General features: G+C 43.8%; 63 protein-coding genes, 3 tRNA genes and 2 pseudogenes. 50 read left to right on the top strand and 18 right to left on the bottom strand.

Going from position 1 to position 55883, the window contains the following annotated elements; genetic code table 11:
• Positions 1–489: 489 nt before the first annotated feature.
• The 6 genes from ACE01R_RS09825 (at position 490) to ACE01R_RS09800 (ending at position 5931) form a co-directional block, all read left to right on the top strand.
• Positions 490–2310 carry a DEAD/DEAH box helicase gene (locus ACE01R_RS09825; protein ID WP_395550826.1) on the top strand — a complete coding sequence of 607 codons (1821 nt, stop codon included), beginning with the start codon at positions 490–492 and terminating at the stop codon, positions 2308–2310.
• 403 nt (positions 2311–2713) lie between these two features.
• Complete coding sequence (locus ACE01R_RS09820; RefSeq protein WP_395550825.1) at positions 2714–3532, top strand: ABC transporter ATP-binding protein; 819 nt, start codon at positions 2714–2716, stop codon at positions 3530–3532.
• Positions 3529–4308, top strand: a complete 780-nt coding sequence (gene mlaE / locus ACE01R_RS09815; protein WP_092820732.1) for a lipid asymmetry maintenance ABC transporter permease subunit MlaE — start codon at positions 3529–3531, stop codon at positions 4306–4308. Before ACE01R_RS09820 ends, mlaE begins: the two co-directional genes overlap by 4 nt.
• Positions 4308–4979, top strand: a complete 672-nt coding sequence (locus ACE01R_RS09810) for an outer membrane lipid asymmetry maintenance protein MlaD (protein ID WP_395550824.1) — start codon at positions 4308–4310, stop codon at positions 4977–4979. The genes mlaE and ACE01R_RS09810 overlap by 1 nt, the downstream gene beginning before the upstream one ends.
• A gap of 18 nt (positions 4980–4997) precedes the next feature.
• A complete protein-coding gene (locus tag ACE01R_RS09805) occupies positions 4998–5624 on the top strand; it encodes a phospholipid-binding protein MlaC (protein WP_395550823.1) in 627 nt (208 codons plus the stop codon).
• Positions 5625–5640: 16 nt separating this feature from the next.
• Positions 5641–5931 carry a lipid asymmetry maintenance protein MlaB gene (locus ACE01R_RS09800; protein ID WP_395550822.1) on the top strand — a complete coding sequence of 97 codons (291 nt, stop codon included), beginning with the start codon at positions 5641–5643 and terminating at the stop codon, positions 5929–5931.
• 108 nt (positions 5932–6039) lie between these two features.
• Here the strand turns inward: ACE01R_RS09800 and ACE01R_RS09795 are convergent, their stop codons facing one another.
• Entirely contained in the window at positions 6040–7053 is a 1014-nt protein-coding gene (locus ACE01R_RS09795; RefSeq protein WP_395550821.1) for a CorA family divalent cation transporter, read from the bottom strand.
• Positions 7054–7205: 152 nt separating this feature from the next.
• Between ACE01R_RS09795 and ACE01R_RS09790 the strand changes: the two genes are divergently transcribed.
• The gene (locus ACE01R_RS09790; RefSeq protein ID WP_395550820.1) at positions 7206–7799 is read left to right on the top strand and encodes a TIGR00730 family Rossman fold protein; all 594 of its coding nucleotides are present in this window, start codon (positions 7206–7208) and stop codon (positions 7797–7799) included.
• 2 nt (positions 7800–7801) lie between these two features.
• Positions 7802–8209 (top strand): NUDIX domain-containing protein, encoded by a 408-nt coding sequence (locus ACE01R_RS09785; protein ID WP_395550819.1) that lies wholly within the window; start codon positions 7802–7804, stop codon positions 8207–8209.
• Positions 8210–8294: 85 nt separating this feature from the next.
• On the opposite strand, the gene ACE01R_RS09780 is transcribed toward ACE01R_RS09785, so the two are convergent.
• Both ACE01R_RS09780 and recG read right to left on the bottom strand, forming a co-directional pair.
• On the bottom strand, positions 8295–8927 hold the full coding sequence (locus ACE01R_RS09780; protein ID WP_395550818.1) for a ComF family protein: 633 nt from the start codon (positions 8925–8927) through the stop codon (positions 8295–8297).
• Positions 8928–9077: 150 nt separating this feature from the next.
• On the bottom strand, positions 9078–11123 hold the full coding sequence (gene recG / locus ACE01R_RS09775) for an ATP-dependent DNA helicase RecG (RefSeq protein WP_395550817.1): 2046 nt from the start codon (positions 11121–11123) through the stop codon (positions 9078–9080).
• Positions 11124–11158: 35 nt separating this feature from the next.
• Here recG and ACE01R_RS09770 point away from each other — a divergent pair, with 35 nt between their 5' ends.
• Entirely contained in the window at positions 11159–11959 is an 801-nt protein-coding gene (locus tag ACE01R_RS09770; RefSeq protein ID WP_395550816.1) for an SDR family NAD(P)-dependent oxidoreductase, read from the top strand.
• Positions 11960–12095: 136 nt separating this feature from the next.
• On the opposite strand, the gene plsB is transcribed toward ACE01R_RS09770, so the two are convergent.
• Positions 12096–14672 carry a glycerol-3-phosphate 1-O-acyltransferase PlsB gene (plsB, locus tag ACE01R_RS09765; protein WP_395550815.1) on the bottom strand — a complete coding sequence of 859 codons (2577 nt, stop codon included), beginning with the start codon at positions 14670–14672 and terminating at the stop codon, positions 12096–12098.
• 292 nt (positions 14673–14964) lie between these two features.
• On the opposite strand from plsB, the gene ACE01R_RS09760 reads away from it, so the two are divergent.
• Both ACE01R_RS09760 and ACE01R_RS09755 read left to right on the top strand, forming a co-directional pair.
• A complete protein-coding gene (locus ACE01R_RS09760; RefSeq protein ID WP_395550814.1) occupies positions 14965–15837 on the top strand; it encodes an acyl-CoA thioesterase in 873 nt (290 codons plus the stop codon).
• Between the two features lie 377 nt (positions 15838–16214).
• Positions 16215–17450 (top strand): dicarboxylate/amino acid:cation symporter, encoded by a 1236-nt coding sequence (locus tag ACE01R_RS09755; RefSeq protein ID WP_395550813.1) that lies wholly within the window; start codon positions 16215–16217, stop codon positions 17448–17450.
• Here ACE01R_RS09755 and ACE01R_RS09750 read toward each other — a convergent pair.
• The 7 genes from ACE01R_RS09750 to ACE01R_RS09720 form a co-directional block, all read right to left on the bottom strand.
• A complete protein-coding gene (locus ACE01R_RS09750; protein WP_395550812.1) occupies positions 17447–17866 on the bottom strand; it encodes a VOC family protein in 420 nt (139 codons plus the stop codon). The genes ACE01R_RS09755 and ACE01R_RS09750 overlap by 4 nt on opposite strands.
• 123 nt (positions 17867–17989) lie before the next feature.
• Positions 17990–18937 (bottom strand): metal-dependent hydrolase, encoded by a 948-nt coding sequence (locus ACE01R_RS09745; protein WP_395550912.1) that lies wholly within the window; start codon positions 18935–18937, stop codon positions 17990–17992.
• Positions 18938–19088: 151 nt separating this feature from the next.
• A complete protein-coding gene (gene yihA, locus ACE01R_RS09740) occupies positions 19089–19952 on the bottom strand; it encodes a ribosome biogenesis GTP-binding protein YihA/YsxC (protein WP_395550811.1) in 864 nt (287 codons plus the stop codon).
• 86 nt (positions 19953–20038) lie between these two features.
• Complete coding sequence (locus tag ACE01R_RS09735) at positions 20039–20482, bottom strand: RrF2 family transcriptional regulator (RefSeq protein WP_395550810.1); 444 nt, start codon at positions 20480–20482, stop codon at positions 20039–20041.
• Between the two features lie 87 nt (positions 20483–20569).
• Positions 20570–21778, bottom strand: coding sequence for an NO-inducible flavohemoprotein (hmpA, locus tag ACE01R_RS09730; RefSeq protein WP_395550809.1), 1209 nt, complete (start codon positions 21776–21778; stop codon positions 20570–20572).
• 148 nt (positions 21779–21926) lie between these two features.
• A complete protein-coding gene (locus ACE01R_RS09725) occupies positions 21927–23489 on the bottom strand; it encodes a helicase HerA-like domain-containing protein (protein WP_395550808.1) in 1563 nt (520 codons plus the stop codon).
• Between the two features lie 18 nt (positions 23490–23507).
• Positions 23508–24710: a PLP-dependent transferase gene (locus ACE01R_RS09720; RefSeq protein ID WP_395550807.1), complete on the bottom strand. Its 1203-nt coding sequence runs from the start codon at positions 24708–24710 to the stop codon at positions 23508–23510.
• Between the two features lie 159 nt (positions 24711–24869).
• Between ACE01R_RS09720 and ACE01R_RS09715 the strand changes: the two genes are divergently transcribed.
• The 30 genes and pseudogenes from ACE01R_RS09715 to ACE01R_RS09570 all read left to right on the top strand — a co-directional run bounded on the left by ACE01R_RS09715 (position 24870) and on the right by ACE01R_RS09570 (position 41128).
• Entirely contained in the window at positions 24870–25607 is a 738-nt protein-coding gene (locus ACE01R_RS09715) for a type 1 glutamine amidotransferase (protein WP_395550806.1), read from the top strand.
• A gap of 269 nt (positions 25608–25876) precedes the next feature.
• Positions 25877–26188 carry a 30S ribosomal protein S10 gene (rpsJ, locus tag ACE01R_RS09710; RefSeq protein WP_000070912.1) on the top strand — a complete coding sequence of 104 codons (312 nt, stop codon included), beginning with the start codon at positions 25877–25879 and terminating at the stop codon, positions 26186–26188.
• A 59-nt stretch (positions 26189–26247) separates the two neighbouring features.
• Positions 26248–26886 carry a 50S ribosomal protein L3 gene (rplC, locus tag ACE01R_RS09705; RefSeq protein ID WP_395550805.1) on the top strand — a complete coding sequence of 213 codons (639 nt, stop codon included), beginning with the start codon at positions 26248–26250 and terminating at the stop codon, positions 26884–26886.
• Positions 26887–26897: 11 nt separating this feature from the next.
• A complete protein-coding gene (rplD, locus tag ACE01R_RS09700) occupies positions 26898–27500 on the top strand; it encodes a 50S ribosomal protein L4 (RefSeq protein ID WP_086195774.1) in 603 nt (200 codons plus the stop codon).
• A complete protein-coding gene (gene rplW, locus ACE01R_RS09695; RefSeq protein ID WP_004691323.1) occupies positions 27497–27817 on the top strand; it encodes a 50S ribosomal protein L23 in 321 nt (106 codons plus the stop codon). The genes rplD and rplW overlap by 4 nt, the downstream gene beginning before the upstream one ends.
• An 11-nt stretch (positions 27818–27828) precedes the next feature.
• A complete protein-coding gene (gene rplB / locus ACE01R_RS09690; RefSeq protein ID WP_291355119.1) occupies positions 27829–28653 on the top strand; it encodes a 50S ribosomal protein L2 in 825 nt (274 codons plus the stop codon).
• A gap of 19 nt (positions 28654–28672) precedes the next feature.
• The gene (gene rpsS / locus ACE01R_RS09685) at positions 28673–28948 is read left to right on the top strand and encodes a 30S ribosomal protein S19 (RefSeq protein WP_004869548.1); all 276 of its coding nucleotides are present in this window, start codon (positions 28673–28675) and stop codon (positions 28946–28948) included.
• A 9-nt stretch (positions 28949–28957) separates the two neighbouring features.
• Positions 28958–29287: a 50S ribosomal protein L22 gene (gene rplV / locus ACE01R_RS09680; protein WP_004754247.1), complete on the top strand. Its 330-nt coding sequence runs from the start codon at positions 28958–28960 to the stop codon at positions 29285–29287.
• A gap of 1 nt (position 29288) precedes the next feature.
• A pseudogene (gene rpsC, locus ACE01R_RS09675) lies at positions 29289–30105 on the top strand (30S ribosomal protein S3).
• On the top strand, positions 30045–30458 hold the full coding sequence (gene rplP / locus ACE01R_RS09670; RefSeq protein ID WP_174560113.1) for a 50S ribosomal protein L16: 414 nt from the start codon (positions 30045–30047) through the stop codon (positions 30456–30458). The pseudogene rpsC and the gene rplP overlap by 61 nt, the downstream one beginning before the upstream one ends.
• On the top strand, positions 30458–30655 hold the full coding sequence (gene rpmC, locus ACE01R_RS09665; protein WP_004650482.1) for a 50S ribosomal protein L29: 198 nt from the start codon (positions 30458–30460) through the stop codon (positions 30653–30655). The genes rplP and rpmC overlap by 1 nt, the downstream gene beginning before the upstream one ends.
• A complete protein-coding gene (gene rpsQ / locus ACE01R_RS09660; protein ID WP_004650481.1) occupies positions 30652–30909 on the top strand; it encodes a 30S ribosomal protein S17 in 258 nt (85 codons plus the stop codon). The genes rpmC and rpsQ overlap by 4 nt, the downstream gene beginning before the upstream one ends.
• A gap of 91 nt (positions 30910–31000) precedes the next feature.
• Complete coding sequence (gene rplN, locus ACE01R_RS09655) at positions 31001–31369, top strand: 50S ribosomal protein L14 (RefSeq protein WP_004657680.1); 369 nt, start codon at positions 31001–31003, stop codon at positions 31367–31369.
• Between the two features lie 9 nt (positions 31370–31378).
• Positions 31379–31696 (top strand): 50S ribosomal protein L24, encoded by a 318-nt coding sequence (gene rplX, locus ACE01R_RS09650; RefSeq protein ID WP_086195768.1) that lies wholly within the window; start codon positions 31379–31381, stop codon positions 31694–31696.
• A gap of 16 nt (positions 31697–31712) precedes the next feature.
• On the top strand, positions 31713–32249 hold the full coding sequence (rplE, locus tag ACE01R_RS09645; RefSeq protein WP_086195767.1) for a 50S ribosomal protein L5: 537 nt from the start codon (positions 31713–31715) through the stop codon (positions 32247–32249).
• A 9-nt stretch (positions 32250–32258) separates the two neighbouring features.
• A complete protein-coding gene (gene rpsN / locus ACE01R_RS09640; protein WP_086174452.1) occupies positions 32259–32564 on the top strand; it encodes a 30S ribosomal protein S14 in 306 nt (101 codons plus the stop codon).
• 12 nt (positions 32565–32576) lie between these two features.
• Entirely contained in the window at positions 32577–32972 is a 396-nt protein-coding gene (rpsH, locus tag ACE01R_RS09635) for a 30S ribosomal protein S8 (RefSeq protein WP_086174451.1), read from the top strand.
• 13 nt (positions 32973–32985) lie between these two features.
• Positions 32986–33519, top strand: a complete 534-nt coding sequence (gene rplF / locus ACE01R_RS09630; protein WP_086195765.1) for a 50S ribosomal protein L6 — start codon at positions 32986–32988, stop codon at positions 33517–33519.
• 14 nt (positions 33520–33533) lie between these two features.
• A complete protein-coding gene (gene rplR, locus ACE01R_RS09625) occupies positions 33534–33884 on the top strand; it encodes a 50S ribosomal protein L18 (protein ID WP_086195764.1) in 351 nt (116 codons plus the stop codon).
• 2 nt (positions 33885–33886) lie between these two features.
• Entirely contained in the window at positions 33887–34384 is a 498-nt protein-coding gene (gene rpsE / locus ACE01R_RS09620; RefSeq protein WP_086195763.1) for a 30S ribosomal protein S5, read from the top strand.
• 6 nt (positions 34385–34390) lie between these two features.
• On the top strand, positions 34391–34567 hold the full coding sequence (gene rpmD / locus ACE01R_RS09615) for a 50S ribosomal protein L30 (RefSeq protein WP_004691302.1): 177 nt from the start codon (positions 34391–34393) through the stop codon (positions 34565–34567).
• A gap of 3 nt (positions 34568–34570) precedes the next feature.
• Positions 34571–35011 (top strand): 50S ribosomal protein L15, encoded by a 441-nt coding sequence (gene rplO, locus ACE01R_RS09610; RefSeq protein ID WP_086174449.1) that lies wholly within the window; start codon positions 34571–34573, stop codon positions 35009–35011.
• A 45-nt stretch (positions 35012–35056) separates the two neighbouring features.
• Entirely contained in the window at positions 35057–36376 is a 1320-nt protein-coding gene (secY, locus tag ACE01R_RS09605; RefSeq protein WP_395550910.1) for a preprotein translocase subunit SecY, read from the top strand.
• A gap of 19 nt (positions 36377–36395) precedes the next feature.
• The gene (rpmJ, locus tag ACE01R_RS09600) at positions 36396–36512 is read left to right on the top strand and encodes a 50S ribosomal protein L36 (RefSeq protein ID WP_000867907.1); all 117 of its coding nucleotides are present in this window, start codon (positions 36396–36398) and stop codon (positions 36510–36512) included.
• Positions 36513–36618: 106 nt separating this feature from the next.
• Positions 36619–36975: a 30S ribosomal protein S13 gene (gene rpsM / locus ACE01R_RS09595; RefSeq protein ID WP_039619811.1), complete on the top strand. Its 357-nt coding sequence runs from the start codon at positions 36619–36621 to the stop codon at positions 36973–36975.
• Positions 36976–36994: 19 nt separating this feature from the next.
• Positions 36995–37381 (top strand): 30S ribosomal protein S11, encoded by a 387-nt coding sequence (gene rpsK / locus ACE01R_RS09590; protein ID WP_001040166.1) that lies wholly within the window; start codon positions 36995–36997, stop codon positions 37379–37381.
• 12 nt (positions 37382–37393) lie between these two features.
• Positions 37394–38017 carry a 30S ribosomal protein S4 gene (rpsD, locus tag ACE01R_RS09585; RefSeq protein ID WP_092820780.1) on the top strand — a complete coding sequence of 208 codons (624 nt, stop codon included), beginning with the start codon at positions 37394–37396 and terminating at the stop codon, positions 38015–38017.
• 18 nt (positions 38018–38035) lie between these two features.
• Complete coding sequence (locus tag ACE01R_RS09580) at positions 38036–39043, top strand: DNA-directed RNA polymerase subunit alpha (protein WP_004869497.1); 1008 nt, start codon at positions 38036–38038, stop codon at positions 39041–39043.
• A gap of 18 nt (positions 39044–39061) precedes the next feature.
• Positions 39062–39427, top strand: a complete 366-nt coding sequence (rplQ, locus tag ACE01R_RS09575; RefSeq protein ID WP_004281488.1) for a 50S ribosomal protein L17 — start codon at positions 39062–39064, stop codon at positions 39425–39427.
• 204 nt (positions 39428–39631) lie between these two features.
• The gene (locus ACE01R_RS09570; RefSeq protein ID WP_395550804.1) at positions 39632–41128 is read left to right on the top strand and encodes a flavin-containing monooxygenase; all 1497 of its coding nucleotides are present in this window, start codon (positions 39632–39634) and stop codon (positions 41126–41128) included.
• A 149-nt stretch (positions 41129–41277) separates the two neighbouring features.
• Here ACE01R_RS09570 and ACE01R_RS09565 read toward each other — a convergent pair whose 3' ends face one another.
• Positions 41278–42450, bottom strand: a complete 1173-nt coding sequence (locus ACE01R_RS09565; RefSeq protein ID WP_395550803.1) for an acyl-CoA dehydrogenase family protein — start codon at positions 42448–42450, stop codon at positions 41278–41280.
• A gap of 189 nt (positions 42451–42639) precedes the next feature.
• Between ACE01R_RS09565 and ACE01R_RS09560 the strand changes: the two genes are divergently transcribed.
• From ACE01R_RS09560 to ACE01R_RS09540, 5 genes are all read left to right on the top strand, one after another.
• Complete coding sequence (locus ACE01R_RS09560; RefSeq protein WP_395550802.1) at positions 42640–42897, top strand: succinate dehydrogenase assembly factor 2; 258 nt, start codon at positions 42640–42642, stop codon at positions 42895–42897.
• On the top strand, positions 42890–43276 hold the full coding sequence (locus ACE01R_RS09555) for a hypothetical protein (protein WP_395550801.1): 387 nt from the start codon (positions 42890–42892) through the stop codon (positions 43274–43276). Before ACE01R_RS09560 ends, ACE01R_RS09555 begins: the two co-directional genes overlap by 8 nt.
• Positions 43277–43793: 517 nt before the next feature.
• Complete coding sequence (locus tag ACE01R_RS09550; protein WP_395550800.1) at positions 43794–44849, top strand: hypothetical protein; 1056 nt, start codon at positions 43794–43796, stop codon at positions 44847–44849.
• Between the two features lie 90 nt (positions 44850–44939).
• The gene (gene rrtA, locus ACE01R_RS09545; protein WP_395550799.1) at positions 44940–45509 is read left to right on the top strand and encodes a rhombosortase; all 570 of its coding nucleotides are present in this window, start codon (positions 44940–44942) and stop codon (positions 45507–45509) included.
• Between the two features lie 186 nt (positions 45510–45695).
• Complete coding sequence (locus tag ACE01R_RS09540; protein WP_395550798.1) at positions 45696–47894, top strand: TRAP transporter large permease subunit; 2199 nt, start codon at positions 45696–45698, stop codon at positions 47892–47894.
• 63 nt (positions 47895–47957) lie between these two features.
• Here ACE01R_RS09540 and ACE01R_RS09535 read toward each other — a convergent pair whose 3' ends face one another.
• The 5 genes from ACE01R_RS09535 to rnr form a co-directional block, all read right to left on the bottom strand.
• On the bottom strand, positions 47958–48830 hold the full coding sequence (locus ACE01R_RS09535; RefSeq protein WP_395550797.1) for a DMT family transporter: 873 nt from the start codon (positions 48828–48830) through the stop codon (positions 47958–47960).
• A 56-nt stretch (positions 48831–48886) separates the two neighbouring features.
• A complete protein-coding gene (locus ACE01R_RS09530) occupies positions 48887–49315 on the bottom strand; it encodes a hypothetical protein (RefSeq protein ID WP_395550796.1) in 429 nt (142 codons plus the stop codon).
• Positions 49316–49328: 13 nt separating this feature from the next.
• Complete coding sequence (locus ACE01R_RS09525) at positions 49329–49538, bottom strand: YheV family putative zinc ribbon protein (protein ID WP_395550908.1); 210 nt, start codon at positions 49536–49538, stop codon at positions 49329–49331.
• A gap of 41 nt (positions 49539–49579) precedes the next feature.
• Positions 49580–51619 carry a M3 family metallopeptidase gene (locus ACE01R_RS09520; RefSeq protein WP_395550795.1) on the bottom strand — a complete coding sequence of 680 codons (2040 nt, stop codon included), beginning with the start codon at positions 51617–51619 and terminating at the stop codon, positions 49580–49582.
• A gap of 154 nt (positions 51620–51773) precedes the next feature.
• Positions 51774–54194 carry a ribonuclease R gene (gene rnr, locus ACE01R_RS09515; RefSeq protein ID WP_395550906.1) on the bottom strand — a complete coding sequence of 807 codons (2421 nt, stop codon included), beginning with the start codon at positions 54192–54194 and terminating at the stop codon, positions 51774–51776.
• Between the two features lie 264 nt (positions 54195–54458).
• Here rnr and ACE01R_RS09510 point away from each other — a divergent pair.
• From ACE01R_RS09510 to ACE01R_RS09495, 4 genes are all read left to right on the top strand, one after another.
• Positions 54459–54550: transfer RNA gene (locus ACE01R_RS09510), tRNA-Ser, on the top strand.
• 15 nt (positions 54551–54565) lie between these two features.
• Positions 54566–54642, top strand: a tRNA-Arg gene (locus tag ACE01R_RS09505).
• A 48-nt stretch (positions 54643–54690) separates the two neighbouring features.
• A tRNA-Arg gene (locus ACE01R_RS09500) sits at positions 54691–54767 on the top strand.
• A 155-nt stretch (positions 54768–54922) separates the two neighbouring features.
• Positions 54923–55528, top strand: a complete 606-nt coding sequence (locus ACE01R_RS09495; RefSeq protein WP_395550793.1) for a dihydrofolate reductase family protein — start codon at positions 54923–54925, stop codon at positions 55526–55528.
• Positions 55529–55781: 253 nt separating this feature from the next.
• Here ACE01R_RS09495 and ACE01R_RS09490 read toward each other — a convergent pair.
• Positions 55782–55883, bottom strand: a pseudogene (locus tag ACE01R_RS09490) (IS5/IS1182 family transposase); the annotation flags it as partial.

Raw genomic sequence — 55883 nt, 5'->3', positions numbered from 1 at the left:
TTTTATGTTTGAATGAAATTGATGAGTTAGTAAAAATGCTTGTTGATCCATATTTGAACGTATTTTATCAGCAGTAAAGGGTTACAATATTGGTTGTTTGAAAATCAAACAAAATTGAGTTGTAAAATAGACTGTTACTGAAAAAAACAGTATCCATGCATAATTTGATCGAAAAAAATGATTACTTTTTAAAATGATTCTGTTATCATGCCGCCACGCACTTAAATTTCCGTTCTTTACCTGAACATTATCTTCTAATCATTGTATGCGCGTCCTGTCCATAGAGAGGACATATCCTTCGCGCCCCAATCGCTTAAGCGATTCCTTCAGGTTTGCGGCCGTAATCATGCGTGCGTTATATCCACATCGTCGTTATTCGGATCGCTGCTGAATCCTTATTTTTTCAGCTCTAATTGCTGTGCCGCTTTTTGCCGATGTCCATATTGTAATTTATTAAATGGAGCACCCATTTCAGGGTGAATACTCTCTATGAGCAAAACTTTTGCTGATTTTTCCCTCGATGAGTCATTAACACAGGCTCTTGAAGGTTTAGGCTTTACTACGCCAACTCCTGTACAAGAACAAGCGATTCCTGCTGCACTTGAAGGTAAAGACCTTTTAGTATCAAGCCAAACGGGTTCTGGTAAAACAGCTGCATTCTTGCTTCCAACTTTGAATGCGCTTGCAAATCAAGACACTTTCGTACCGTTTAAAGAACGTATGAAAGCAATTACTCAACCATCTATTTTGGTAATTTCTCCGACTCGTGAGCTTGCACAACAGGTATGTCAGGATGCGATTGCATTCGTTCGTCATATGAAAGGTGTTCGTGTAGCTGCGATCATGGGTGGTATGCCTTTTGGTAAACAAATCCAACAATTAAAAGGCGCACAAGTCGTTGTAGCGACTCCAGGCCGTTTACTTGACTTGGTTAACCGTCGTCAAATTAAACTCGACAAAGTTGATTCGTTAATTGTCGATGAAGCTGACCGTATGCTTGACCTAGGTTTCTCTGAAGACCTGGAAGCAATTGGTGATTTGGCTGCGAACCGTAAGCAAACACTTATGTTCTCTGCAACTTTTGCACCACGTATCATTACTCTTGCTGAACGCATGATGAATGATCCACGGCGTATTTCGATTGAAACTGGTCACTCTACAAATACTGATATTACTCAGACTTTGCATTGGACTGATGGTTTTGAGCACAAGAAAAAGCTTCTTACTCACTGGTTGAATGAAGAAGACGTTGATCAAGCAGTCGTATTCGCATCTACTCAAGAAGATACAGATATGTTGGCTGAAGAGCTTGCTGAAGCAGGTTTATCAGTTGTTGCGCTTCACGGTGCGATGCCACAAACGGTTCGTAACCGTCGTTTACGTAGCATCCGTGAAGGTCGTGCTAAGATTCTAGTTGCAACTGACGTTGCTGCTCGTGGTCTTGACGTACCAACAATCTCTCACGTAATCAACTTCGGTCTTCCAATGAAGAACGAAGATTATGTCCACCGTATTGGTCGTACCGGTCGTGCTGGTCGTACAGGTAAAGCAATTACACTTGCAACTTACCGTGAACGCGGCAAGATCCGTGCTTTAGAAGACTTCCTGGAAGCGCGTTTAAACGTTTCTGAAATTGAAGGTCTTGAGCCATCTCCACCTCCTGCACGTGGTAGCCGTGATGGCGCTGGACGTGGCCGTGGCGGTCGTCGTGACGGCGGTCGTGGTGGTTTCGGTGGCGGTCGCCGTTTTGAAGGCGAAAGCAACTTCAAACGTCGCGAAGGCGGTGATGATCGTCCACGTCGTAGCTATGATGACAAACCTCGTGGTGATCGTCCTTCATTCGGTGGTGAAGATCGTCCACGTCGTGAATTCAATAACGATCGTCCACGTCGTGAAGGCGGTTTCGGTGATCGTCCACAACGCAGCTTTGGTGGTGAAGACCGTCCACGTCGCGAATATAATGGCGACCGTCCACAACGTAGCTTCGGCGGTGAAGATCGTCCACGTCGTGAATTTAATGGCGACCGTCCACAACGTTCTTTTGATGACCGTCCGAAGCGTGATTTCGGTGATCGTCCAGCTCCACGTCGTGAAGGTGGTTTTGGCGACCGTCCTCGTTCTAACGATGACAACCGTGGTAACCGCGTAGACTATAAACCAGCTCGTGAAGGTGGTGATCGTCCACGTCGCGAATTCAATGGTGACCGTCCACAACGCAGCTTCGGTGATCGTCCACAACGTTCGTTTGGTGATGACCGTCCTAAACGTAGTTTTGGTGAAGATCGCCCGCGTCGCAAATTTAACGACTAATAACGTTAGATTTGGATAGTAAAAAACCGGTGGAAACACCGGTTTTTTTATGGGAGTAATCTTTGATCTTATTTGATAAAAATGTATACTAAGTCATAGTTTGTTTTAATTCTGTTAAATATGAATAATGAATCTAATGATTACGTTTGGAATTTTAATCAAGAGGTGATTATGCCTTATATTGGTTTGATTTTATTGTTATGCAATATTGCGTACTATATCTATAATTCTGTTTTGTAACACAGCGTCCTATTTTTGGCGCTCTATTTTTAGACTTATTCAAACTATAATTAAAAAAATTAAAAATAATGGTAATCCGGTTGCTTTTTATCTAAAGGTAACATTTTAAATCTGAATCCTTTATAGTATGCATGCTGAAAAAAATGCAGGAAAACCCTCAGCTATGAATAATCAAATACCTCAACAAGCTCAATCTTGGATTGAAGTCAATGATTTGAGCTTTAAACGAGGGAAACGTGTCATTTTCGATAATGTCAGTTTAAAAATTCGGCGTGGTCAGATTACCGCGATTATGGGACCTTCAGGTACAGGAAAAACGACTTTGCTCCGCTTGATTGGTGGCCAATTGGCACCAGAGCACGGTGAAATTCTATTGGACGGCAAAAGTATTGCACATATGTCGCGCCAGGAATTATTTGCTGCACGTGCACGTATGGGCATGCTGTTTCAAAGTGGTGCCTTGTTTACCGATATGAGCGTCTATGAAAATGTGGCTTTTCCATTGCGTGCGCATACCCAGCTTTCTGAACATCTGATTGCCGAGCTGGTGGCACTTAAACTGGAATCGGTAGGCTTGCGCGGTACTGAAAAGCTCATGCCTGCAGAGCTGTCAGGCGGGATGAACCGTCGTGTGGCCCTGGCGCGTGCAATTGCGCTAGATCCGGAACTGATCATGTATGATGAACCTTTTGCGGGCCAAGACCCAATTGTAAAAGGCGTACTTACGCGTTTAATTCGTACCCTGCGTGAAGCTCTGGATTTAACCACGATTATTGTGTCGCATGATGTGGGGGAAACCTTATCGATTGCCGATTACATCTATATTATTGCTGAGGGTGTGATTCAGGGGGAGGGAACGCCTGCTGAATTAAAACAGCATGAATCGGCATTTGTCCGTCAGTTCTTAACCGGTGCTGCCGAAGGTCCTGTCGATTATCAATTTAGCCATAAGGCTTATTTAAGTGATGAGGTGCATTCATGAATGCTATTGCCTCATTAGGTAAGCGCGTCATTGAACGTGTGCAGGGTATTGGTGTGGCAACCCAGATGTTGCTGCAAATCCTGTTTTCCATGCCGACCTGGCTTGGGGTCAAACTGTTTATTTACCAAATGTACCGTGTTGGCGTGATGTCTTTACTGATTATTGCCGTATCGGGTTTATTTATTGGTTTGGTATTGGGCTTACAAGGCTATTCTATTTTGGTCAATATCGGCTCAGAAGCTATGTTGGGCACCATGGTGTCTTTAACTTTATTAAGAGAGTTGGCTCCTGTGGTAGCGGCATTACTGTTTGCAGGGCGTGCCGGTTCGGCTTTAACGGCTGAAATTGGCTTGATGAAAGCGACAGAGCAGCTGGCCAGTATGGAAATGATTGGGGTCGACCCACTCAAACGTATCGTTTCACCGCGTTTATGGGCAGGGATTGTCAGTCTGCCGATGTTATCGATCATTTTTGGTGCCATTGGCATCATGGGCGGTAAAATGGTGGGTGTCGATTTTTTAGGGGTAGATGAAGGTTCCTTCTGGAGTGGCATGCAAAATAGCGTGCAGTTCTATAAAGATATTTTCAACGGCACCATTATTAAAAGCCTGGTTTTTGCATTGCTTTGTACCTGGATTGCGGTATATCAAGGCTATGCCTGTGTGCCTACATCAGAGGGGATTGCGACATCGACTACCCGAACAGTGGTGTATTCCTCATTATGTGTTTTAGGTTCTGATTTTGTGTTGACTGCGGTCATGTTTGGAGGTGTTTAATGAAATCACGTGCAAGTGAGCTGGCCGTAGGTATTTTTGTCATTATTACAGGTATTGCATTATTTTTTCTGGCTATGAAAGTGAGTGGCTTGGTAGGGACGAACCTGCGTGATAGCTATAGCATGACGGCAAGTTTTGATAATGTGAATGGTCTAAAACCGCGTGCCAAAGTTACCATGAGTGGCGTGACTATTGGTCGTGTTACCGATATTACCCTTGATCCGGTATCACGTTTGGCAACAGTGCATTTTGACCTGGATGGAAAGTTAACTTCTTTCAATCAAGAGCAGCTGAAAAAAGTGAAAGCCAATGCTTTAGAAGAATTGCGCTATAGCACAGAATACAGCGAAGCAGATCCTGTGAAACAAAAAGAAATGGAAAAGCAACTCACCGATAACATGAACTCCATCACCAGTATCGATGAAGATGCTTACATTATGGTTGCGACCAATGGTTTATTGGGTGAAAAATATTTGAAAGTGGTACCAGGCGGTGGCTTGAACTATATCAAACGTGGTGAAAGCATTCCCAATACCCAAGGTACTATGGATCTTGAAGATCTGATCAGTAAATTCATTACTGGCGGTGCGGGCAAGTCATCAGCTAAAGCGGCAGAAGAAAAAACATCAACTGAATCGACAGAAGATGCGCAAACTTCATTTGTTGAATAATTTTGAGAGGAGAATTTAGTGAATACCTTACTTAAACATACACTTAGCATAAGTGTTTTATCAACAATGATGGCAAGTTCTGCTTTTGCACAACCCACTGAAACGCCACCAGCTTTTGTGAAAAAAGTAGCAGATGGTCTGATTAGCCGTTTAAAAGCAGATCAGGGAAAATTGCAAAACAATCCTGCTGCAGTGAAAGCGATTGTGCGTCAAAACCTGGATCCTTATATTGATTCACAAGCCTTTACCCGTCTGGTGATGGGAACCTATGCTACAAATCAGTACAGTACGGCTGCTCAGCGTGCCAAGTTTGAACACAATTTCCGTGAAACTTTAATCGAGAATTACGGTACAGCTTTTGCTAAATATACCAACCAGACTTATAGCCTGCGTCCATATAAAGAAACCAATAGCAAAAACCCTGTGGTTACGATTGATTTCAACAATAAGGGTGAAAAAACCCCAGTATCTTTCCAGTTGGTGGATAAAGGCAATCAATGGAAAGTACGTAATATCAATGTGGCTGGTATTGATTTAGGTTTACAGTTCCGTAATCAGTTTGCTGCAACGGTAAAACGTAATGGTGGCAATATCGATAAAGCGATTGCGAACTTTGAACCAGATGCATCTATAGATAAAAAATAACCGAGAAGGGTGTTCAGTGATTCAATTCATTCATCAGGAATTGCAGGTTTCTGGCAAAATAGATTATGTAAATGCTGAAAGCTATTACCAGCAAGGCTTGAAACTGATTCAAGCACAGAATCAGTTTCCTGTGGTGGTCAATCTGGCACAGCTGGAACAGAGCAGTACGCTGGCACTGGCGGTACTGGTGCGCTGGTTACGTCAGACACCGAAAGCTCAGGGTTTGCAGTTTAAAGCAGTACCTGAGAAGATGATGAAAATCATTCAGGCCTGTCACTTGCAAGATGATCTGCAGCTGATTGCCTAAACATATAAAAAAGCACCGTAAGGTGCTTTTTTATTGTCTGCAAATAGGCATTTATCAAATCCGGAGCGTTTCTTGCGCTTCGCTTTGAAGCAGTGCTTCAAAGCTCGCTTAAATCCATTTCCGCCAGCGGAAATAGGCCAGTGGTCCAATAAAGAAAGCCACTAAAATAACGCTGACCATAATAAAGCTGGTGGTTCCTCGGGCAAAAGGCAGCACATCGGTATTCATGCCATAGACACTGGCAACCAGCATCGGCGGTGCAAGCATACTTGGCAAGATCGAGAATCGACGGATGGTATCGTTCTGTTCGGTATTAATGAATCCGGAGGTGGTATCGAGCAAGAATCGAACCTTCTGGAACAGGAAGGCATCATGTTCTACCAAAGACCGAACGTCTTCGCTGAGTTCTCGAATATCAGCATCGTAAATATGACTGCCTAAAGCACGTGGACGGGACAGGAAAGTCAGGACACGACGTAAATCAATTAAACACAACTGGGCTTTTCCAAGCATGTCTTCTAATTGTGCCAAACGGGTAATCATGTCATCCAGATCGAGAATCTGTTCACGATGACGGTTATTCAGTACTTCTGTGGAATACTTTTCCAGATCTTTGTGGATATCTTCCAGGATATCCGCAAGCTCATCCAGCTTGGCTTCCAGTAACCCCAATAAAACCCAAGTCGGATCTTTATAGTCAATTTCATAGTCATTGCGACGGGCACGGGCACGAAAGGCACGGAATGCCACCAGTTTTTCACCGCGCAGGGTAAACAGGTGTTCTTTATGCAGAATAAAAGCCACCGTTTGTACGGTTGCTAGAATGCTTGAATCGTCATCAGTTTCGCCATCGACCTGAAAATTTTTATTTTTAGTTAAAAAGTAGGTGCTGATATGTAAAATACCGTCATCATCACGGTAAAATCGTGCCGATGATGAAATATCTTCCAAGGATTTTAGTGTGGGTAAATTTTGTTCATAAGCATCCAATACCCATTGTTGTTCTTCTTGTGATGGGGCAATGAGGTCAATCCACACTAAATCCGGGTGAAGATCAAAACCACCATTAATGGTGGCATCTTCAAGGCTACCGCGCTCTGTGGCGTAAAAGGCTTCAAGCATGCTGTCTTTTCTCCCTTGCGCAGTATGGATTAATTGATGGGTGTATTTTAGACAAGGAATTGAATAAAAACACTGATTCAAGCGCTTTTTTATTAAAAAATCTCCTGAAAATTTACTTTATTAGTATGACATCTTCAAAACATGGTGAAAAAATGACGAAATCAATCGCAATTTTTTGCGGCTCTTCTATTGGGACGGATTCCATTTTTTTAGACACCGCGCAAAAAATGGGGCAGACCATCGCCGAACAAGGTAAAACACTGGTCTATGGTGGCGGTCGTTCTGGCTTGATGGGAGTAGTGGCTGATAGTGCTTTACAAGCTGGCGGCAAAGTCATTGGTGTCATTCCAGGTGTATTGGTAGATCGTGAGCTGGCTCATCCGCATTTAACCGAATTGCATGTGGTGGCCAATATGCATGAACGCAAAACCAAGATGTCGGAACTGTCTGATGCCTTTATTGCATTACCTGGCGGTGCCGGGACGCTGGAAGAGATTTTTGAGCAATGGACTTGGGCACAATTGGGCATTCATTTAAAACCCTGTGCATTTCTAAATGTGGCCGGTTTTTATGATGATTTACTCAAGTTTATTCAGTTTACGACAGTAAAAGGTTTTACTCATCCACGCTTTGCGGACAGTATTATTGCATCTGACTCCATTGAAGAAATTTTGCAGCGATTTGATGCTTTTCAGGCACCACAACCGAAATGGGGCATAGCCGATCAGCAAGCATTGGTGAAATAAAGATGAAAGTGATTACAGTGGCGGCAGCCATTATTTTAAATGATCAACAGCAACTTTTAGTGGTGCGTAAACGCAATACTTCCTGCTTTATGCAGGTGGGTGGAAAGCTGGAACCCAATGAACCACCTGAAAACACCATGCTGCGTGAAATTCAGGAAGAAATTGGTTGCCAGGCCTCAATTGAACAGTTTATCGGACGTTTTGAAACCGCCACCGCTAATGAGCCAGATCATCAGCTGGTGAGCTATCTTTATCATGTGACTTTAGATCACGCCCCGAAAATTGATGCTGAAATTGCCGAGATGAAGTGGGTTGATTTAGATGATCAGCGTACTCAACTTGCGCCGCTGACCACTGAAATTGTCATGCCTTGGGTGAAGCGGTTTTTAGCAGAAAGCGTTCTGTCCTGATTGATAAATCATTCTTTCGCTCAAGAATGAGAATCCGCTTCCGCAAGGGAATAAAGGGGAATCAGTAGGGTTTCCTTTCCTATCGTTAAATCTTTGCACTCGCAATACAGGCTGCATAAATCTTTTGACAGCCTAATGCTTCAAGTTTTTGTTTTAAGGCATGCAAGGAACTGCCTGTAGTGACCACATCATCCAGCATCAGCACTTTACGGTAACGGACTTTGGGATTTGCTGTGATCACGAATTGCTGTTCAATCTGGTCAAGCCGTTCGACACGGCTCAAACCTTTTTGCGAGTGTTGAGCCAATCGTGCAACGGGTTGCCATACTGGAATATTCAGATGTTTTGCCAAAATCTTTGCAACCACCAAAGACTGATTATAGCCGCGTTCTGCCAAACGTTGACTGGAAATGGGCATTGGCACTATGGCCTGAATTTTGGGAAGTCGGAGTTCGATCAGTGAGCCAGCAAGCAGGTTTTGAAAATGCAGCTGTTGTTCATATTTGTATTTTTGAATAATACGGTCCACCGGATAGGCATAATGAAAGGCCACCTGAATATCCATTTCCTGTCGTTGAATGGTCTGTTTAAACCAAGGTAATTGCTGCCAGCAATCTGTACAGAGTGAATGATATTGTTGTCGGTCTATACCACAAAGTACGCATGGAGAAAGGCTTTGGATTGCTTTGTGAAGTAAGGGATTGATCAATTGCAGCATGTTTTCTTCTTCTTTTTATTTAACATTTATTTTGCACAGTTTGGCGTTAGCTTCAAGAACGGCAGCATCCATGCTGCTGACACTATAATAAATACCTGACTTGAGCTGTTATTTTATATGTCTTATCAAATCTATTTTTGAAATCATGCTCTAAACATAGGCATAGCGTGGCGCTTCAGGTAACCAGCGTTTCAGTAAAGCCTCTGCATTTTTAGGATAATCTTTGAGAATTTGCTGCGCGACATAATGCGCCTGATTCAGCAAATGATCGTCACGTTCTAACTTGGCCACGCGAAAGCCCATGTCACCGGTTTGTTTTGTGCCGAGTAACTCGCCCGGACCGCGAATTTCCAGATCCTTTTCTGCAATGATAAAACCGTCATTGGTTTCACGCATAATCCGCAGCCGTTCCTGGCCATTTTGCGAAAGCGGATTTTTATATAGCAGGGCACAGAAACTGGCAGTTGCACCTCGACCGACACGACCACGTAGCTGATGCAGCTGTGAAAGTCCCAGACGTTCAGCATTTTCAATCACCATGATGGAGGCATTTGGTACATCCACACCGACTTCAATCACTGTGGTGGCAATCAGGAGTTGTAATTGATTGTCTTTAAATTGCTGCATCACGGCCTGCTTTTCATCGGCTTTCATTTTGCCATGCACCAGACCGATGTTGAGCTGTGGAAAGCGTTCTTTAATTTCTTGGAAAGTTGCTTCTGCTGCTTGAGCATCCAGCGTTTCCGACTGTTCTACTAGAGTACACACCCAATAAGCTTGTTTGCCTTCGCTGCAATTGGTAGCAATACGCTGTAGTACTTCCTCACGGCGGTCCAAAGGAATGGTGACGGTCTGAATTGGGGTACGGCCTGGCGGAAGTTCGTCAATCACCGAGGTGTCCAGGTCGCCATAAGCTGACATGGCGAGTGTGCGCGGAATCGGGGTAGCAGTCATCACCAGTTGATGCGGCGTCATGTTGTGGGCACCTTTGTTGCGCAGTGCCAGACGCTGATCGACCCCAAAGCGATGCTGCTCATCAATAATCACCAGACCGAGTTTGCTGAATTCGACATTTTCCTGAAACAGGGCATGGGTACCCACCACCAGATTGGCAGTGCCTTGTTTAATGGTTTGCTCTGCAGCTGCGCGAGCCTTGCCTTTTTGCTTGCCTGAAAGCCAGGATACATTCAGTCCTAGTGGTTCAAACCATTTTTTAAAGTTCAGATAATGCTGTTCGGCCAGAATTTCCGTCGGTGCCATCAACGCCACTTGCCAACCCTCTTCCAGCGCATGACAGGCGGCAACCCCAGCCACCAGGGTTTTACCGGCACCCACATCACCCTGAACCAGACGCAGCATCGGCTTGTTCTGTTTTAAGTCCTGCATAATTTCTTTAGAGACCCGTTTTTGTGCACCGGTCATTTCAAAAGGCAAGCCAGCCAATAACTGCTTGGCAAAATTTTTACTTGGGCTAAAAGAAGGGGCTGCAATCTGCTGAATATAGGCACGTCGTGATAGTAGACTAATCTGATGTGCCACCAGTTCTTCAAAAATCAGTCGCTGCTGGGCCGGATGAGAACCTTGCGCCAGCTGTAGCATATTGGCATTCAGTGGCGGTTCATGAATATATTCAAGTGCCTGTTTCAGTGCATAACCGTTGGTGAATTTTTCCGGCAATAATTCGGGTAGGTCATCACTATGCTGCTTCAATGCCTGTTTGACATATTCACGTAGCTTGGGCTGAGTTAAGCCTTCGGTCGCTGGATAAATGGCGGTGAGCTGGGTTTTAGGTAAGGGCGTATGTTCGGTAATCAACTGAATTTCAGGATGATACAGTTCCAGACCACGTGCACCGACACGCACTTCACCAAAGATGCGTAGCTGATTGCCGACTTTGGCACGATCGGTCAGGGCTTTATAGACATGGTAAAAACGCAAGGTGACTTTGCCGAAATCATCCTGTAGCTGTACAGCCATGGATTTGCGTTTGCCGGGTGGAAAATCGATCCCTTTAACAATACCTTCCAGCAAATAACTGCGCCCCACGACCAATTGGTTCATGGGGATGATCGTGCTACGATCTTCATAATCACGTGGTAGATGAAACAGCAAATCATCTGTCGTAAAAATATTCAGTTTTTCCAGTAATGCAGCAGAGGCAGTTCCTACCCCTTGTAATTGATGGACTGCAGCCATTTGCCCTCAACTTGAGTTAAATCATCAGGTGCTTAATGCATATATTATTTATAGGTTATGGTAAAACATCTACCCGGGTTGCTAAACAATTATTTCAGCAAGGGCACCAAATTACCACAATCAGCCAAAGTCCGAAAATCGATCACTATGCGACTCATCTGATTCAGGATGTGCATCAGCTGAATTTAACGCATCTTCTACCCATAGATTGGGTCTATGTTTTATTGTCACCGTCACAAAGTACTGTGGAAGGCTATCAACAGACTTATGTCGATTCGGTTGCTCCGATTGGTCAAGCCTTAAAGTCCCATCCAGTGCAAAAAATTGTGGTGGTGTCGTCAACTCGGGTTTATGGTGAAAATGCGGGTGAGCGGATTGATGATGAATCTGTTATTCAACCTGTGGATGAGCAGGGTAGATTACTCTGGAAGATGGAGCAGCTCTATCAGCAGGCTTTCCCGAATCAATGCATCATCATTCGTCCGACTGGGATTTATGGCACATCTGTGGCGAGGATGATCAAGCTGGCCAAAACGATTCAAAGCTATCCTCAAATTCACTGGTCTAACCGGATTCATATTGATGATCTGGCGCGCTTCCTGGCACAATTGATTCACGTGGAACATCCAGAACCGTCCTATATTGTCACGAATAATCAGCCTCTGCCTTTACATGAAGTGATTCAGTGGTTTCAGAGGCAAATGAATTTGCCTGAACTGGTTGTAGATAGTCAAACGGAAACGGGTAAACGGATCTTTGCTACACGGATGAGGAAAAGTGGATTTCAGCTAGAGCATGAGGATTGTTTTGGGGATTATAAAAAGTTATTAGCCTAAAAAGTTCCCTCTCCTTTTAGGAGAGGGTTAGGGAGAGGTGGTTTTTTTAAATCATCAAATATTGAGCTTTAATTCACCCTCATCCCAACCTTCTCCCTGAGCCATATATGGTGCAAGAGAAGGAGCTTAAAGAAAACTATTTCTTCTTCCGTTTTAAACGACGTTTCGCCTGTTGCGCTGCAACGGCATCCAAAGCTTCTTTTAACTCTTCATCGCTGAAGGCGGTAATGTGCTGAAGCATCTGCAAAGTCACATCATCCAGCACCAGGTTGGCATACTGAGCCACGTTCTGGAAGTTCTCATCAAACACAATGGCATTATCTTCATTGTTACGAATATAACCTTGCTGAGTCAGCACTTTAATAAAACTCTGGAACAGCGATTTATCAAAGAACTCCGGTGAGTTGAACTCATACAGTACCGACAAACGTTGACCAACCAGATGACTCAGCTCTTCCACCTGACGGGTAGAGATATTGCCTGAACCACGCTGGGTGATTAAAGCCAGGGTCATGTAGTAACGTTCCAGACTCTGCATCACAGGGGCAGCAAGCACCACCAGCTGGTTGTGATCTTCCGTGTTTGGTGCAGGGGAAAGCAGGTTGCCCTCGCTATCTTCAGCAATCAGTTTGGCCTGAATCAGGGCTTCTGCATAAGCACAAATCTGATCCTTCAGCTCTTCATCTTTCCATTTCAGGAACAATTCCGCTTTTAGGAATGGATAAAGCGTGCGAATCACATTGATCAAATCACCACGGCGAATTGAACCGTTATGTTCTACCAGTGCAGCAATCAGCGATGGCAACACAAAGGCATGCAAAATGTTATTGCGGAAATAAGTCAACAATACCGCCTGATTATCTTCAATGGCAATAATATCGCCTAAGACGTGCTTCACGCGTTTAATCAGTTTCAGTTTCAAACCGTAGGCAATAATTTCCTTGCCTGAAAGCGGTGTCACCTGAGTACGTGCGTCATAAGGCAATGCAGTCAATAACTTACGGTAGGCATCCAGTTGCTTGATGCAGATTTCTTCATCCAGCGTATGTTTAGGCGTAGCCAATAGAATTAGCGAAAGCAGCGATACCGGATTGATTACCACGGCACGGTTAATGTTTTCCAGAATCGCATGCGCAGCACTGTTTACTGTATCAGACACTTCTTGCGGAATCGGATCATCATTCTTGGCAATTTTAATATTTTCCGCACCATGCTGTTTCAGCATGTCATCGAGGAATACCGGCTCACCAAAGTTCACATGCACCTGGCCAAAGATACGTTCGATTTTGCGCAGGGTTTTTACAATCCCCATGATCGATTCGGACTCTTTGTCTTTACCGTTCATTTCGCCGACATAAGTAGCACCTTCCATCAGGCGTTCGTAGCCAATATACGTCGGTACAAACACGATCGGTTTAGAACGACCACGTAAATGTCCGTGAACGGTCATGGCCAGCATGCCGGTTTTGGCTGGCAGTAAACGTCCTGTGCGCGAACGGCCGCCTTCAATAAAGTATTCCAGGGGCGTGTTACGGGACAGAATATTGAAAAGATATTCTTTAAAGACAGTAGTATATAGACCATTACCGCGGAAAGTACGGCGAATAAAGAATGCACCGCCACCACGCAATAATTGTCCGACAAAAGGCATGTTTAAATTATCACCCGCGGCAATGTACGGTACCATCATGCCGCGTTTGTAAATCACATAAGACAGTAATAAATAGTCGATGTGACTGCGGTGGCAGGGGGTATAGATAATCTCGTAGTCTTTGGCCAGTTCACGCACGGTACTGAAGTTATGCACTTCAACGCCGTCATAGAGCTGGGTCCATAAACGGGTCAGCGCCATATCGGCAAAACGCACGGCTGAATGTGAATAGTCAGATACGATTTCGTTTAAATAACCAATGGCACGACGTTCAGCTTCAATCATGCTGATTTTGCCACGGATGCTTTCACGGCGGATGGCATCCTGAACATCGCTGGCTTTGATCAATGAATGCATCACATTGCGACGGTCTGAAAGATCCGGGCCAAGTACGACTTCACGCTGACCATCTAAATAGTTGTTTAATTTATTGAGGATATAAGTCGCAGGTGACAGGTTCGGATGCGTCTGTTTGGCAAATTCGATCAGTTGGCGTAAAGACTGGCCTTGATGGAATTCCAGATAAGATTGACGACCATGCAGGCCAATATTCACCAACTGCTTAACAGTACCTGGCGTTGCCCAGGTATCGGTAAATAGCAGTTTCAGCCATGAATCTTCCTTGTCTGGCGAACGTCCCCACAATACGGTAACCGGAATCAGCTCAATATCAACCTGAGGGTGATGTTCCAGAATGTCGATCAGACGCAATAAGCGCGGAGGAAAGGCATGTGGCGGGGGATTGAGTAAATTGTTTTCATCATGATGCTGCAAGAACAGCACAGATGCTTTTTCCTTGTGATCACCCACCACCAGCGGATCTAATGCTGGTGACAGTTTCAGACGGCGCGTTTCACCATCAACAATTAGCGCATTACTACGCGAGTAATTTTGTAATACATAGCACACCACTTTTTGCTGAACGGGTTGCTCTGTCTGGGGATTTACTTCTGTAGTTGTCGGTTCAGTAGGAACCTCACCAAGAACATGTGGGGTTACCACCAGGTCAAGCAGCTTACTGGAAAGCTGACGATAGATTTGACCAAAGCCACTCTTGGACATACATACTCCTACTTAAATGACCGAAACCACAGATTTTCTGAGGGGGAACAGTTTTGCATCATTGTAATTTAAAACAATATGTCATTTTCTGACAAAATGCATATCGAGTGTTAAATTTTATCGTTAAAAATCGTATTTTTAGCGAATATTCAGCACAAATCGCGTGACAGGCCAGTCAGTCGAACTTTAGGGCTTTAGTCGGAATTTGTGGCAGAATAGATATAATAGCTTAGCTGATTGATTAAAAATTTTCGCCTACATTTTAGGTATCCCACATTAAAACAGGTCGCTTATGAATGCCTTAACCCAAGAACTGGTTGAATTACTGAGCCTTGAAAAAATTGAAGAAAATATTTACCGAGGTCAAAGCCGTAACCTGGTAGGCAAGCGTGTCTTTGGTGGGCAGGTGTTGGGACAGGCATTACGTGCAGCATCTTATACCGCAGATCGTCCTGCACATTCCTTGCATGCCTACTTTTTATATGGGGGCGATGTCAACGCACCGATCATTTATGAAGTAGACCGTTTGCGTGATGGTAAGAGCTTTGTCAGTCGTCAGGTGCGTGCCATTCAGCATGGACGGACGATTTTTACCGCTATGATTTCATTTGCCAATCCGGAAGAAGGCCTGAATTACCAGATTTCAGAGCCGGAATATCCTGCGGTTGAAGACCTGAAAAGTGAAGCAGAGCTTAAAGCACAGCTGGTTGAATTCGTGCCGGAAAATGTGCGTGCCAGTTTTATGCGTGACCGTCATGTGGACATTCGTCCGATCAATCCACAAAATCCGTTCCAGCCTCAGCCTGAAGCACCTTCTTATGCACATTATATTCGAACCCATGGTCAGATTGCCCAAAAGGTCGATGAAATTTCATTGCATCAGGCTATTGCCGCTTTCTATTCAGACTTTACCTTAATGACCACGGCTTTACGTCCACATGGTTTAAGTTATATTTCTCCGAGTCTGCAATGTGCCAGCATTGACCACGCCATGTATTTCCATAAACCATTCCGTGTTGATGAGTGGATGCTTTACGATATGGAAGCCACCATTAGTGCCAGTTCGCGCGGACTGAATTTTGGCCGCATGTGGCAAAATGGTGAGCTGGTCTGCAGTACCACTCAGGAAGGTTTGATCCGCTTACGTGAAATCGAAACCCAATAAGGACTGAAAGGCCATAAAAAACCGGATCTGCTGTCCGGTTTTTTATGAGGTTATTTTAGTGGCAGCGGGGAATGTCTTCCGATACATCTTTGTGGCAGCCATGACCTGGATGTGCAAAAGCTGCAGAGATGCTGAACAGCAGGGCGATAATTACCATAATTTTTTTCATAGTTGTGCTCTTTTAATTATTGGCTGGATGAGTGTCTATCAATAAGCAGATTTTATGCCATCAGTTCATCAAAGTATTGTTGATTCAGACAAAGTGAGCCACTGGCTTTGATCGATTTATGCTGAACTTGTGACAAAAAATTCCTCGATTCTCAAAATAGGGCATGGCATAGTGCCTGACAGGACTTAATGATAAAAAGCATGTCGTGATGAGCTTAAATACACAAATATTGATTGCTGCGATTTTAGGCGTGGCATTTGGGTTTCTGTTAAATCTATTTCCCCATACTCAGTTTTTTGATATCAGTCTTTATGGATTGGGCTTAGCCAGCAGCATTTTTATCGGTTTGTTGAAAATGCTGCTCATCCCGCTCATTTTCAGTTCAATTGTGGTGGGGGTTTCGAACTTGCAGGCCGGTGGACAGCTAGGTCGGGTCTGGAAAATTACCCTGCTGTGCTGTGTGACCACCACCACTTTGGCGCTGATTTTAGGTCTGAGCTGTGCCCATCTGTTTAATGTGGGTAAGGGCGTAGATATTGTGATGTTTCAGGACGCCATGAACAGTCATCAAACGCCCGATACCTTAACGCCATCCTCCTTCTTTACCAATTTTATTCAAAATACCCTGATCAATCCCTTTAAAGCCTTTGCTGAAGGTAATGTGCTGGCTGTAGTGGTATTTGCCTTGTTTATCGGGGTTGCACTGGTGAAAGGCGGAGAAAATTTCCGCAGCGTACGTAAATTAAGCCTGCAATTTTTTGACATCATGATGATGATGATTAGCTGGGTGATGAAACTGGCACCGCTCGGTATTTTTGCTTTACTGGCAAAACTGATTTCAACCGAAGACATTTCAGTACTCAGCCGTCTGGCCGAGTTTGCAGCTGTAGTGACAGGAACCACCATTTTTCATGGTGCGGTGGTATTGCCATTGCTGCTATGGATTTTTGGTAAGATGAGTCCGATCACTTTCTTTAAAGGTACACGGGCCGCGCTGATTACTGCATTTGCCACCAGCTCCAGTTCGGCAACCATGCCCTTGTCGCTGAAATGCGCACAGGAAAATTTAAAGGTGCGTCCACAAACCGCAGGCTTTGTCATTCCTTTGGGCACTCAGCTCAATATGGATGGTACAGCGCTATATGAAGCTGCTGCAGCACTTTTTATTGCCAACCTGATGGGGCTGGATTTGAGCATTGGTCAGCAACTGATCGTTTGCGCAACCGCCATGATTGCTTCCCTAGGTGCACCAGGTATTCCAAGTGCAGGTATGGTGACCATGATTATGGTCTTGCAATCGGTTGGCCTGCCGGCAGAAGCCATTGCAATCTTGCTGCCGATCGACCGTTTGCTGGATACCGTGCGTACCGTGGTCAATGTTCAGGGAGATATGATGATCAGTGTGGTGGTGGATCGTTATAGCCGTGAACCGCAAGTTGATTAATCCATTTCCCAGCTGGGATTAAACACAATTTCCCAGACATAACCATCGGGATCTTGAAAATAACCCGCATAGCCGCCGTAAAAAGTGGCCTGTGCGGGTTTAATAATTCTGGCGCCAGCATGTGCTGCCTGAGCCATGACCTGATCGACTTCCAGCGGACTATAGACATTTTGCCCCAAGGTCATTTGAGTCGGACACATTTCGCTTGGTGCTAGTCCGGTATCATGCTGAATGCTGCTTTGTGGCCATAACGCCAGTTTCAGACCTGACTGCAGTTCAATGAATGCCACAGCGCCATGTTCAAATTCCTGCCCCGTGATTCCTTCACAGTGTAGGCCCAAACCTTCACGATAAAACTGTAATGATTTTTCCAGATCGCGTACCCCAAGAGTAATGACTGAAATCCGTGCTTGCATATGGTTATCCTTATTGTTGTTTCCTATGCTTTTATCTTAGAACAAAAAAAAAGCAGGGCATAAAGCCCTACTGTGGGTAAATTGTATACAGAAATTTCAGTCTCAAATGAAGAATGAAAAGGACTAGGCTACTTTCAGTTTGGCTGCACGTTTGGCAGCTGGGGAACGATTCAGGTAAGCAATTGCATCTTCAGTTTTGGCTTCATGCAGTGGGTCGTACCACGGCATCAAATAACCCAGTTGTTGCGAAACCAGCCAAAATGGACTGGGCATTAAATTATTGTCACCTTGGGCAATAGCATACCATTCGCGCCAGATCCATGGTTTGTACACGGCAGGGCGGATAGATTGAAAACGCGGATCCTGCTTCAGCAGATGAGCGGTACCATCGACCCATAAACCAATCACCGCCACAATTACAATCACGCTTAAATAATAACGGGCAATATAACCGCCACCTAAATGGCGATACAAATCAAAGGCTACAGTACGGTGTTCAATTTCTTCTGCGCCGTGCCATTTAATCAGGTCCAGCATGGCCGGATCAGCGCCCAGTTTTTCCCATTCCTGATTGTACAAGGTATATTTCCCCAGTACGCAGGTCATGTGTTCCACAGTGGCGATAATGCCGAGACGGAACAGGTCCCATTGATGTTCAAGCAGTTTAGGGACTTTTAAACCTAAAGGCTGATCGGCAAGTAATTTGGTGAACAGGAAATTCATCACATCCAGATTGCGCTGGATATCAATGTTGCGCACAGTTAAATATTCTTTATTGGCTGAGTTATGTGCCTGAGCATGCATGGCTTCCTGACGAACAAAGGCTTGTACATCCTGTTTTAGTTTTTCATCGCTAATTTGCGGCAAAACTTTGTTATACAATCGACAGAACCAGAATTCGCCGGCAGGCAAAATCATATTAATTTCATTGATGAAATAGCTGACATAGGGTTGATTTGGAATCCAGTCAATCGGGGTGTCTTGCCACTCGAATTTTACTTTACGCGGATGAATATGATAGGCAATGGATGAGCCGAGTTTGGAATTTTTTAAACGGGAGAAAAGCTTCATCATACAGTCCTTATTGTTTTACCGTGCAGTGCTGCACGTGCGTTAAAGATCAGTATGAAAAAAATGTCCTGCATTGTGATTAGCAATACAGGACACGGGAATATCAATTGATGATGATTTTTGTCGGACAATCTAGATCAATCAGACCCTATCAATCAGCTTGTCGGCTCTCATCAGTCGTATCTTCGGCAATTTCGGTTTCACATTCTTCCTCTACAACATCTAAAGATTCGAAAGGTTCATCCAGATCACTGGCACTGGCTGCAGGAATGCTGTCCAGATCAAATTGTGTTGATTGCTCAAGGGTAAAGTTCAAACGGCCACCCATCACACTGGCCAGTTCTTCTAGGCCCTGCTTGTTGAGCGACGAGAACAATTGAATGGAGAAATCAAGCTTCATCTTTTTCAATGCTGCTTTGACTTCCTGCAAGGCTTTCGATGCCGGTCCACGATTCAGTTTGTCTGATTTGGTCAGCAAGACATGGACGAACAATTTACGTGAATATGCCCATTCCAGCATCATCACATCAAAATGTTGCAGCGGATGGCGAATATCCATCAGCAGCACTAAACCTTGCAAGCTCTGACGATGAATCAGATAGTTTTCAAGTTCTTTTTGCCAGACAATTTTCATTGCTTCAGGTACGGCTGCATAACCATAACCTGGCAAATCGACCAGACGCTGGTCTGGATTGCCGAGGCTGAAGAAGTTGATCATTTGGGTACGGCCTGGCTTTTTAGAGGCTCGTGCCAACTGTTTCTGGTTGGTTAGGGCATTGATGGCACTGGATTTACCCGCATTCGAACGCCCGGCAAAAGCAACTTCATAGCCTGTATCTTCAACACAAAGGTTTAGCTTGGGCGCACTCATTAAGAATTCGGCTTTACGCAACCAGTTCAATGCGCGAACAGAGTACTCAGTAATGGCAGGATCAACTTTTTTCTCATAGCTGATCTTTTGCTTAGGCGCATGGGCTGTCTTACTGTTTTTGGATTTTCCTCTGCTGTGATGCATAACTCAACTTCAATAAATGATCTACAAGCGAACATTATAAAGGAAGTCGTTCGGTCAAGCGAACTTTGCAAGCTAAAGACAGGGAATTAAAGATTGATCATCTGGATCGGAGACTGGGTAGTGTACTTGGCCGCAGGAGAAGTATTTAAAACCTGAGCCAGGATGTATTGATCCAGACTAAGATAAAACTGTTCCAAAGCCTGATCTAAAATACCTTTTAGTCCACACTGGGAACGCAGTACGCAGGGTGGGGTATTGCATTCGACAATCTGGTTTTCGCCTTGCAGGATACGCACGATTTGACCGAGGTTCAGTTCAAGAGCCTCAGGGTTGAGTCCAATACCGCCGCCTTTGCCACGCGTGGTAATCAGCCAGTTCTGTTTGCCCATAAAGTGCACAATTTTCACTAAATGGTTTTTTGACACATGCAGGTCCTGAGCAATTTCTGCAATGGTATAAGGCATATCCCGCGGTTGGGCGATATACATTAAAATGCGCAGGGCATAGTCAGTAAATTTATTCAGTTGCATGATAATACTGATGTTTTTGAGTAAAAATTAAGGTTAGTCTAGCATAACCAGACTAACCCTCTCTTTATTTTATGCTGACGGAGCAGGTTAGTGCTTGACGCCACCTGTGCCAAACGCTTCACTGTGAATATTTTCAGCAGGAATACCGCGAGCAACAAGCGCCTTTTGCTGTTCAGCCATAAATGGCATTGGACCACACAAGTAGTAGTCTGCATTGACTGGTAACAATGCGCTATCGAGGGTGCTTAAGTCCAGGCGACCTGCAACATCATAATCCTCACCTAACTTGTCGCCTTCATGCGGGAATTCATAAGCGGTAAATGTACTGAGGCGTGGATATTTTGCTTTCAAATCCTGAATGTGCTGATGCATCGCATGCACCTGTTTGCTACGGCAGGCATGGATGAATGTCACAGGTTGTGGCATGTCCAGAGTCACCAGTTGATTTAGCATGGCAATCATTGGAGTCAGGCCTACACCGCCACTGATAAAGACATTGCGTTTATTTGGATCGATCAGGTAGAAATTACCTGTCGGTGCAGAAACTTCAATTTCAGAACCTTCTGGCAAGCCATGTAAAGTATTCGATACCCAACCTGGTACCAAATCGCCTTTTTGATCTTCACGTTTTACCGAGATACGTAAGTAATCCGCTTGCGGGCTGGTTGAAAGTGTATATTGACGAGGTTGTTTCAAGCCAAGTTCTTCGACGATAACACGCACTGAAATATATTGACCGGCTTCGTATTTCGGCAATGCACCGCCATCGACAGGTTGAAGATAGAACGAAGTGATTTCATCGCTTTCAACTACTTTCTTGGCAATCTTGAAGTTACGCCAGCCTAACCAGCTACCTTTGGTTTGTTGATGTTGATCATAAATGGCTTTTTCAGTGCTGATGAACAGATCTGCCAGTTGACCATAGGCTGCGGCCCAAGCGCCAATCAGGGGGTCATCCATTGAAATGCTTAACACTTCACTGATTGAATGTAATAGGTTTTCACCGACAATATTGTAATCAGGTGCTTGAATGTTCAGACTGACGTGCTTGTGTGCGATTAACTCAACCACAGGTAAAAGCACAGAAGGATCTTCAATGTTTTCAGCATAAGCCAACACGGCACCTGCCAAGGCTTGAGCCTGTGCACCACTGCGTTGGTGCCCCATATTAAATGTTTCTTTTAGATCTGGATTATTGCCCAACATGCGGTTATAAAAATAACCAGTCAAGGCTACGCCATTTTCGCGGAGTACAGGAACTGTTGCTTTTACTAGGTCAATTTGCTGCGGAGTCATGTTTGATCTCTCATGGCGGTTATTTATAAGATGTATTTAAAATACATCTTATAAAATGCTTTGACAATAGGGTGGCTTAAAAAACCATAAAAAATTATGGGAAATAAAAATATCCTATAATTTTTTACTTATTAATCAGATTATTGAATTATCGTTTACCAAATAGCGAACCCAGTAAACCACGCACGATTTTCTGTCCAGTGCTGCCGCCCAGGCTGCGTGCAGCACTTTTGGCAAAAGTTCCTACAATATCCTGGGTGAATTTTTCACGCTGTTTGGCTGTGCGTTCAGCCTCTTTTTGTTGCTCGCGCGCCAAGCGTTCTTGCTCACGTGCTTGTTGTTTGGCTACAGCCTCTGCTTCTTTGGCTTGCTGTTTGGCTTGTAGCTTGGCTTGCTCATCTGCGATGGTTTGTTGCTGACGTTGTTCAACTTTCTGTTGCAACATTTCAAATGCACTTTGTCGATCCAGGCTTTGTTCATAAATGCCAGCAATCACGCTTTGGCTCATCAGCACCTTACGTTCTTCAGGAGCAATCGGGCTAAAGGAAGAGTAGGGAGGCATCACCCAGCCACGCTCGACCATTTGCGGTGTGCCTTGCTCATCCAGACAGCTAATCAGGGCTTCCCCAACAGCTAGTTCGGTAATGGCCTGATCCACCTTAAATTCAGGGTTGGCACGGAAAGTATCAGCAGCGGTCTTTACCGCTTTTTGATCTTTGGGGGTAAAGGCGCGCAGGGCATGTTGCACGCGATTACCGAGTTGACCCAATACGCTTTCAGGTAAATCCAGCGGATTTTGCGTGACAAAATAAATCCCTACACCTTTGGAACGAATCAGGCGCACCACCTGTTCAATTTTTTCCTGTAGCGCAGGGCTGGCATTGTCAAATAGTAGATGCGCTTCATCGAAGAAGAACACCAGTTTTGGTTTGTCCATATCGCCTACTTCAGGCAGTTGCTCAAATAATTCAGACAACATCCATAGTAGGAAAGTGGCGTACAGCTTGGGTGTGTTCATCAGTTTATCGGCAGCCAACAAATTGATGGTGCCACGTCCCTGGCTGTCAGTTTGGATAAAATCCATGATGTCTAATGCAGGCTCACCAAAGAATTTGTCTCCACCCTGATCGGCCAGTGCTAGTAAATTGCGTTGAATGGCCCCTAAACTTGCTGGAGACAGGTTGCCATATTCCGCCTTAAATTCGGCTGCATGTTCACTGACATAAGTCAGCATCGATTTTAAGTCTTTAAAATCAATCAGCAATAAACCCTGATCATCGGCAATGCGGAACACAGCTGAAAGCACACCTTCCTGAGTGTCATTCAAGTTCAGTATTTGCGCCAGTAACAGTGGGCCAATTTCAGAAACTGTGGTACGAATCGGATGGCCTTGCTCACCGAACAAATCCCAAAACACCACAGGAAAGGCGGCAAAGGGAATTGATTCAATATTTAAGCTTTTGATGCGTGCATCAAACTTCGGGTTGCTTTCACCAGCTTTGGCCAGGCTGGAAACATCGCCTTTGGCATCGGCTAAAAATACTGGCACACCAATGCGGGAAAAATTTTCTGCCAATACTTTTAACGTTACGGTTTTCCCTGTTCCGGTTGCCCCGGCAATCAAGCCATGACGGTTGGCAAACTGGGAATGTAAAATAATCTCTTGTTGTGTATCGGTGGTTTTCTTGGCAATAACGATTGGTGTACCCATATTTTTTCCTATTCTATTTTATTCATGTTGTCGCGTAGGCAGCTGTTTTAATGCGTTTTCTATATCTTGAATTAAATCTGCAGGATGTTCCAGTCCTATACAAAAACGAACCAATAAACCTTGTTGTAAATGTGTATGTTGCAACACGCGCATATCTCTCAGATTGTACAGCATGACCAGACTGACCGGTCCGCCCCAGCTAAAGCCCAGTTTAAACAGTTCCAGTGCATCGCAGAATGTTCGAATGTTTTTTAAAGTATATTCAGGTTTAAAAATCACACTGACCAGACCTGCGCTGTGTTCTTCCTTGCAAATTTCTTTCCAATGTTGATGTCCTGCTGATTCAGTATCGGTAGGATGTAGCACCTGTACAAATTCAGGTTGCTGTTTGAGCCAATTCAATAGTGTTAAGCAGCTTTGAGATTGATGCTGATAACGCACTTGCATTGATGCCAGACTGCGCTGTACCTGTGCCACATCGTCACCTGACACGCTAATGCCTTGAATGGCATGCATACGGAATAATTGGTGATGCAGTTTTTTATCCCGGGTCACCACAGAGCCCATCAAGATGTCACCGCCGCCACTTGGATATTTGGTCAGTGCATGCACAGTTATATCGACACTTAAATGCTCATCACCAAAATCAAAGGCATTAAAGGCCAGACCTGCGCCCCATGTATTGTCTAGGGCGGTCAGCATGTTGGCAGCTTGGGCTTTTTTAACCAGACCAGTCAAATCTGGAAATTCTAAAGTGACTGAACCTGCTGCTTCTAACCAAATGAGTTTGGCTTTATCTGTGGGCTGGAAAGTTTCTGCATCAATCGGGTTATAAACTTTGACATCAATACCGTAACGATTTTCTAAGTTACGCAAATGTTCCATGTTTGGCCCATAAATATTGTCGGCCACCCACACTTCATCTCCCTGGCTTAAAAAACAGGAATTCACCAGGTTAATGGCTGATAAACCGCTCGGTGCAAGTAAGCAATATTGTCCACCTTCGATCTGGGCAATGTTGTCGCCTAAAGTAAACGTTGTAGGCGTGCCGTGGGTGCCATAACTATAATCATAGTCATCGGTCCAGTGGCGATTAAACAGTGCATCGGTGTTGTTAAAAATAATGGTTGATGCACGAAACAGGGGAGGTTGGACGGTAGAAATATATTGTGGGGCTTTTCGTGGTGCATGAATGAGTGCTGTTTGTGAGTTTTTTTTCAAGGTGTTGCTCTAAGTCGTATCAAAATTAGTCTTAGCTTAAGAGAAACACATCTATTAGGCTATATAAATGCCAAAATGTATAGAAACGTTAACGCATACATAAAGTTGGCTTCATTCTTGCTAAACCTATAACAGAGCTAGAACAATAGGCGGAGGCGCATGAAGTCGCATTTAAAAGTACATTATTTTCAGCATATTGCCGGTGAAGGCTTCGGCAGTTGTTATCAATTTTTAAAACAGCACCACGCTAAAATTAGTGCAACGGAATTTTTTGCCTTACCCGTAGATCGACCACTGGATATTGAGGCTTTACCGCAAGTGGAAGATGTCGATTTACTCATCATCATGGGCGGGACCATGAGTGTCAATGATGAAGCCAACTATCCCTGGTTAAAAATAGAAAAACGCTGGATCAGACGTTATTTGTCTATGGGTAAACCTGCGATTGGCTTGTGTTTGGGTGGGCAACTGATCGCCAATGCTTTGGGGGCAGCGGTCAGACGTAATGAACAGCAGGAATTGGGTTTGACGGAGGTGCGTAAGGTTAAGCATGTGCCTGAAGCGTGTTTTGAGTTACCCGAGCAATTTAAGGTAATGCAATGGCATAGTGAAACCTTTGAAATTCCTAAAGGTGCTATTCATCTGGCAGAAAATGATGTCTGTCGCAATCAAATGTATCAAATTGGAAAAAATGTCTTGGGATTTCAATTTCATCCTGAAATAACCCCAGAGGTATTGCAACTATTTTTAGAAAATGATCAAGAACTGGAAAGTTTTTCCGGTCAATATGTGCAAACCGAACGTCAATTGAAAAGTATGGCTAAAAGTGATTTTATTAAAGGAAATCAAATACTAAACCAGGCAATAGAGTACGTTTTACAAAAAACATCATGCTGACTTATTTTTAAACAAAAGACTAAATGGATAAACGGAAAAAAAGAGGAAAAATTGAAAAAGAGATTTGCTTAAGCGTTAAACAATCGCTATAATGGGCGACCCTTTGATGAAAGGGGGTTGACTACGAATAAAGTAGTTAACATCGTGACAGTCGTGGCATCGATCATGACCTTAGTGATAATTCACTGCTCTTGACACTTGCCCACATTAAAGTGGGGTGAGATGCGTCAAGAGTGATTCTTTATATATTTGGCTTGGAGTTAACTGGTATGTCTAACCAGAGAATTCGTATCCGTCTTAAGTCTTTTGATCACCGTTTAATTGATCAATCAGCTCAAGAGATCGTAGAAACAGCAAAACGTACTGGCGCACAAGTTTGTGGTCCAATCCCGATGCCTACTCGCATCGAACGTTTCAACGTTTTAACATCACCACACGTTAACAAAGATGCGCGTGACCAATACGAGATCCGCACTTACAAACGTTTGATCGACATCGTTCAACCTACAGATAAAACTGTTGATGCATTGATGAAGTTAGATCTTGCAGCTGGTGTTGATGTTCAGATCGCTTTAGGTTAAGGCTTTCGGTTAATTAACGCTCTAAGTTAATTAGGCCGCTTTTTTAGAGGTTTATGCACATGGCTATTGGTTTAGTCGGTCGCAAGTGCGGTATGACTCGTATCTTTACAGATGCTGGTGTTTCTGTACCTGTAACAGTGATTGAGGTTGATCCTAACCGCATCACTCAAATCAAAACGCTTGAAACTGATGGTTATCAAGCGATTCAAATCACTACTGGTGAACGTCGCGAATCTCGCGTAACTAACGCTCAGAAAGGTCACTTCGCTAAAGCGGGTGTTGCTGCTGGTCGTCTAGTTCAAGAATTCCGCGTTTCAGAAGCTGAGCTTGAAGGTCGTGAAGTTGGTGGTGCTCTTACTGTTGAAATGTTCCAAGTTGGTCAAATCGTTGACGTAACTGGTACATCTAAAGGTAAAGGTTTCCAAGGTGGTGTTAAGCGTTGGAACTTCCGTACTCAAGACGCTACTCACGGTAACTCTGTTTCTCACCGTGTTCTAGGTTCTACAGGTCAAAACCAGACTCCTGGTCGCGTGTTCAAAGGCAAAAAAATGGCTGGCCATTTAGGTGCTGAACGCGTAACTACACAGGGTCTTGAAATCGTTGCTATCGACACTGAACGTTCAGTTCTTGTTGTTAAAGGTGCGGTTCCTGGTGCTACTGGTGGCGACGTAACTGTTCGTCCTACGATCAAGGCCTGAGGGGAAATAACGTGAATTTAAATACTGTTTCCGGCTCTGCTGTTGAATTATCTGAAGTTGCTTTCGGTCGTGAATTTAACGAAGCTCTTGTACACCAAGTTGTTACAGCTTACTTAGCTGGTGGTCGTCAAGGTTCGAAAGCTCAGAAATCACGTGCTGACGTATCTGGCGGTGGTAAAAAACCATTCCGTCAAAAAGGTACTGGCCGTGCACGTGCTGGTTCTATTCGTAGCCCGATCTGGGTTGGTGGTGGTAAAACTTTTGCCGCTCGTCCACAAGATTGGTCTCAAAAAGTTAACCGTAAAATGTACCGCGGTGCTATGCAATGCATCCTAGCTGAACTTGTTCGTCAAGATCGCTTGGTTTTAGTTGAAGAGTTTGCTGTTGCAGCTCCAAAAACTAAAGAGTTGCTTGCAAAACTTAACGACTTGAATGCTACTCGTGCATTAATCGTTACTGATGCTGTTGATGAGAACTTGTATCTTGCTGCACGTAACATTCCACACGTTGATGTGGTTGATGCTGCTGCAATTGATCCTGTTAGCTTGATCGCGTTCGACAAAGTTGTTATGTCTGTAGCTGCTGCTAAGAAAATTGAGGTAGAACTCGGATGAACAACGAACGTATCTATCAAGTCCTACAAGGACCTGTATTCTCAGAAAAAGCACAAGTTTTAGGTGAAACTGCTGGTGTTCAAGTTTTCAAAGTTGCACTTGATGCAAACAAACTTGAAATCAAAAAAGCAGTGGAACAACTCTTTGGTGTTCAAGTTGTTAAAGTTAACACTACGATCACTAAAGGTAAGACTAAACGCTTTGGTAAAACATTAGGACGTCGTTCTGATGTTAAAAAAGCATACGTCACCCTGAAAGCTGGCCAAGATGTTGAAATGGCTGACTTGGGCGATACCGCTGAAAGCGCAGCGGAATAAGGACGAGAATTATGCCTATTCAAAAATGTAAGCCAACGTCACCAGGACGTCGCTTTGTAGAGAAAGTCGTTCACGACCATCTTCACAAAGGCGCGCCTTATGCTCCGTTGGTTGAAGCTAAAAAACGTACTGGTGGTCGTAACAATAACGGTCACATTACAACTCGTCACGTTGGTGGTGGTCATAAACAACACTACCGTCTTGTCGACTTCAAACGTAACAAAGACGGCATTCCAGCTGTAGTTGAACGTATTGAATACGATCCTAACCGTACAGCTCATATTGCTTTATTGAAATATGCTGACGGTGAACGTCGTTACATCATTGCGCCTAAAGGTTTGCGTGCTGGTGATAAAGTACAATCTGGTAATGATGCTCCAATCCGTCCAGGTAACTGCTTGCCACTTCGTAACATGCCTATCGGTTCTACTCTTCACAACATCGAACTTAAAATCGGTAAAGGCGCGCAATTAGCTCGTTCAGCTGGTACTTCAGTTCAGTTGTTGGGTCGTGACGGTTCTTACGCTATCGTTCGTTTACGTTCTGGTGAAATGCGTAAAATTCACGTTGAATGCCGTGCTGTTTTGGGTGAAGTTTCTAACTCAGAAAGCAACCTTCGTTCACTAGGTAAAGCTGGTGCATCACGCTGGCGTGGTGTTCGTCCTACCGTTCGTGGTATGGCGATGAACCCGGTTGACCATCCACACGGTGGTGGTGAAGGGCGTAACAAAGGTATTCAACCTGTAAGCCCATGGGGTCAAAAAGCTAAAGGGTACAAGACACGTACCAACAAGCGTACGACTAAGATGATTATTCGCGACCGTCGCGTTAAGTAACAAGTAAAGGAATCTGACAATGCCTCGTTCTCTGAAAAAAGGCCCATTCGTCGATGCGCACTTGTTCGCTAAGGTTGAAGCGGCTGTAGCGAGTAACTCTCGCAAGCCGATCAAAACTTGGTCGCGTCGTTCGATGATTCTCCCAGATTTTGTTGGTTTAACAATTTCTGTTCATAATGGTCGTAACCATGTTCCGGTAATCGTATCTGAACACATGGTTGGTCATAAACTCGGTGAATTCGCGCCAACTCGTACCTATCGTGGTCACGGTGTTGACAAGAAATCTAAACGTTAAGGTGCGATGATGGAAGTTACTGCTAAATTACGCGGTGCCGCTATCTCGGCACAAAAAGCACGTTTGGTTGCAGATCTAATCCGTGGCAAATCTGTTGCTCACGCTTTAAATATCTTAAACTTCAGTAACAAAAAAGCTGCAGTTTTAGTAAAAAAAGCGTTGGAATCTGCAATTGCAAACGCTGAACATAATAACAGTTTAGATGTAGACGACCTTAAAGTATCTACGATTTACGTTGATGAAGGCATCAGCCTTAAACGTATTATGCCACGTGCTAAAGGCCGTGCAGATCGTATTACTAAGCGTACTTGTCACATCACCGTTAAGGTAGGGGTTTGATATGGGTCAGAAGGTTCATCCAATCGGTATCCGCCTAGGTGTTGTGAAACGTCATAACGCTAACTGGTATGCGAGTCCGAAACAATACGCTGAATACTTGCTTAAAGATTTGCAAGTTCGTGAGTTTTTAATTAAAAAACTTAAGAATGCAATGATCAGCAATATTCTTATCGAACGTCCAACAGGCGCTGCTAAAATTACCATTAGCACTGCTCGTCCTGGTATCGTTATCGGTAAAAAAGGCGAAGACATTGAAAAATTACAACGCGAATTAACATCTATTATGGGTGTTCCTGCGCAAGTAAGCATCAACGAAATCGATCGCCCAGACTTAGACGCTCGTTTAGTTGCTGAAGCTATCGCTTCTCAATTAGAGAAACGTGTAATGTTCCGTCGTGCTATGAAGCGTGCGGTTCAAAACACTATGCGTGCTGGTGCTAAAGGTATCAAAGTTGAAGTTTCTGGTCGTTTAGGTGGTGCTGAGATTGCACGTACTGAATGGTACCGTGAAGGTCGTGTACCTTTGCATACTCTTCGTGCGGACATCGACTACGCTACTATGCGTGCTGAAACTACTTACGGTACGATTGGCGTTAAAGTTTGGATTTTCCGTGGCGAGATCTTAGGTGGCATGAAACAAGTCATGAACCCTGCTCCTGCTGAAGAACGTCCAGCTAAACGTGGTCGCGGTCGTGGTGAAGGTCAAGAGCGTCGTGGTCGTCGCAATGATCGTTCTGCTGAAAAAGGAGAATAATCCATGTTGCAACCTAAACGTACTAAGTTCCGTAAGGTTCAAAAGGGCCGTAACACTGGTCTAGCGCATCGTGGTAGCACTGTATCTTTCGGTTCTATCGCACTTAAATCTGTTGAGCGTGGTCAAATGACAGCTCGTCAGATTGAAGCTGCGCGTCGTACAATCAGCCGTCGTGTAAAACGTGGTGGTAAGATCTTTATCCGTGTATTCCCGGACAAACCAATTACTGAAAAACCATTAGAAGTTCGTATGGGTAAAGGTAAAGGTTCTGTGGAGTACTGGGTTTGCCAAATCAAACCAGGTAAGATCTTGTACGAAATGGAAGGTGTAAGCGAAGAATTGGCACGTGAAGCGTTTACGCTTGCGGCTGCTAAGCTTCCGTTTAAAACCACTATCGTGACTCGGACGGTAATGTAATGAAAACTAAAGATCTACGTGAAAAATCGGTAGAAGAGTTGACAGCTTTGCTTGATGAGCAACAGCTTAATCAATTCCGTCTTCGTATGGCTAAGGCAACTGGTCAATTGGGTAAATCGCACGAAGTTGCGCTTACTCGTAAGACTATTGCTCGTATCAAGACACTCCTTACCGAAAAACAGGGGAACGGACAATGAGTGAACAAACAGTTCGCACGTTAACCGGCAAAGTCGTAAGCGACAAAATGGACAAGTCTATTGTTGTGCTTATTGAACGCCGCGTTCAACACCCGTTGTATGGCAAATCAATCCGCCGTTCAACTAAATTACACGCTCATGATGAGAACAATGTTGCTAAAACTGGCGACGTAGTGACCATTAAAGAAAGCCGCCCAATTTCTAAAACTAAAGCTTGGGCTTTAGTGGAAGTTATTGAAGCAGCTGCTGAGTAATTAGACGTTCTTGTTGCATCATCGGTTAATTTCGAGTACTCTTTGAGCCTTTCGAAATGTGACCGGTGATGCTCGGTTTTGGAGTAGGGCAATGATTCAAACCGAAAGTATGCTCGACGTAGCAGACAACAGTGGTGCTCGCCGCGTACAATGTATTAAAGTACTTGGTGGTTCACATCGTCGTTATGCTTCTGTTGGCGACATTATTAAAGTTACTGTAAAAGAAGCTATTCCACGCGCACGTGTTAAAAAAGGTGACGTGATGAATGCTGTAGTTGTACGTACAAAATTTGGTATCCGTCGTCCAGACGGTTCAGTGATTCGTTTCGACGATAACGCTGCTGTAATTTTGAACAACAACAAAGCGCCGATTGCAACTCGTATTTTCGGACCAGTGACTCGTGAACTTCGTACTGAACAGTTCATGAAAATCATTTCATTGGCTCCTGAAGTTCTATAAGAGGCACTCATGGCTAAGATTAAAAAAGGCGATCAAGTAATTGTGATCGCAGGTAAAGAAAAAGGCAAACAGGGTACTGTATTGTCAGTTTCTAATGACCGCGTTAAGGTTGAAGGCCTTAACTTGGTGAAGAAGCATCAAAAGCCTAACCGAGCTACTGGCGCTGAAGGCGGCATCGTAACTCAAGAAGCTGAGCTTCATATCTCAAACGTGGCAATTTTTAATGCTACAACCCAAAAGGCTGACCGTGTTGGTTACCAAACGATTGAAGGCGTGAAAACTCGCGTTTACAAATCTAACGGTGAATCAGTGGCGGTAGCGAAGTAATAGGTTGAAATAGGCAATGGCCAGACTTAAAACACGTTACAACGACGTACTTAAAGCTCAGTTACAAGAGCAGTTAGGCGTTAAAAATGTGATGGAGATTCCTCGCATCACTAAAATCACCATTAACATGGGTGTTGGTGCGGCATCAGCTGACAAGAAATTGTTAGATGGCGCTCTTTCTGATATGCAAGCGATTGCTGGTCAAAAACCAGTTCTTACCCTAGCTCGTAAATCAATTGCTGGTTTCAAAATCCGTGATGGTTGGCCGATTGGTTGTAAAGTTACTTTACGCGGCGAACAAATGTACGAATTCTTAGACCGTTTGATCTCTATCGCGATCCCTCGTATTCGTGACTTCCGCGGTTTTTCTGCGAAATCATTTGATGGTCGTGGTAACTATTCGATGGGTTTGAAGGAACAAATCATGTTCCCTGAAATCGATTTCGATAAGATTGATCGTATTCGTGGTATGGATATTACCATCACTACGACTGCTCGCACCGATGACGAAGGCCGTGCGCTTATGCGTGCATTCGGCTTCCCGTTCAAATAAGAGGTCGATATGGCTAAGAAAGGTATGATTAATCGCGAATTGAAACGCGAAAAAACAGTTGCTAAATTTGCTGCAAAACGTGCTGAATTAAAAGCTACGATTGCAAATGTAAATGCTAGCGACGAAGAACGTTTCGATGCGATGATGAAGTTACAGGCATTACCACGTAATGCGTCTCCAGTACGTCTACGTAACCGTTGTGGTTTAACTGGTCGTCCTCATGGTTACTTCCGTAAGTTCGGTTTAAGCCGTAACAAATTACGTGACACAGTAATGCAGGGTGATGTACCGGGCGTTGTTAAGGCAAGCTGGTAAGGAGCACTATAAATGAGTATGCAAGATACCGTTGCCGACATGCTAACACGTGTTCGTAACGCACAAATGGCAAAGAAACAAACTGTTTCAATGCCAAATTCTAAGTTGAAGGTTGCTATTGCAAACGTTCTTCAACAAGAAGGCTATATTTCAAACGTAGAAGTTGCGGATGCTGAAGGCAAACCAACTTTAACAATTACGTTAAAATATTTTGAAGGCAAACCAGTTATCGAAACTGTGAAACGCGTAAGCCGTCCAGGTCTACGTCAGTATCGCGGTAAAGATGCACTTCCTAGCGTTAAGCAAGGTTTAGGTATTGCAATTGTTTCTACAAGCAAAGGCATCATGACTGATCGCGCTGCACGTGCTGCGGGCATCGGTGGTGAAGTTATTGCTTTTGTTTCTTAATAGGTGATTCCTCATGTCTCGTGTGGCTAAAGCCCCAGTAACTGTACCTAACGGTGTAACAGTTACTCAGAACGGCCGGCAGGTCGAAGTGAAAGGCAGCAAAGGTACATTGTCTTTCAACCTGCATGCGCTGGTCGAGCTAAAACAGGAAGAAGGTCAACTTCAAATTGCTCCTAAAGCTGAGTCGAAAGACGCTTGGATGCAAGCTGGTACTGCTCGCGCTGTGTTAAACAACCTTGTAAAAGGTGTTAGCGAAGGTTTCGAACGCAAGTTACAACTTATCGGCGTTGGTTATAAAGCTGCGGTTAAAGGTAACGTTGTTAACCTTAACCTTGGTTTCTCTCACCCGATTGATTACAACCTTCCAGAAGGTGTAACTGCTGAAACTCCTACAGCGACTGAAATCATTCTTAAATCTGCTGATAAAGCAGCTTTAGGTCAAGTTGCTGCAGATATCCGTGGTTACCGTCCACCAGAGCCTTATAAAGGTAAAGGTGTTCGTTATTCTGACGAAGTTGTACTTCGTAAAGAAGCTAAGAAGAAATAAGGCGCGAGGTTCTTATGAACGAAAAGAAACAATCCCGTTTGCGTCGTGCGAAAAGCACACGCTTGCACATTCGTGCATTGGGTGCGACTCGCTTGTGTGTAAACCGCACACCGCGTCACATCTATGCTCAAGTTATCTCAGCAGATGGTGGCAAAGTTTTAGCTCAAGCTTCAACTTTAGATGCTACTTTACGTGCTGGTACAACTGGTAACGTTGATGCAGCTCAAAAAGTGGGTGCTTTAATTGCAGAACGTGCGAAAGCAGCTGGCGTAACTAAAGTTGCATTTGACCGTTCTGGTTTCAAATATCATGGTCGTATCAAAGCCTTGGCTGATGCTGCTCGTGAAAACGGCTTGGAGTTCTAATCATGGCTAAAGTTGAACAAAACGAAGGTCTTGTTGAAAAGCTGGTTGCCGTTGATCGTGTAGCCAAAGTTGTTAAGGGTGGTCGTATCTTCTCTTTCACAGCATTAACTGTTGTGGGTGATGGTAATGGTCGCGTAGGTTTTGGTCGTGGTAAAGCACGTGAAGTTCCAGCTGCTATTTCTAAAGCACTTGAAGCTGCACGTCGTAACATGATTACTGTTGAGCTTGTTAACGGTACTGTACAACACCCTATTAATGCTCGTCACGGTGCAAGCCGCGTTTACATGCAACCTGCTTCTGAAGGTACTGGTGTAATTGCTGGTGGTGCTATGCGTGCAGTTCTAGAAGCTGTTGGCGTACATAACGTATTGACAAAATGCTATGGTTCTACAAACGCTGCTAACGTAGTAAACGCAACTTTCAAAGGTTTGCGTGACATGACTTCTCCTGAGAAAGTCGCTGCGAAACGTGGTCTTTCAGTAGAACAAATTCAAGGGTAATCAATCATGAAAACGATTAAAGTTACCCAGACTAAATCTTCTGCGCACCGCTTGAAAAATCACAAGCTTAGCCTTCAAGGTTTAGGTCTGCGTCGTATTGGTCATACTGTAGAAGTGCAAGATACGCCTTCTAACCGTGGTATGATCAACCAAGTCTACTATATGGTTAGTGTAGAGGAATAAGCCATGACTCTGCGTTTAAATACTATTGCACCTGCAGAAGGTGCTAAACGTGACAACCTTCGTTTAGGCCGTGGTATCGGTTCTGGCGTTGGTAAGACTGGTGGCCGTGGTGTCAAAGGTCAAAAATCACGTAAGAGCGGTGGCGTACGTCCAGGTTTCGAAGGTGGTCAAACTGCGTTATATCGTCGTTTACCTAAATTCGGCTTCACTAGCCAACTTGCTTTAAAAACTGCTGAAGTACGTTTATCAGAGCTTGCTAAAGTTGAAGGTGATATCATTTCACTTGAAACTTTAAAAGCTGCCAATGTTGTACGTAAAGATATGACTCGTGCTCGTATCGTACTTTCTGGTGATATTACTCGTGCATTCACTGTACAAGGTGTTGCTTTGACTAAAGGCGCTAAAGCTGCTGTAGAAGCTGCTGGCGGTAAAGTCGAGGAGTAATCGCTAGTGTCTATGTCTCCTAGTTCTTCAGGTCATGTTAACATGATGAAAGGTCAGCCATTTCATGTGAAATATCGTGAAATTATTCGCCGATTAATGTTTTTGGTTGGCGCATTATTGGTCTTTCGACTAGGAGCACATATTCCACTGCCGGGTATTGATAATGTCGCTTTAGAACGTTTTTTCAAAGCTAATGAAGGTACTTTCTTAGGTTTGTTTAATATGTTCTCTGGCGGGGCATTAGAGCGAATGTCAATTCTTGCGTTGGGGATCATGCCATATATCTCTGCATCGATTATCGTGCAGTTGATGTCAACAGTGGTTCCTTCGCTGGAAGCATTAAAGAAAGAAGGCGAGCAGGGTAAGCGTAAGATTAATCAATATACGCGTTACGGCACGTTATTACTTGCCTTAGTACAAGGTGTAGGTATGTGTGCTGGTCTGATTAGCCAAGGGATTACCTTGACTTCTGGGCTGGCTTTTTACGTTCCTGCTGTAACCTCACTGGTTGCAGGCACCATGTTCTTAATGTGGTTGGGAGAGCAAATTACCGAACGTGGTGTTGGTAATGGGATCTCCATGATCATTTTCGCAGGTATCGTTGCTGGTTTGCCTACTATTGTAATGCAAGCATTCACTTCGGTGGATAACGGTCAATCAAGTTTAATTGGTCTGGCTGTGTTTGCATTACTTTCAGTTGCGGTTCTTGCTGCAATTGTATTTATTGAAAAGGCTCAACGTCGTATACCGGTTAACTATGCTCAAAAGCAACAAGGGCGTCGCGTATTCACTGCACAGCAGACACATTTGCCATTGAAATTGAATATGGCAGGGGTTATTCCGGCAATTTTCGCTAGTTCGTTATTGCTGTTCCCTGCGAGTTTAGGTCAATGGTTGGGTAGCTCTGATCCAAATGCAGGAATTATCAAGCGTAGCCTACAAGATTTGGCATTGGTATTATCGCCTGGACAACCTTTGTATTTGGTGCTCTTCGGTGCGTTAATTATCTTTTTCTGTTATTTCTATACTGCACTTGTGTTCAGTCCTAAAGAAGTATCAGAGAACTTGAAACGCAGCGGAGCTTATGTACCTGGTATTCGCCCAGGTGAGCAAACTGCTCGTTACTTAGATCATATTCTTAATCGTTTGACGTTTATTGGTGCAATTTATATTACGGTCATCTGCTTGATGCCAATGGTTCTGCAAAGCTCTTTTGGTATTCCATTCCATTTGGGTGGTACATCTTTGCTGATCGTAGTGGTTGTTGTGATGGACTTTATGGCTCAGCTACAAGCTCATCTGACTTCGCACCAGTATGACAATCAAACGTTAATGAGAAAAACGACTGCTCATCCTAAGGGATAAGCGCACTTGAGGTTTCATCATGAAAGTACAAGCTTCTGTTAAAAAAATTTGTGGTAGCTGTAAAGTTATCCGTCGTAATGGGGTTATCCGCGTGATTTGTAGCGCTGAACCTCGTCATAAGCAGCGTCAAGGTTAATCTAATCAAGACCTGTTGATTTCAGTAGGCTAATTAGGTTATTATCCGCCCCTCAAGATATTTGTGGGGCGGTTGATTATCTCTACTGCCTTTTTGGAGAAAGTGAATGGCTCGTATTGCCGGTGTAAACATTCCGGATAACAAGCATGCTGTTATCTCCCTCACGTATATTTTTGGTATCGGTCGCCACACTGCTAAGAACATCTTAGCTGCTGTTGGTATTGCACCAACTACTAAGATCCGTGAATTGGATGATGCTCAGCTTGATGCGATTCGTGCAGAAATTACCAAGGTTCCGACCGAAGGTGATTTACGTCGCGAAATTTCCATGAACATTAAACGTTTAATGGATTTAGGCTGCTACCGCGGTCTTCGTCATCGTCGCAGCTTGCCTGTCCGTGGACAACGCACCAAAACTAACGCACGTACCCGTAAAGGTCCGCGCAAACCTATTAAGAAATAAGATTTCTGGAAGCTAAAAGATGGCTAAAGATACTCGCACACGCAAGAAGGTCACTCGTACCGTCTCTGAAGGTGTTGCACACATTCACGCTTCTTTTAATAACACCATTGTGACTATTACCGATCGTCAAGGTAATGCACTGGCTTGGGCTACCTCTGGTGGACAAGGCTTCCGTGGATCACGTAAATCAACTCCGTTTGCTGCTCAGGTAGCTGCTGAAGTTGCTGGTAAAGCAGCTTTGGATTACGGTTTGAAAAACTTGGACGTCCTTGTAAAAGGTCCTGGTCCTGGTCGTGAGTCTGCGGTTCGTGCTTTAGGTGCAGTGGGTTATAAAATTAACAGCATTACCGATGTGACGCCAATCCCGCACAACGGTTGTCGTCCACCTAAAAAACGTCGCGTGTAAGGAGAAACATTCATGGCTCGTTATATTGGTCCAAAATGCAAACTCTCTCGCCGCGAAGGGACAGACCTGCAACTTAAATCAGGCGTTAAACCGTTTGACGTTAAGACAAAAAAACATGCTAAAGCTCCTGGCCAACATGGTCAAAGCCGTGCTAAGCAATCTGAGTACTCACTACAATTACGTGAAAAACAAAAAGTACGTCGTATGTACGGTGTGTTAGAGCGTCAATTTAGTAACTACTATAAAGAAGCTGCTCGTGTGAAAGGCGCAACAGGTGAAAACTTGTTGAAATTGCTTGAAAGCCGTCTTGATAACGTAGTTTATCGCATGGGTTTTGGTTCTACACGTGCAGAAGCTCGTCAGCTTGTATCTCACCGTAGCATTACTTTGAATGGTCGTCGTGTTAACATCGCGTCTATCCAAGTTAAAGCTGGTGATGTAATCGCGGTTCACGAAGGTGCTAAACAACAATTACGTATTAAAAGCGCAATTGAATTGGCTGCTCAACGTGGTATCCCTTCTTGGATGGAAGTTGACCATTCAAAATTAGAAGGTACGTTTAAAGCTGCACCGGATCGTTCTGATTTACCTGCTGAAATCAACGAAAGCTTGATTGTAGAATTGTATTCTAAATAATCCCTTGAGGTAGCAATAATGACGCGTACTGCAAATGAGTTTCTAACTCCGCAAGCGATCAAGGTCGAAGCGGCTAGCGGGACCTCGGCAAAAGTTATTCTGGAACCATTAGAGCGTGGCTTTGGTCATACTCTTGGTAATGCTTTACGTCGTATCCTATTATCTTCTTTACCTGGCGCTGCTGTGGTAGAAGTTGAGATAGAAGGTGTCGAGCACGAGTACAGTACCTTAGAAGGCTTGCAGCAGGACATCGTCGAGCTCTTGCTGAACCTAAAAGGATTGTCGATTAAGCTGTTCGATCAAAACGAAGCATATTTGACATTAGAAAAACAAGGTCCAGGCGATGTAACAGCTGCTGATCTTCGTTTACCTCATAATGTTGAAGTGGTAAACCCTGAGCATTTGATCGGCACGTTAAGTGCTTCAGGCAATTTAAAAATGCGCCTGAAAGTTTCTCAAGGCCGTGGTTATGAAACTTCTGACTCACGTTTCCCAGAAGGCGAGACTCGCCCTGTGGGTCGCTTACAGTTAGATGCTTCTTATAGCCCGATCAAACGTGTGTCTTACACAGTGGAAAACGCTCGTGTAGAACAACGTACTGACCTTGATAAACTGATCATTGATCTTGAAACCAACGGTACAGTTGATCCTGAAGAAGCAATCCGCAAAGCGGCAACAATCTTGCAACAACAAATTGCAATTTTTGTTGATCTTCAGAAAGATCAAGCTCCTGTTGCTCAAGAGCCTCGCGAAGAAGTGGATCCAATCTTGCTTCGTCCAGTAGATGATCTAGAGCTTACTGTTCGTTCTGCTAACTGTTTGAAAGCAGAAAATATTTACTACATCGGTGATTTGGTTCAACGTACTGAAGTTGAGTTGTTAAAAACTCCTAACCTAGGTAAAAAATCGTTAACTGAAATCAAAGATGTTCTGGCTTCTAAAGGCTTACAACTCGGCATGCGTTTAGAGAACTGGCCACCAGCTAGTCTCCGTATGGACGATCGTTTCGCCTATCGTAGCCGTTAATTAAGTAGGACTATCACCATGCGTCATCGTAATAGTGGTGTGAAATTAGGCCGTACAAGCAGTCATCGTAAAGCGATGTTCCAAAACATGGCTAACTCTTTGTTCGAGCACGAGTTGATTAAAACAACTGTGCCTAAAGCTAAAGAGTTACGTCGTGTAGCTGAGCCTTTAATCACTTTAGCTAAAAACGATACTGTTGCAAACCGTCGTTTAGCGTTTGCTCGTACTCGTTCAGCAGCAACTGTTGGTAAATTATTTACCGTTCTTGGCCCTCGTTACAAAGAACGTAACGGCGGTTATCTACGTGTTCTTAAAGCGGGCTTCCGTGCAGGTGATGCTGCACCGATGGCTTACGTTGAGCTAGTAGATCGCGAAGTTAACTAATTTCGCAAGAATAGCTTCAGTTGTTCTAAAAAAAGACCGGTGTTTCACCGGTCTTTTTTTATGCCTGGTGTTTTTTATTGTTATACAATATAAACATTTGTCCTGAACTAACATACTTTTTATCAGATTTAAGAAAACTTGACATTGCATATTGTCAACTTTGTGGTTTAATAAAATAAAGTTTAAGCAGGTTATAAAAAGAACATGGAAAAACATATTGATATCTTGATTGTTGGTGCTGGTATCTCCGGTATTGGGTTGGCTGCACATCTTTTAAAGAATTGCCCACAACGCCAGTTTGAAATTATTGAGCGTCGTGAAAGTTTTGGTGGAACTTGGGATTTATTCAAGTATCCGGGTATTCGTTCCGATTCCGATATGTCGACCTTTGGTTTCAATTTTAAGCCTTGGCAAAAAGACAGCGTCTTGGCTGATGGTCCATCCATCAAGAATTATTTGGCTGAAGTGATTGATGAGTATCAGCTTAAAAGTAAAATCCATTTTCAGCATCGGGTTTTAGCTGCAAATTATGATTCGGCCGCTAAAAAATGGGTGGTTGAAATTGAAGATGCAGCCAAGAAAAAGCAAACCTGGGTGGCAAATTTTGTTCTAGGTTGTACGGGTTACTATAATTATGATCAAGGGTTTCAGCCTGAATTTCCAAATCAATCTGCGTTCAAGGGTGTTTTTATTCATCCGCAACACTGGCCTGAGCAGTTAGATTATTCTGGTAAAAAGGTCGTGATTATTGGTAGTGGAGCAACCGCGATTACTTTGGTTCCTGCAATGGCGAAAGGTGGGGCGGGACATGTCACCATGTTGCAGCGCTCTCCAACTTATATCGCTTCGGTTCCATCTATTGATGTGGTTTACGACAAAATGCGTAAAGTATTACCGGAAGATCTGGCCTATAAATTAACGCGTGCACGTAATATTGGTATGCAACGCGGTATTTATGCCTTGGCACAGAAACAGCCGAAACTGCTCAAGAAGCTTTTGCTGAATGCGGTGAAATTCCAGCTCAAGGGTAAAGTGGATATGAAGCATTTTACTCCAAACTATGAGCCTTGGGATCAGCGTCTGTGTGTGGTACCGGATGGTGACCTGTTTAAGATTCTGCGTGAAGGCCGTGCTTCAGTTGAAACGGATCAAATTGAAAAATTTACTGAAACGGGTATTCAGTTAAAGTCAGGTAAACATTTGGATGCGGATATTATCGTTTCTGCAACCGGATTGAATATTCAAATTTTAGGTGGAATTCAGGCCATGATTGATGGCAAGCCAATGAATACTTCTAAACATATGCTGTATCAGGGCATCATGGTGAGTGATGTGCCGAACATGGCGATGATTATTGGCTATATCAATGCCTCCTGGACGCTGAAAGTCGATATTGCAGCAGATTATATCTGTCGTATGATCAATTATATGGACAAAAATGGCTATGATGAAGTGATCCCACAAGGCGATGCGACCGAGCTGATGGAAGATACGGTGATGGGCAGTCTGACTTCGGGTTATATTGCTCGTGCGGCTGATGTCATGCCGAAACAGGGCAAGCATGCACCTTGGAGTGTATCCAATAATTATCTGGCTGACCGTAAACAGTTAAAGCATGCACGCTTTGATGATGCTGTGCTTAAATTTCATAAACGTGAGCAAAAAGACAATAAAAGCGTGACCCCGCGTTTAGTCTCATAATCGACTATCATTATTTTTTGAAAAAGGAGCATGTATGCTCCTTTTTTTATGGATATTGAACCATAAGTAGAGGTTGTCAGTTTTTATTCTGATGAAAAAACTATAAGAGGGACCAACAAGAATTAAGTCTGCATAAAAATAAATATTGATTATAGTGAACGTGAAATCAATTCTTTCATAATTTCATTGGTGCCGGCATAAATGCGATTGGCACGGTTATCGACATAGGCACGTGCAATCGGGTATTCCATCATGTAGCCATAACCACCATGCAGTTGCAGGCATTCATCCACAACTTTGGAAAACATTTCGGAAATTTTGTATTTTGCTGCTGCAGCTGCATCAATCCCTAGTTTTTCTTCAAGCTGTAATTCCATACAACGGTCTAAATACGCACGACAAAAATCGATTTCGGTACGTAATTCAGCCAGCTTAAAGCGGGTATTTTGAAAAGCACTGATCGGCTTACCAAAGGCTTGACGCTGTTTGGTATATTGCACGGTATGTGCAAAAGCAGCTTCGGCACCCGCCTGACAAATGATGGCGACCAGCATGCGCTCCCAGGCCAGTTCTTTCATTAGCATCATGAAGCCCATACCTTCCATCCCTAAAAGGTTTTCTTTCGGCACGCGAACATTATCAAAGAACAATTCACAGGTATCTTGTCCTTTCATGCCGATTTTATTTAAAGGTTTGCCCTTGCTGAAACCGGCACGATCCGCCTCAACCATGATTAAGGACAGATTGGCTGAGCCTTTATCGCTGCTACCGGTTTTGCAGACTACAATCGCCATGTCGCACAGGTAACCATTGGTGATAAAGATTTTGGAACCATTGATGACATAATCATCGCCATCCAGTATTGCGCTGGTGTGTACAGCTTGCAGGTCAGATCCAGTTCCAGGTTCGGTCATGGCAATGGCGGTAACGACTTCACCGCTAGCCATTTTCGGTAACCATTGCTGCTTCTGTTGTTCATTGCCAAAATTGAAGATGTAATTGGCCACAATATCCGAATGTAGCGAAAAGCCTGTGGATGAATCCATGGCATAAGCCTGTTCTTCAATCAGGATCATGCTGTAAAGACGATCTACCCCCGAACCTCCGTATTGTTCTGGCATGGTGGCACAGAGTAAGCCCATTGCACCGGCCTTGTTCCATAAATCTCGGTCGACATGCTGCTGCTGTTCATATTTGGCAGTATTTGGTACGACTTCCTTTTCATAAAATTTGCGTACAGTTTCACGGAAAGCTTCATGCTCGGCATTAAACAAATGACGGGGTAACATATTGGCTAAAGGTCGAATCGCAGCTGATTGCATTATTATTGTGTCCATCTACAAATGTGTTGTTCGATAAAAATTAGAAGATTGCTGAAGCAGTGACAATGAGATGAATGCTCAAATCTAGCGTTACAATGATGAATTTGGTCAATTCAGGAAAATGAGTCGAAATAGAGGGGATGGATAGGGTAAACTAGCAAAAAATTTCACATTGTTGGGGAGCTAGCTATGAGCGAAGAAATCAGCTTGGAAGAACGTAAAGTCATTTATCGTGCTCGTCGCGGTTTAAAAGAGATTGATGTTTATTTTGACCCCTATGTAAAAAATTATTATCTACAGGCAGATGCAGCAGAAAAAGAAGTGTTCGCGGAGTTGGTCGCGCAAGAAGACCCAGACCTGCTAGATTGGTTTATGGAAGTCTCTGAACCACCACGTCCGGAAATGAGAGCCTTGATTGTTAAGTTGAAACATTACGTCCATGGCTAATCGTAGTTTTCAGTTGAAACGCAGCCGTTTGGCATTTGTATTTCAGCTGACTGTTTTTACTTTACTCATTGTTCTTTTGCAGCAACTCTTGCCGGCATGGCTATGGTTGCTGTGTATCTTGTTGGGTGTGCTGACCTATGCCTATGGCTTGAAAGTACCTCAACCGATATGTTTTGAACATTTGCATGCACGTGAATGGTCATTGTCCCATTTAAAATCGCATCAGGTTAAACGTGTTTCGATTAGTCATTTAATTGATCATCAGCTTTATATTGTGGTGTATTTTCAGCATTTTCATGAAAAGCCGCTATTGATCTGGGTTGATCAGTTACCTTTTCAGCAATGGAAAGCACTGAAAAAGCTGGCTAAATTGACCTGATTGTTAGACAGTGGTATAGAATTTATTTTAATTAAAATATTGATAATAAACAATATAATTGTAAGAATTTGCTTTTTGTAAGACAGTTTTATGAGAAAAATAACAAATATTTCAATTGTCAGACAATTTTCCAGCGAAATTAATTAAGCAAAATGTAAATTAAAAACACCAACAGCAAATGAGGAAATCATTATGGTGATTCCAACTTGGATGTTTCTGATGGTAGCAATTGTCTTGGCAATTGTTATTGGACGACTGGGAACAGTGCTGAAGGATCGATTTGCACAACATTAAAGCCACCAGGCTTTGACCCCTTGATAAGTAGCATGTGCCGAACCGTCGCAATGCTACTTTTTTTTGCCCAAAATTTTTAACTTGATGGAATACAGTCAATTTTCCGTACGTCATTTCATGGCAAAGTATCAAACCGAATTAGAGTAAATACTCTTTTATTCAGATTTCGCATCTGATATGTTTAGTTGCTATGGACATAAACACAATTATAGAGGACAGGAAAATGTCGCAAGTCCAAAAAATATGCCAGGGTATGGCAGTTGTCATCATTACAAGTTCTTTATTATCAGGTTGTTCTCAAGTGGTTAAATCAGGGGCAAATATTGCTCTAGGTTTTAGTGAGAAACATATTGTACCGCCTATCTTGGCCATGGATGATGCAGATATGGCGTGTAATTCAGGCAATGCTTTAACACCAGCCATTATGTCAACCAAAGATATGGGGGCAGATCCAACCCGTATTGCTGTACTTTTATATGCTTCATCAGGAATTTGTGCCGAAAATCAGGCTCTGGAAGCAGAATTGGATTATTTACGCGCCTCTAAAGCAGGACGGGTTTCAGAAGCACAAGATGCCCGTATCCAGCAAAAACGCTGGGCTGCAATTGCTGCACAGCGTCAGTATGCAGGCTACCAGCTTTTAGAAAAGCGTTGGGAAGCAAAATATAATAAGGCCTTGGGTGATGGATGCCCAAAAATGAAAAGTGACCTCGATCAAACCGTGTATTTAATGGGGATGATCAGTGGTTTACAGGCCATGACCAATGACATTAATTCTGGCGGTGCAGTCAATGTACCGAAAGATATTGCTGCAGTGGTGGAACGCGGGATGGTGTGTCTGGATAATGCCAAATTCTGGGGTGCGCCAGAAGCGGCACGTGCAGTCATCTGGACCTTATTGCCTGGTGCAGGTGATGGTAAGCCCGATCCTTATCAGACTTTAAAACAGTCGGTACAACTGGGTGAACAAAAAGGCGTACGCCTGTCACATGCCCTGTATGCAGTCGCAGCTCAAGCCAGTGGTGATGATGCCAAGATTCGCGATGCACTGAAAGCATTTGCTACTGCCCGCTCTGAAGAAAAACCGGTTAATCCCAAATTCAGACTTGTAGACAGCATGGCGCAAAATATGGTGCAGGGTATTTCAGACCGTTACTGGACTGAACATACCGGAATCCGTTCGAGTGATGATGGCATGCAACGTTTCTGGGATGATCAAGATAATTCCTCAGAACTGGATGATTTATTTACTGAAAATGAGAGTGCAGCATCCTCTTAAATTGGATAGGATGAAAGAGGATACAAGAAAAAGATTGGCTGGAATGATGTTTTATTTTTAATCCATCATTTCTAAGCTAGGAGCATGCCAATGAAAGACCAGTTCCTGATGCAAAAAATTATTTTTATTGCATTTGTAATGTCTTTTTCGGCATGCCTTCAAGTTTTTGCAGATTCATTTATCTATTGGCAAGCCGGATTATTTAAAGAATTCTGGCGTTTATGGACTGCACATTGGGTGCATGTGGGATGGATCCATTATCTGCTTAATATGCTGGCTTTTGCCTGCTTACCTTTCATTTTCCCACGCGTCAAAATCTGGCATTTCATTGCTTTACTTTTATTGCTTCCGCCATTTATCAGCCTGTGTTTTTATTATTTCTTTCCCGATATAGAAGCTTATGCGGGCTTGTCTGGGGTTTTACATGGGGCTTATGTCACCGTTGCCTGTGTGCATCTGCTGTACAGGAAAGAACGCAATTTTGCTGCCTTGGTATTGTGCCTGATTCTAGGGAAACTGTTTTGGGAAAATACCGTGGGCAGTGTCAGCACAGCAGAACTCATTGGTAGTCCAGTCTTGGTCGAAGCGCATTTATTAGGCGTTATTGGGGGGGTGGGAATCGCCTTAGCCTATGTTTTATGGGAATATTTCGTTGAATAGTGGTGAGATTGACATTTAAAACAGAAAAGAAAATACATATTGTCATTTTCATTGATATCGAGTTAATGCAAATTTGTTCATAAGAATAAAGAGATTGAATAGAGAAAGGGTATTTTCTATTCATAAAAAGTAAAGTTGGCATTGCTGAAGCTGTGGCAATGACCAAAATAAAAAATAGGAATGCACATGCAAAATGATGAAAATAACAGATCAGGATTAGGTCTGTTACGTTATATATGGACAGAGTGGATCTCGACTTTTGTCATTCTCTTACTACTTTTGCTCACACTCATCATTGGTACTGGTGAGATGATTCATGGTCAGCTATTACGTGTCGGTGAACGTTTGTATGGCAATGAAGACATTGGTATGCAATATTCTTTTTTGCGTGCAGAACCCACCAAGCCAAGCTGTGATTTACATCCGGATATTGATGCACAAGTACAAAAGCAAATGAAAGCCAATGCCAACGATGAGTTTGCCGATATTTTCGGAACCACATCGGAAGCAGATGTACGGGCTTCAGTCTTGGCAGGACAGCAACAGTGCCAGGAAAAGTATCAGTTCTATGACAAAGCCATTAAGTATATGGATGAACATCCAACGATAAGAAGCTATCGTACTCTGGAAACTTCATTCTTTGGTATTTTTAAATTTGGTACAGAAAACCGGGTCATTATTTTATTACTGATGGTTGTGGTTGCTGCAATCACCGCTTCAGTGAAGTTTCATCATATTGGCTTACGTGCGCCAACCACCAAGCTGGATTATCGGGTTTATGCCCTGTTTATGGCATTGGGTAATGGTCTGCTAACTTCATCGGTACTCAGTCAATACCATTCCATTATCAATTCAGGTGTGACTTCGACTTATGAAACACTGACCGTTTACTGGCTGTGGATTTTCCTATTTATTACCTTGACCCTGATCAGTCTGTTACAACTCTTTACCCCCCCTGTGGCCAAACAGGAAGGTAAGGGCAATCTGGGTCTGGCTTTACTAAGTGTGCCTTTATATGCCTACATGGCATTGGTGACCGGGCTTGTGTTTACCTTTGTCATGGATTATCCAATGGGGCAAGGGATTTACCTCGGAATTCTGGTGGAATTCTCTGGCATTTTCTTAAACCTGGCCCTGTTTATCTGGGCGGGTATGCTATTGACCCAAACCCGGGTGATGGATTTATTCCTCGGTATTTTACGTCCCTGGAATCTGGCACCTGAAACCCTGACCTGGCTAATTTTAATTGCTGCTGCGATTCCAACGGCGTATACCGGTGCTTCCGGGATTTTCGTTGTGGCAGCAGGTGCGATTATTTATAAGGAAGTATGGAACTCGGGTTCTCGCCGTCAATATGCCTTGGCTGTTTCAGCTATGTCAGGCTCGTTGGGGGTGGTGATTCGTCCATGCTTGCTGGTGATTCTGATTTCGATGCTCGACAGCCGACATGTGACTTCAGATGAACTGTTTGATCACGGGATCTATGTATTCTGGTTGACGGCTTTGATTTTCCTGGGGGTATCACTCTACCTTGCAGAAACGCGTTTCCGTGTGAATTCGCCTAAAGTGGCGGTGCCGGGCATGCTGAAAGCGATTGTGCCAGTGATTCCTTATATCGTGATTACCATTGTGGTCATTTTAATGTATACCCTGGGTCTAGATACCCAAATGGATGAGTTCACTGCTCCGGTGATTCTGCCAATTATTCTGATTGCTTATATCATGTTTGATAAATGGTGGGGGGATCGTTTTGTGACACCACCAGACCGTCATGCCGCTTTAACTTTAGAACATGAAAAACAGTCGACCTTTATGCGCGAACATACACCGCATGGGGGAGAAAAATCACGTGGCTTTGCCCATTCAATGTGGTTTGCTTCGGCAGAAACCGTTGGACATATTGGTGCGCTGATTATCTTGATGGCCTTGTCTGCAAGTGTAGGCGGTCTGATTGAGCGTAGTGAAGTGGTTGAATTATTGCCAACGCATTTGGGCAATATCTATATTTCACTGGCCTTTATTGCACTGTTGCTGGCAATTGTCGGTATGACGACAGATCCATTTGGTGCGGTTATTCTAGTGGCTGCAACCATTGCACCGGTGGCTTATGAAAATGGTATCCATCCAATCCATTTCTGGATGATTGTACTGGTCGCATTTGAGTTGGGCTATGTATCTCCGCCAGTCGCGCTGAATCATCTCCTGACCCGAATGTCGGTGGGGGATGATGAGGTTCGGGCTGCCGATGCGGAAGCAAAGGTGAAATATACCAAGTTCTATTACCGCTATGAGCGCTGGTTATTGCCGATTATGGTGCTGTTCCCATCCTTATTGATTGTGACCTATGCACCGTATATTTTTAAAATGTTCGGTTGGTATCATTAATTCATCATGCTAAAAAAGCACCTTCGGGTGCTTTTTTTGTGACAGGAAGAACTGATCGAATGATTAGACTGAACGTTTTTGCACCAGGGGACTACAAAGGATAATGGCACTCAGAATCAGTCCGAAACCCATTAAACTATAATGATCGGGTATTTCATGCCAGAACATAAAGCCCCAGATCCCGGCAAAAATAATGGCAATATAATTCACCGGGCCAATTTGTCCGGCAGGTGTGAGTTTATAGGCATTGGACATAAAAATCTGACTGATATTAGCCAGCAGACCTGCGCCAATCAAGAAACCTAATTCAGTCCAGCTATAAGGATGCCATAGCCAGAACATCGGAATCATGGAAATGAGGGTGCCGATAAAGCAGAAATAAAACACGATTTTTTCTGGCGATTCGGTACTGGTCAGTGCCCGGACAGTGACAAAGGCCATGGCAGCCAAGAAGCTGGCACCTAGTCCAATCACCGACATCTGGTTAAACATGCCGGCATCGGGTTTGGCAACAAAGATTACACCGGCTAGCCCAATCGCTGCCGCAAGTAACATGGATGAGGTGATTTTTTCTTTCAGAAATAACCAGGCAATCAGTGGAATAAAAATAGGGGAGGAATAGGTAAATACCATGGCATTGGACAGTTTTAAATGGGCAATGGCATAAAAGAAGCCATACATGGCAATCAGTCCGATCACGGCACGCCAAGTATGCATCCAGATTTTTTCCGTTTTAAAAAAACCAATCCCCTTACTAAAAATAAGCGGCAGAAAAATAAACAGACCGACAAAATTGCGAAAAAATACAATGGTGGGATTATCTACGGTATGTGAAGCATAGCGAATACAGACGCCCATCAGGGAAAATAAAAAGGCAGAGCAGGTCAGTAAAGCAAGCGCTGTAAACAGATTCCGATTACTAGTCGGTAGGGACATGAAAAAAATCAGCTAAAAAACGTACAGATATTTTAGCTGAATATTAAACTATAAAATCATTGTTTTTGAGCCAATTGAGCTTCGAGTAATTTAATCTGTTCTTCTTTCAGGGCAATTAGATCATCGGCATCGGCATGCTGGGCTTTCAGCATGGCTTCCTGTTCGTTTAACTGGCTCTGGATATCTTCCAGTTTAGCCACTTCTTCTTTGGCGAGCGATTCATTTTCTGGAACAGCTTCTTTCAGAATTTTTTCATCTACCAGTTGAATGGTTGTCTGATCGGCTTGAGTCACCGGTTCCGCCGGTTTTACTGCGGCAGGTGCTGATTTTGAGAGGACAGTTAAACTGACTCCTTCATGTTCAGGCAGTATTTCGTTTGAAGTTGCAAAAAACCATTGATAGGCTAAAAAAAGCGCAATGATTGCAACCAGTCCCCCAGTAATGCCCAATAAAAGTTTTGGGCTATTTTTTTGATCTAATGTCATATTGAACCTGTTTTTATTTAGGCTGACGTGGTTTGAACTGAATGACACCAATCTCATCCGGCAGTTCCGGGATTTGTGGCTCATCGACATGCGTTGGCCGATTTTCGCTATAGCCACATTCGATACATTCAATCCATTCATCGTCGCCAGAAGTTAGCATGACAACCCGATCTAGCGCTTCACATTTTGGACATTTAGCACCTGCAATGAAACGACGTTTGATAGTCATCATCCTAACCTTCTGAACAATCTTAGACAGTTAGTTTAAGCGTTTTTAGAGGGGTTCGTCCAACCTTGATGACGTAATAACGCATCTATTTTTGGCTCGCGTCCGCGGAAATTGATAAATGCATCAAGTGCTGTATCTTTTCCGCCAACTGCTAGAATAAATTGGCGAAATTCTTTTCCGGTCTGAACATTAAAAATTCCTTCTTTTTCGAAACGATCAAAGGCATCACTGGCCAAAACTTCGGCCCATTTATAGGAATAATAACCCGCAGCATAGCCTCCGGCGAAAATATGGCTAAAGCTGTGTTGAAAACGGTTATAGCTTGCCGTTGGTGCAACCGCATATTTTTGACGAATTTCATCCAGCGTTGCTTGTACCTGTTCGGCATTTAAAGCGGAACTGTGCTTGTGAATTGAAAGATCAAACAAGGCAAATTCGATTTGACGCAAGGTTTGCATGCCGGACTGGAAGAAACGTGCATCCAGCAAGGATTTAAGCAAATCTTCTGGCAAATGCTGTTGGGTTTCGATGTGTTCACTAAGCAGATCCAGGCTTTCGTGATCCCAAGTCCAGAATTCCATGAACTGGCTTGGTAGCTCGACGGCATCCCAATCTACGCCGTGGGTACCTGCAACTGCAATATGGTCGACTTCGGTCAGCATATGATGCAGACCATGACCAAACTCATGGAACAAGGTATTCACTTCATCATGGGTGAGCAGGGCAGGTTGATTGCCTACTGCAGGGGTGAAGTTGCAGACCATATAGCAAATCGGTTTTTGCAGACCTTGTCGGGTTTGCATGCGTGAGCGGAACCCGCTCATCCATGCACCACCGCGTTTGCCACTACGTGCATAGAGATCGAAATAAAAACCACCGACTACCTTGCCCTGATCTTCCAGTTCAAAATAGCGTGCATCGGAATGCCAAACCGGCGCTTCACGTTCCACGATATTGATGCCATAAAGACGATTTACAATACTGAATAATCCTTGCAGGATTTTCGGTGCAGGGAAGTAAGGTTTGAGCGATTCCTGCGATAAGTTGAATTGTTGCAGTTTCAGCTTTTCAGAATAGTAGCCGGTATCCCAAGGTTGTAAAGTCAGAATACCATCCTGAATGGCAATGATTTTTAATTCGGCAATCTCTTTGCTTGCCGGTGTGCGTGCATGTTCAGCTAGATCAACCAGAAATTTATCTACAGTTGCGACATCGGGTGCCATTTTGCTCGCCAGCGATAACTCGGCATAGTTGTTGAAACCTAATAACTGTGCCATTTCATGACGCAGGCTTAAGATTTCTTCCATCACCTGAGTATTGTCAAATTCAGGATGCTCAGACAGGTCGGAAGCACGCGTGGTATAGGCTTTGTATAATTCTTCACGTAAGTCACGGTCATCGGCATAGGTCATGATGGCCAGATAAGCCGGAATGTCTAAAGTCGCGACCGGCTGATCAAGTTCACGTTGCTGACCATATTGTTTGAGTAAATCGATACTGCTTTGCGGCAAGCCTTTCAGTTGTTCTTCGGTTAGAGGCTTGAAATAGATTTGGGTGGCATCTAAAACATGATTGGAGAAGTCAGAGGATAGCTGGGACAAACGGGAAGAAATTTCAGCATAACGCTTTTTCGCTTCGCCTTCCAAAGCCACACCTGACAGTTTAAAGTCACGCAGGGCCAGTTTAATGGCACTTTGATGGGCTGCCGGCAGTGTATTAAACACAGGTGCATCATGCACGTGCTGATAGGTTTGATATAGCACCGTATGTTGACCTAGCTGAGTGTAGTATTCGCTTAATGCCGGAAGTAAAGATTGGTACAACTCACGTGTTTCCGCATTATTCATCACGGCATTGAGATGTGACAGCACACCCCAAGCTTCACTCATGTTATTTTCCAGCGTATCGACCTGTTCCAGAATATTCAGCTGTGCCTGAGCATCTTCTGGAACTGCGGTTAAATCTTTTAAAAAACTTTGTCCTTGTTGAATGGCTTGTTCAATCTGTTGTTTTAAATCAGCCAGCTGAATCTGGTCAAATTGTGGAACGGGCAAGGTTGCCTTTTCTAAAGTCATTTCTAATACGCCATATCATTTTATAAACTTAATAATAGATGTAGGGCTTGGAGAGGGGGAAATCAAGGCTTATTGTTCTTTTGGTAAATAAATACTGAGTAAGCAGGGCTTTGAATAAAAAAAGCCCTACCGAAGTAGGGCTTTTATCAGAAAATTAGTCTATCTTAGCTTTCGCATTCGACTTTTTCTTTTTCGGCTTGGATTTTTTCTTCAGCTTGTCTTTGGCTTTTGCATCTGCCTTGGCTGAAGATTTTTTATCTGACTTTTTAGCTGGTGTAGCAGATTTGGTTTTAGGCTTTTTCTTGCGAATCGGCTGTTCACCATCCTCACTCACCACGGCTTTCGCACGCGGGCTAAATACTTCCTCTGTGGTGGTCTTGGCCACACGTGGGGCACGGCTACGAATCGCCCGGCCGGCATGCGTCAGTTGCTGCAACAGTTCAAAGTCAATCTTGCGATCTTCTAAGTTAACAGCAGCGACTTTAATCTTGACTTCATCGCCCAGACTAAAGGTTTGACCACGTGCCTGACCGATTAAGCTTTGGCTTGGCTGGTCATAGACAAAATAGTCATCGCCCAGTTGGCTGACGTGGATCATGCCATCGACATAGAGGTCTTTTAAGGTTACGAACAGGCCAAATTCAGCCACGGCACTGATCACACCGACAAACTCTTCACCTAAATGCTGCTGCATATAGTGACATTTCAACCAGGTGGTGACGGAACGGGAAGCTTCATCGGCACGGCGTTCGGTTTGCGAGAAATGTTCACCGGCATCATCCAAAGCTGCACCGGAAAGCAGGAACGGCTTTTGTTTTAAATGTGCCTTGATGGCACGGTGCAATAACAAGTCCGGATAACGGCGGATCGGAGAGGTGAAATGCGTATAGGCCTCATAGGCCAAACCAAAATGTCCGGCATTACTTGCACCGTAATAGGCCTGCATCATCGAACGTAACAACACGGCATGAATGCTTGGTGCATCAATACGGTCTTTGGTGGCTTCAATCACCGCTTGATAATCTTTTTGCGTTGGTTGTTCCGGGAAAGGTAGGCCAAGCAATTTCACATATTCACGTACTTTCTGGATACGTGAAAATTCAGGTGGCTCATGCACACGGTATAACATTGGAATGTCATTTTCCAAGGCATATTCTGCAGCAGCGACGTTGGCCAGCAACATACATTCTTCAATCAGTTTATGTGCTTCGTTACGTGTACGCGGCAGAATTTCTTTAATACCACCTAGCTCATCGAAGGTCATGTAGGTTTCGACTGTTTCGAATTCCATGGCATGACGCTGCGCACGTAAACCTTTCAAGATCTGATATAGCTGGAACAGGGTGTTCAGCGATTTACGCACCTCACGATCTTCAGGAACGGCTTTGCTGTCACCATCAAAATACTGCGCCACTTGAGTATAGGTGAGACGTGCTTTGGAATGCATTACAGAAGGATAGAATTCAAAACCTGTGACACGACCAGCACGGGACAGTTTTAAATCACAAACCATACATAGTCGGTCTACATGTGGATTCAACGAGCACAAGCCATTGGAAAGTGCTTCCGGCAACATTGGCAAGACAAAATGCGGGAAATAGACTGAAGTGCCGCGTTCTTTGGCTTCATCATCCAGTGGTTTGTCGTTACGCACATAATGGCTGACGTCAGCAATGGCTACGACCACGCGGTAACCGCCACCTGGGCGTTTTTCCGCATACACAGCATCGTCAAAGTCGCGGGCATCTTCGCCGTCAATGGTGACTAGGGCCAAATCACGTAAATCGATACGGCCTTGACGATCCTGTTCATTCGGTTCTTTAAAGTGTTCTGCATCGCGAACCACTTCTTCCGGGAACTCATAAGGCAAACCAAATTCTAAAATGGTTTGTGGAATAATGATTTCGGTATCGGCCTTGTCTGCCATCGATTGCACGATATGACCAGTCGCTAGTTCTTCACGCGTTGGATAATCATCAATCGCCACGCGAACTGAATCACCCACTTTGACCTGGGCATGTTCAATCAGTTCTTTTTCCAGGGTAATCGGTTGATGGGCATTCGGATTGGCCGGCTGAATAAAGTATTCGCCGTCATGAATGGCCACTTTACCAATAATCTGTTTCACCCGATGTTGCACCACTTCGGTAATAAAACCCCAAGGCTTACCTTTGCGGTCGACCGAGGTTTGACGAACCTTGACGCGGTCGCCATTAAACACCAGACGCAGCTCGCGTTCAGGCAGTAAAAGGTCTTCATGATCGGCAATTGAGGCACTGCCCAGACCTTTGGAATTGATATACACGGTAGCTTCATGCGTCGGTTGGCTGGCTGCAAGCTGGAATTTGTAGCCATCTTTCATCAACTGGCCATCGCGAACCATGGCGATCAGGCGATGGCTGAGTGCATCAATACTTTTTTGATCTGCAATTTCAAAATGTTCCACTAAATCTGCATGTGATTGTGGTGCTTGTAATTTTTCAATCGTTTCAGAAATAAGAATACGGCTGGGAATAGGATTTTCATAGCGTTCAGCTTCGGCTTTCGCTTCAGGATCGACCCAATTTTTCATAATGTCTTTGGCTTCATGTCAGAAGATAGGATTAGCATAAGTCATGCTGCAACAGACTGCACGTAAATGATTGCAATAATGTGTTTTTCAGTTCAAATTTTAGGGTGAAGTTGAATATTTCACGGTCACCAGCCATAAAACAGACAGAAAAGGGTAGAGCAAAGTCGGAAATTGTTTAAAAAATAGATGATTGATTAAAAATATCAGAATTTTTTGAAATCTGACTTGAAGAAATGAAGTTTAATTTGTATTATGGCGGCTCGTTACGGTGAGGTGGCCGAGTGGCTGAAGGTACTCCCCTGCTAAGGGAGCGTGGGTCTTAAAGCCCACCGAGGGTTCGAATCCCTCTCTCACCGCCACGAATAACTTGAAATGCGCTCATAGCTCAGCTGGATAGAGCACTTGGCTACGAACTAAGGGGTCGGGAGTTCGAATCTCTCTGAGCGCACCAATCAAGTTAAACGTAAATGTAACGAATGCTGAAAGGCAACTCAAGTACGCGCTCATAGCTCAGCTGGATAGAGCACTTGGCTACGAACTAAGGGGTCGGGAGTTCGAATCTCTCTGAGCGCACCAACTTGAACACATCGACAGATGTAAAACTGGAAGAAACCGCTTAATTGCGGTTTTTTTGTGTCTGAAATTTGTATGTTTAAAATAAATGCAATAATAAAAATAAGTACCAGGCGACAGAATAAACAAAATAAAGGGCCAAATACGAGAAGAATAATATGAGAAAAATCATTGTTCAGGAATTTATCACTTTAGATGGTGTGATGCAGGCACCGGGCGGACCAGAAGAAGATTCATCAGGCGATTTTAAATATGGAGGCTGGGTTGCTCCTTATTTTGCAAATACCGACCCTGTGTTCGACAGGATCATGCAACAATGGATGCGTTCCACCGATATTCTGCTGGGAAAAAATACTTTTAAGATTTGGGAGCCTTACTGGCCAAGGCATGCCGAGATGTGGTCGGGAATCAATCAGGTCACCAAGTATGTGATGTCGAATAGCCTGGATCACTCGGACTGGCAAAATTCTGTTTTTTTGAAAAATGTGGATGAAGTGAAAAAGCTCAAGGCTTCAGAAGGCGGGGATATCAAGGTTCATGGCAGTGCCAATATGGCACAGACGCTTTTTACACATGATCTGGTGGATCAACTGTGTTTGATGACATTTCCAATTATCCTGGGTACAGGCAAGCGTTTATTTGCTGAAGGTTTGACTCCTGCGGCTTTTGCGTTAAGCGATAGCCTGGTCACGTCAAGTGGTGTTGTGTACACGTACTACAAGCGGGCAGGTACAGTCAAAACGGGTACGGTAGAAGTCAAATGATGACGTCATTGCTTGGTGGAATGATTTGATTCGGTGAGATAAGTTGAGATGACTTATCTAAAAAATGAGAATTTTGGAACATGTAAAACTGGAAGAAACCGTTTAACTGCGGTTTTTTTTGTGTATGAATTTTTATGGAAGATAGAATAAGTATGATAAGTTGTTAAAAAATAAAATAATTGTAAGGTTTGAAATGGATTTTGAAATTTTAAAATGGGAAAAAGTCTTTTATATAGTAGACTTCTTTCATAAATCATTTTTTACTCAGCTCCAAGTTATAGATTCCAGCAATTAAATTGAATCTCAAACCGAGTCTTTTCCCTCTATTTCGATAACGTTCGGCAAGGATCTTGAA

The sequence above is a fragment of the Acinetobacter sp. BSP-28 genome, from assembly GCF_044130285.1.
In the GTDB taxonomy this organism is placed as follows: Bacteria; Pseudomonadota; Gammaproteobacteria; order Pseudomonadales; family Moraxellaceae; genus Acinetobacter.
Note: the sequence above shows the minus strand (reverse complement) of the source record. Positions and strands in the feature narration are given on the sequence as shown.

Bases quoted from the DNA above. Each gene is read 5' to 3' on its own strand.
- ACE01R_RS09825 (WP_395550826.1), top strand. From the start codon at position 490: ATGAGCAAAACTTTTGCTGATTTTTCCCTCGATGAGTCATTAACACAG.
- ACE01R_RS09820 (WP_395550825.1), top strand. From the start codon at position 2,714: ATGAATAATCAAATACCTCAACAAGCTCAATCTTGGATTGAAGTCAAT.
- mlaE (WP_092820732.1), top strand. From the start codon at position 3,529: ATGAATGCTATTGCCTCATTAGGTAAGCGCGTCATTGAACGTGTGCAG.
- ACE01R_RS09810 (WP_395550824.1), top strand. From the start codon at position 4,308: ATGAAATCACGTGCAAGTGAGCTGGCCGTAGGTATTTTTGTCATTATT.
- ACE01R_RS09795 (WP_395550821.1), bottom strand. From the start codon at position 7,053: ATGCTTGAAGCCTTTTACGCCACAGAGCGCGGTAGCCTTGAAGATGCC.
- ACE01R_RS09790 (WP_395550820.1), top strand. From the start codon at position 7,206: ATGACGAAATCAATCGCAATTTTTTGCGGCTCTTCTATTGGGACGGAT.
- ACE01R_RS09785 (WP_395550819.1), top strand. From the start codon at position 7,802: ATGAAAGTGATTACAGTGGCGGCAGCCATTATTTTAAATGATCAACAG.
- ACE01R_RS09780 (WP_395550818.1), bottom strand. From the start codon at position 8,927: ATGCTGCAATTGATCAATCCCTTACTTCACAAAGCAATCCAAAGCCTT.
- recG (WP_395550817.1), bottom strand. From the start codon at position 11,123: ATGGCTGCAGTCCATCAATTACAAGGGGTAGGAACTGCCTCTGCTGCA.
- ACE01R_RS09770 (WP_395550816.1), top strand. From the start codon at position 11,159: ATGCATATATTATTTATAGGTTATGGTAAAACATCTACCCGGGTTGCT.
- plsB (WP_395550815.1), bottom strand. From the start codon at position 14,672: ATGTCCAAGAGTGGCTTTGGTCAAATCTATCGTCAGCTTTCCAGTAAG.
- ACE01R_RS09760 (WP_395550814.1), top strand. From the start codon at position 14,965: ATGAATGCCTTAACCCAAGAACTGGTTGAATTACTGAGCCTTGAAAAA.
- ACE01R_RS09755 (WP_395550813.1), top strand. From the start codon at position 16,215: ATGAGCTTAAATACACAAATATTGATTGCTGCGATTTTAGGCGTGGCA.
- ACE01R_RS09750 (WP_395550812.1), bottom strand. From the start codon at position 17,866: ATGCAAGCACGGATTTCAGTCATTACTCTTGGGGTACGCGATCTGGAA.
- ACE01R_RS09745 (WP_395550912.1), bottom strand. From the start codon at position 18,937: ATGAAGCTTTTCTCCCGTTTAAAAAATTCCAAACTCGGCTCATCCATT.
- yihA (WP_395550811.1), bottom strand. From the start codon at position 19,952: ATGCATCACAGCAGAGGAAAATCCAAAAACAGTAAGACAGCCCATGCG.
- ACE01R_RS09735 (WP_395550810.1), bottom strand. From the start codon at position 20,482: ATGCAACTGAATAAATTTACTGACTATGCCCTGCGCATTTTAATGTAT.
- hmpA (WP_395550809.1), bottom strand. From the start codon at position 21,778: ATGACTCCGCAGCAAATTGACCTAGTAAAAGCAACAGTTCCTGTACTC.
- ACE01R_RS09725 (WP_395550808.1), bottom strand. From the start codon at position 23,489: ATGGGTACACCAATCGTTATTGCCAAGAAAACCACCGATACACAACAA.
- ACE01R_RS09715 (WP_395550806.1), top strand. From the start codon at position 24,870: ATGAAGTCGCATTTAAAAGTACATTATTTTCAGCATATTGCCGGTGAA.
- rpsJ (WP_000070912.1), top strand. From the start codon at position 25,877: ATGTCTAACCAGAGAATTCGTATCCGTCTTAAGTCTTTTGATCACCGT.
- rplC (WP_395550805.1), top strand. From the start codon at position 26,248: ATGGCTATTGGTTTAGTCGGTCGCAAGTGCGGTATGACTCGTATCTTT.
- rplW (WP_004691323.1), top strand. From the start codon at position 27,497: ATGAACAACGAACGTATCTATCAAGTCCTACAAGGACCTGTATTCTCA.
- rplB (WP_291355119.1), top strand. From the start codon at position 27,829: ATGCCTATTCAAAAATGTAAGCCAACGTCACCAGGACGTCGCTTTGTA.
- rpsS (WP_004869548.1), top strand. From the start codon at position 28,673: ATGCCTCGTTCTCTGAAAAAAGGCCCATTCGTCGATGCGCACTTGTTC.
- rplV (WP_004754247.1), top strand. From the start codon at position 28,958: ATGGAAGTTACTGCTAAATTACGCGGTGCCGCTATCTCGGCACAAAAA.
- rplP (WP_174560113.1), top strand. From the start codon at position 30,045: ATGTTGCAACCTAAACGTACTAAGTTCCGTAAGGTTCAAAAGGGCCGT.
- rpmC (WP_004650482.1), top strand. From the start codon at position 30,458: ATGAAAACTAAAGATCTACGTGAAAAATCGGTAGAAGAGTTGACAGCT.
- rpsQ (WP_004650481.1), top strand. From the start codon at position 30,652: ATGAGTGAACAAACAGTTCGCACGTTAACCGGCAAAGTCGTAAGCGAC.
- rplN (WP_004657680.1), top strand. From the start codon at position 31,001: ATGATTCAAACCGAAAGTATGCTCGACGTAGCAGACAACAGTGGTGCT.
- rplX (WP_086195768.1), top strand. From the start codon at position 31,379: ATGGCTAAGATTAAAAAAGGCGATCAAGTAATTGTGATCGCAGGTAAA.
- rplE (WP_086195767.1), top strand. From the start codon at position 31,713: ATGGCCAGACTTAAAACACGTTACAACGACGTACTTAAAGCTCAGTTA.
- rpsN (WP_086174452.1), top strand. From the start codon at position 32,259: ATGGCTAAGAAAGGTATGATTAATCGCGAATTGAAACGCGAAAAAACA.
- rpsH (WP_086174451.1), top strand. From the start codon at position 32,577: ATGAGTATGCAAGATACCGTTGCCGACATGCTAACACGTGTTCGTAAC.
- rplF (WP_086195765.1), top strand. From the start codon at position 32,986: ATGTCTCGTGTGGCTAAAGCCCCAGTAACTGTACCTAACGGTGTAACA.
- rplR (WP_086195764.1), top strand. From the start codon at position 33,534: ATGAACGAAAAGAAACAATCCCGTTTGCGTCGTGCGAAAAGCACACGC.
- rpsE (WP_086195763.1), top strand. From the start codon at position 33,887: ATGGCTAAAGTTGAACAAAACGAAGGTCTTGTTGAAAAGCTGGTTGCC.
- rpmD (WP_004691302.1), top strand. From the start codon at position 34,391: ATGAAAACGATTAAAGTTACCCAGACTAAATCTTCTGCGCACCGCTTG.
- rplO (WP_086174449.1), top strand. From the start codon at position 34,571: ATGACTCTGCGTTTAAATACTATTGCACCTGCAGAAGGTGCTAAACGT.
- secY (WP_395550910.1), top strand. From the start codon at position 35,057: ATGAAAGGTCAGCCATTTCATGTGAAATATCGTGAAATTATTCGCCGA.
- rpmJ (WP_000867907.1), top strand. From the start codon at position 36,396: ATGAAAGTACAAGCTTCTGTTAAAAAAATTTGTGGTAGCTGTAAAGTT.
- rpsM (WP_039619811.1), top strand. From the start codon at position 36,619: ATGGCTCGTATTGCCGGTGTAAACATTCCGGATAACAAGCATGCTGTT.
- rpsK (WP_001040166.1), top strand. From the start codon at position 36,995: ATGGCTAAAGATACTCGCACACGCAAGAAGGTCACTCGTACCGTCTCT.
- rpsD (WP_092820780.1), top strand. From the start codon at position 37,394: ATGGCTCGTTATATTGGTCCAAAATGCAAACTCTCTCGCCGCGAAGGG.
- ACE01R_RS09580 (WP_004869497.1), top strand. From the start codon at position 38,036: ATGACGCGTACTGCAAATGAGTTTCTAACTCCGCAAGCGATCAAGGTC.
- rplQ (WP_004281488.1), top strand. From the start codon at position 39,062: ATGCGTCATCGTAATAGTGGTGTGAAATTAGGCCGTACAAGCAGTCAT.
- ACE01R_RS09570 (WP_395550804.1), top strand. From the start codon at position 39,632: ATGGAAAAACATATTGATATCTTGATTGTTGGTGCTGGTATCTCCGGT.
- ACE01R_RS09565 (WP_395550803.1), bottom strand. From the start codon at position 42,450: ATGCAATCAGCTGCGATTCGACCTTTAGCCAATATGTTACCCCGTCAT.
- ACE01R_RS09560 (WP_395550802.1), top strand. From the start codon at position 42,640: ATGAGCGAAGAAATCAGCTTGGAAGAACGTAAAGTCATTTATCGTGCT.
- ACE01R_RS09555 (WP_395550801.1), top strand. From the start codon at position 42,890: ATGGCTAATCGTAGTTTTCAGTTGAAACGCAGCCGTTTGGCATTTGTA.
- ACE01R_RS09550 (WP_395550800.1), top strand. From the start codon at position 43,794: ATGTCGCAAGTCCAAAAAATATGCCAGGGTATGGCAGTTGTCATCATT.
- rrtA (WP_395550799.1), top strand. From the start codon at position 44,940: ATGAAAGACCAGTTCCTGATGCAAAAAATTATTTTTATTGCATTTGTA.
- ACE01R_RS09540 (WP_395550798.1), top strand. From the start codon at position 45,696: ATGCAAAATGATGAAAATAACAGATCAGGATTAGGTCTGTTACGTTAT.
- ACE01R_RS09535 (WP_395550797.1), bottom strand. From the start codon at position 48,830: ATGTCCCTACCGACTAGTAATCGGAATCTGTTTACAGCGCTTGCTTTA.
- ACE01R_RS09530 (WP_395550796.1), bottom strand. From the start codon at position 49,315: ATGACATTAGATCAAAAAAATAGCCCAAAACTTTTATTGGGCATTACT.
- ACE01R_RS09520 (WP_395550795.1), bottom strand. From the start codon at position 51,619: ATGACTTTAGAAAAGGCAACCTTGCCCGTTCCACAATTTGACCAGATT.
- ACE01R_RS09495 (WP_395550793.1), top strand. From the start codon at position 54,923: ATGAGAAAAATCATTGTTCAGGAATTTATCACTTTAGATGGTGTGATG.